The organism is Ensifer sp., from assembly GCF_035999135.1.
Taxonomy (GTDB): Bacteria; Pseudomonadota; Alphaproteobacteria; order Rhizobiales; family Rhizobiaceae; genus Ensifer.
On the sequence record NZ_DASYGZ010000039.1, the window covers coordinates 1 to 57,671 of the forward strand.

The 57,671-nt window shown below is 63.4% G+C and carries 50 protein-coding genes and 1 pseudogene (1 of these 51 running past the window's edge); 27 read left to right on the top strand and 24 right to left on the bottom strand.

Features of this window, described 5'->3' with window-relative positions; genetic code table 11:
• Nucleotides 1–192 precede the first annotated feature (192 nt).
• From VGO12_RS03625 to VGO12_RS03650, 6 genes and pseudogenes are all read left to right on the top strand, one after another.
• The gene (locus VGO12_RS03625) at nt 193–450 is read left to right on the top strand and encodes a glycine zipper domain-containing protein (protein WP_034802400.1); all 258 of its coding nucleotides are present in this window, start codon (nt 193–195) and stop codon (nt 448–450) included.
• A 213-nt stretch (nt 451–663) separates the two neighbouring features.
• Nucleotides 664–1,893, top strand: a complete 1,230-nt coding sequence (locus VGO12_RS03630; protein WP_327511370.1) for an MFS transporter — start codon at nt 664–666, stop codon at nt 1,891–1,893.
• Entirely contained in the window at nt 1,890–2,102 is a 213-nt protein-coding gene (locus tag VGO12_RS03635; RefSeq protein ID WP_327511371.1) for a hypothetical protein, read from the top strand. The genes VGO12_RS03630 and VGO12_RS03635 overlap by 4 nt, the downstream gene beginning before the upstream one ends.
• A 62-nt stretch (nt 2,103–2,164) precedes the next feature.
• Nucleotides 2,165–4,078: an autotransporter assembly complex family protein gene (locus VGO12_RS03640; protein ID WP_327511372.1), complete on the top strand. Its 1,914-nt coding sequence runs from the start codon at nt 2,165–2,167 to the stop codon at nt 4,076–4,078.
• Nucleotides 4,079–5,558: 1,480 nt separating this feature from the next.
• A pseudogene (locus VGO12_RS03645) lies at nt 5,559–8,360 on the top strand (translocation/assembly module TamB domain-containing protein); the annotation flags it as partial.
• Between the two features lie 306 nt (nt 8,361–8,666).
• Complete coding sequence (locus VGO12_RS03650; protein WP_327511374.1) at nt 8,667–9,458, top strand: APH(3') family aminoglycoside O-phosphotransferase; 792 nt, start codon at nt 8,667–8,669, stop codon at nt 9,456–9,458.
• Nucleotides 9,459–9,519: 61 nt separating this feature from the next.
• Here VGO12_RS03650 and VGO12_RS03655 read toward each other — a convergent pair whose 3' ends face one another.
• Together VGO12_RS03655 and VGO12_RS03660 are read right to left on the bottom strand one after the other, a co-directional pair.
• Complete coding sequence (locus VGO12_RS03655) at nt 9,520–10,002, bottom strand: VOC family protein (protein WP_327511411.1); 483 nt, start codon at nt 10,000–10,002, stop codon at nt 9,520–9,522.
• Between the two features lie 111 nt (nt 10,003–10,113).
• A complete protein-coding gene (locus VGO12_RS03660) occupies nt 10,114–10,548 on the bottom strand; it encodes an Lrp/AsnC family transcriptional regulator (RefSeq protein ID WP_173517699.1) in 435 nt (144 codons plus the stop codon).
• 155 nt (nt 10,549–10,703) lie between these two features.
• Here VGO12_RS03660 and rocF point away from each other — a divergent pair, with 155 nt between their 5' ends.
• The 4 genes from rocF to VGO12_RS03680 all read left to right on the top strand — a co-directional run bounded on the left by rocF (nt 10,704) and on the right by VGO12_RS03680 (nt 15,947).
• The gene (rocF, locus tag VGO12_RS03665) at nt 10,704–11,627 is read left to right on the top strand and encodes an arginase (protein ID WP_327511375.1); all 924 of its coding nucleotides are present in this window, start codon (nt 10,704–10,706) and stop codon (nt 11,625–11,627) included.
• A 25-nt stretch (nt 11,628–11,652) separates the two neighbouring features.
• Nucleotides 11,653–12,858: an ornithine--oxo-acid transaminase gene (rocD, locus tag VGO12_RS03670; protein WP_327511376.1), complete on the top strand. Its 1,206-nt coding sequence runs from the start codon at nt 11,653–11,655 to the stop codon at nt 12,856–12,858.
• A 388-nt stretch (nt 12,859–13,246) separates the two neighbouring features.
• The gene (locus VGO12_RS03675; protein ID WP_057255050.1) at nt 13,247–13,726 is read left to right on the top strand and encodes a chemotaxis protein CheW; all 480 of its coding nucleotides are present in this window, start codon (nt 13,247–13,249) and stop codon (nt 13,724–13,726) included.
• A 436-nt stretch (nt 13,727–14,162) separates the two neighbouring features.
• Nucleotides 14,163–15,947: a PAS domain-containing methyl-accepting chemotaxis protein gene (locus tag VGO12_RS03680; protein ID WP_327511377.1), complete on the top strand. Its 1,785-nt coding sequence runs from the start codon at nt 14,163–14,165 to the stop codon at nt 15,945–15,947.
• Nucleotides 15,948–16,106: 159 nt separating this feature from the next.
• On the opposite strand, the gene VGO12_RS03685 is transcribed toward VGO12_RS03680, so the two are convergent.
• From VGO12_RS03685 to VGO12_RS03715, 7 genes are all read right to left on the bottom strand, one after another.
• Nucleotides 16,107–16,340 (bottom strand): formate dehydrogenase subunit delta, encoded by a 234-nt coding sequence (locus VGO12_RS03685; RefSeq protein WP_327511378.1) that lies wholly within the window; start codon nt 16,338–16,340, stop codon nt 16,107–16,109.
• Complete coding sequence (gene fdhD, locus VGO12_RS03690; protein WP_327511412.1) at nt 16,330–17,169, bottom strand: formate dehydrogenase accessory sulfurtransferase FdhD; 840 nt, start codon at nt 17,167–17,169, stop codon at nt 16,330–16,332. The genes VGO12_RS03685 and fdhD overlap by 11 nt, the downstream gene beginning before the upstream one ends.
• 293 nt (nt 17,170–17,462) lie before the next feature.
• On the bottom strand, nt 17,463–20,342 hold the full coding sequence (gene fdhF / locus VGO12_RS03695) for a formate dehydrogenase subunit alpha (RefSeq protein WP_327511379.1): 2,880 nt from the start codon (nt 20,340–20,342) through the stop codon (nt 17,463–17,465).
• A gap of 10 nt (nt 20,343–20,352) precedes the next feature.
• Nucleotides 20,353–21,909: an NADH-quinone oxidoreductase subunit NuoF gene (locus VGO12_RS03700; RefSeq protein WP_327511380.1), complete on the bottom strand. Its 1,557-nt coding sequence runs from the start codon at nt 21,907–21,909 to the stop codon at nt 20,353–20,355.
• Entirely contained in the window at nt 21,906–22,385 is a 480-nt protein-coding gene (locus VGO12_RS03705) for a formate dehydrogenase subunit gamma (RefSeq protein ID WP_327511381.1), read from the bottom strand. The genes VGO12_RS03700 and VGO12_RS03705 overlap by 4 nt, the downstream gene beginning before the upstream one ends.
• A 177-nt stretch (nt 22,386–22,562) precedes the next feature.
• Nucleotides 22,563–23,459: a LysR family transcriptional regulator gene (locus VGO12_RS03710; RefSeq protein WP_327511382.1), complete on the bottom strand. Its 897-nt coding sequence runs from the start codon at nt 23,457–23,459 to the stop codon at nt 22,563–22,565.
• A gap of 235 nt (nt 23,460–23,694) precedes the next feature.
• The gene (locus VGO12_RS03715) at nt 23,695–24,462 is read right to left on the bottom strand and encodes an SDR family oxidoreductase (protein ID WP_327511383.1); all 768 of its coding nucleotides are present in this window, start codon (nt 24,460–24,462) and stop codon (nt 23,695–23,697) included.
• A 172-nt stretch (nt 24,463–24,634) separates the two neighbouring features.
• On the opposite strand from VGO12_RS03715, the gene VGO12_RS03720 reads away from it, so the two are divergent.
• The 8 genes from VGO12_RS03720 (at nt 24,635) to VGO12_RS03755 (ending at nt 33,277) form a co-directional block, all read left to right on the top strand.
• Nucleotides 24,635–25,399 (top strand): DeoR/GlpR family DNA-binding transcription regulator, encoded by a 765-nt coding sequence (locus VGO12_RS03720; RefSeq protein WP_077967971.1) that lies wholly within the window; start codon nt 24,635–24,637, stop codon nt 25,397–25,399.
• Nucleotides 25,400–25,530: 131 nt separating this feature from the next.
• Complete coding sequence (glpD, locus tag VGO12_RS03725) at nt 25,531–27,048, top strand: glycerol-3-phosphate dehydrogenase (RefSeq protein WP_327511384.1); 1,518 nt, start codon at nt 25,531–25,533, stop codon at nt 27,046–27,048.
• A 135-nt stretch (nt 27,049–27,183) separates the two neighbouring features.
• Nucleotides 27,184–28,254 (top strand): ABC transporter ATP-binding protein, encoded by a 1,071-nt coding sequence (locus tag VGO12_RS03730; RefSeq protein WP_327511385.1) that lies wholly within the window; start codon nt 27,184–27,186, stop codon nt 28,252–28,254.
• Nucleotides 28,255–28,275: 21 nt separating this feature from the next.
• Entirely contained in the window at nt 28,276–29,346 is a 1,071-nt protein-coding gene (locus VGO12_RS03735; RefSeq protein WP_327511386.1) for an ABC transporter ATP-binding protein, read from the top strand.
• A 2-nt stretch (nt 29,347–29,348) separates the two neighbouring features.
• Nucleotides 29,349–30,215, top strand: a complete 867-nt coding sequence (locus tag VGO12_RS03740) for a sugar ABC transporter permease (RefSeq protein WP_327511387.1) — start codon at nt 29,349–29,351, stop codon at nt 30,213–30,215.
• 20 nt (nt 30,216–30,235) lie between these two features.
• Entirely contained in the window at nt 30,236–31,054 is an 819-nt protein-coding gene (locus VGO12_RS03745) for a carbohydrate ABC transporter permease (RefSeq protein WP_327511388.1), read from the top strand.
• A complete protein-coding gene (locus tag VGO12_RS03750) occupies nt 31,054–31,476 on the top strand; it encodes a DUF2160 domain-containing protein (protein ID WP_327511389.1) in 423 nt (140 codons plus the stop codon). Before VGO12_RS03745 ends, VGO12_RS03750 begins: the two co-directional genes overlap by 1 nt.
• Before the next feature lie 79 nt (nt 31,477–31,555).
• Nucleotides 31,556–33,277, top strand: a complete 1,722-nt coding sequence (locus VGO12_RS03755; protein WP_327511390.1) for an ABC transporter substrate-binding protein — start codon at nt 31,556–31,558, stop codon at nt 33,275–33,277.
• An 87-nt stretch (nt 33,278–33,364) separates the two neighbouring features.
• Here VGO12_RS03755 and VGO12_RS03760 read toward each other — a convergent pair whose 3' ends face one another.
• Together VGO12_RS03760 and VGO12_RS03765 are read right to left on the bottom strand one after the other, a co-directional pair.
• On the bottom strand, nt 33,365–34,588 hold the full coding sequence (locus VGO12_RS03760; RefSeq protein WP_327511391.1) for an MFS transporter: 1,224 nt from the start codon (nt 34,586–34,588) through the stop codon (nt 33,365–33,367).
• 103 nt (nt 34,589–34,691) lie between these two features.
• The gene (locus VGO12_RS03765; protein WP_327511392.1) at nt 34,692–35,057 is read right to left on the bottom strand and encodes an antibiotic biosynthesis monooxygenase; all 366 of its coding nucleotides are present in this window, start codon (nt 35,055–35,057) and stop codon (nt 34,692–34,694) included.
• Between the two features lie 133 nt (nt 35,058–35,190).
• Here VGO12_RS03765 and VGO12_RS03770 point away from each other — a divergent pair, with 133 nt between their 5' ends.
• A complete protein-coding gene (locus VGO12_RS03770; protein WP_327511393.1) occupies nt 35,191–36,090 on the top strand; it encodes a LysR family transcriptional regulator in 900 nt (299 codons plus the stop codon).
• 5 nt (nt 36,091–36,095) lie between these two features.
• Here the strand turns inward: VGO12_RS03770 and VGO12_RS03775 are convergent, their stop codons facing one another.
• Nucleotides 36,096–36,551: a hypothetical protein gene (locus VGO12_RS03775; RefSeq protein WP_327511394.1), complete on the bottom strand. Its 456-nt coding sequence runs from the start codon at nt 36,549–36,551 to the stop codon at nt 36,096–36,098.
• A 286-nt stretch (nt 36,552–36,837) separates the two neighbouring features.
• Here VGO12_RS03775 and VGO12_RS03780 point away from each other — a divergent pair, with 286 nt between their 5' ends.
• Both VGO12_RS03780 and VGO12_RS03785 read left to right on the top strand, forming a co-directional pair.
• Nucleotides 36,838–38,322 carry a nucleobase:cation symporter-2 family protein gene (locus VGO12_RS03780; protein WP_327511395.1) on the top strand — a complete coding sequence of 495 codons (1,485 nt, stop codon included), beginning with the start codon at nt 36,838–36,840 and terminating at the stop codon, nt 38,320–38,322.
• A gap of 162 nt (nt 38,323–38,484) precedes the next feature.
• Entirely contained in the window at nt 38,485–39,396 is a 912-nt protein-coding gene (locus tag VGO12_RS03785) for a DMT family transporter (RefSeq protein WP_327511396.1), read from the top strand.
• Between the two features lie 67 nt (nt 39,397–39,463).
• Here VGO12_RS03785 and VGO12_RS03790 read toward each other — a convergent pair whose 3' ends face one another.
• The gene (locus VGO12_RS03790; RefSeq protein ID WP_327511397.1) at nt 39,464–39,892 is read right to left on the bottom strand and encodes a Fur family transcriptional regulator; all 429 of its coding nucleotides are present in this window, start codon (nt 39,890–39,892) and stop codon (nt 39,464–39,466) included.
• Between the two features lie 121 nt (nt 39,893–40,013).
• On the opposite strand from VGO12_RS03790, the gene VGO12_RS03795 reads away from it, so the two are divergent.
• Genes VGO12_RS03795 through VGO12_RS03810 form a run of 4 tightly spaced genes read left to right on the top strand, consistent with a single transcriptional unit; the run spans nt 40,014 to nt 43,550 of the window.
• Entirely contained in the window at nt 40,014–40,919 is a 906-nt protein-coding gene (locus tag VGO12_RS03795) for a metal ABC transporter substrate-binding protein (protein WP_327511398.1), read from the top strand.
• Nucleotides 40,916–41,845, top strand: a complete 930-nt coding sequence (locus VGO12_RS03800) for a manganese/iron ABC transporter ATP-binding protein (RefSeq protein ID WP_327511399.1) — start codon at nt 40,916–40,918, stop codon at nt 41,843–41,845. The genes VGO12_RS03795 and VGO12_RS03800 overlap by 4 nt, the downstream gene beginning before the upstream one ends.
• On the top strand, nt 41,842–42,702 hold the full coding sequence (locus VGO12_RS03805) for a metal ABC transporter permease (protein WP_327511400.1): 861 nt from the start codon (nt 41,842–41,844) through the stop codon (nt 42,700–42,702). Before VGO12_RS03800 ends, VGO12_RS03805 begins: the two co-directional genes overlap by 4 nt.
• Nucleotides 42,699–43,550 (top strand): metal ABC transporter permease, encoded by an 852-nt coding sequence (locus tag VGO12_RS03810; protein ID WP_327511401.1) that lies wholly within the window; start codon nt 42,699–42,701, stop codon nt 43,548–43,550. The genes VGO12_RS03805 and VGO12_RS03810 overlap by 4 nt, the downstream gene beginning before the upstream one ends.
• Before the next feature lie 36 nt (nt 43,551–43,586).
• On the opposite strand, the gene VGO12_RS03815 is transcribed toward VGO12_RS03810, so the two are convergent.
• On the bottom strand, nt 43,587–44,336 hold the full coding sequence (locus VGO12_RS03815) for a F0F1 ATP synthase subunit A (protein ID WP_327511413.1): 750 nt from the start codon (nt 44,334–44,336) through the stop codon (nt 43,587–43,589).
• 328 nt (nt 44,337–44,664) lie between these two features.
• Nucleotides 44,665–45,570: an aminoglycoside phosphotransferase family protein gene (locus VGO12_RS03820; protein ID WP_327511402.1), complete on the bottom strand. Its 906-nt coding sequence runs from the start codon at nt 45,568–45,570 to the stop codon at nt 44,665–44,667.
• Between the two features lie 299 nt (nt 45,571–45,869).
• Here VGO12_RS03820 and VGO12_RS03825 point away from each other — a divergent pair, with 299 nt between their 5' ends.
• Nucleotides 45,870–46,766 carry a DUF6030 family protein gene (locus VGO12_RS03825; RefSeq protein WP_327511403.1) on the top strand — a complete coding sequence of 299 codons (897 nt, stop codon included), beginning with the start codon at nt 45,870–45,872 and terminating at the stop codon, nt 46,764–46,766.
• A 31-nt stretch (nt 46,767–46,797) separates the two neighbouring features.
• On the opposite strand, the gene VGO12_RS03830 is transcribed toward VGO12_RS03825, so the two are convergent.
• A complete protein-coding gene (locus VGO12_RS03830; RefSeq protein ID WP_104665559.1) occupies nt 46,798–47,229 on the bottom strand; it encodes an Lrp/AsnC family transcriptional regulator in 432 nt (143 codons plus the stop codon).
• 125 nt (nt 47,230–47,354) lie between these two features.
• On the opposite strand from VGO12_RS03830, the gene VGO12_RS03835 reads away from it, so the two are divergent.
• A complete protein-coding gene (locus tag VGO12_RS03835; protein WP_327511404.1) occupies nt 47,355–48,458 on the top strand; it encodes a saccharopine dehydrogenase family protein in 1,104 nt (367 codons plus the stop codon).
• A gap of 91 nt (nt 48,459–48,549) precedes the next feature.
• Here VGO12_RS03835 and VGO12_RS03840 read toward each other — a convergent pair whose 3' ends face one another.
• The 8 genes from VGO12_RS03840 to VGO12_RS03875 form a co-directional block, all read right to left on the bottom strand.
• Complete coding sequence (locus VGO12_RS03840) at nt 48,550–49,977, bottom strand: mannose-1-phosphate guanylyltransferase/mannose-6-phosphate isomerase (protein ID WP_327511405.1); 1,428 nt, start codon at nt 49,975–49,977, stop codon at nt 48,550–48,552.
• Between the two features lie 180 nt (nt 49,978–50,157).
• A complete protein-coding gene (locus tag VGO12_RS03845; protein WP_327511406.1) occupies nt 50,158–50,559 on the bottom strand; it encodes a F0F1 ATP synthase subunit epsilon in 402 nt (133 codons plus the stop codon).
• Between the two features lie 117 nt (nt 50,560–50,676).
• A complete protein-coding gene (gene atpD, locus VGO12_RS03850; RefSeq protein WP_327511407.1) occupies nt 50,677–52,194 on the bottom strand; it encodes a F0F1 ATP synthase subunit beta in 1,518 nt (505 codons plus the stop codon).
• Nucleotides 52,195–52,218: 24 nt separating this feature from the next.
• On the bottom strand, nt 52,219–53,100 hold the full coding sequence (locus VGO12_RS03855) for a F0F1 ATP synthase subunit gamma (protein WP_043619147.1): 882 nt from the start codon (nt 53,098–53,100) through the stop codon (nt 52,219–52,221).
• A gap of 27 nt (nt 53,101–53,127) precedes the next feature.
• Nucleotides 53,128–54,657, bottom strand: coding sequence for a F0F1 ATP synthase subunit alpha (gene atpA / locus VGO12_RS03860; protein WP_057255020.1), 1,530 nt, complete (start codon nt 54,655–54,657; stop codon nt 53,128–53,130).
• Nucleotides 54,657–55,223 (bottom strand): F0F1 ATP synthase subunit delta, encoded by a 567-nt coding sequence (locus VGO12_RS03865; protein WP_327511408.1) that lies wholly within the window; start codon nt 55,221–55,223, stop codon nt 54,657–54,659. Before VGO12_RS03865 ends, atpA begins: the two co-directional genes overlap by 1 nt.
• 257 nt (nt 55,224–55,480) lie before the next feature.
• Nucleotides 55,481–55,867: a DUF4345 domain-containing protein gene (locus VGO12_RS03870; protein ID WP_327511409.1), complete on the bottom strand. Its 387-nt coding sequence runs from the start codon at nt 55,865–55,867 to the stop codon at nt 55,481–55,483.
• 138 nt (nt 55,868–56,005) lie between these two features.
• On the bottom strand, nt 56,006–57,671 hold the 3' portion of the coding sequence (locus VGO12_RS03875) for a primosomal protein N' (RefSeq protein WP_327511410.1). Its footprint extends 551 nt past the window's final position; the window shows 1,666 of its 2,217 coding nt (coding positions 552–2,217); the start codon falls outside the window, past its right edge — the gene reads right to left on this strand; its stop codon occupies nt 56,006–56,008.

Sequence of the window (57,671 nt, forward strand, 5' to 3'; positions counted from 1 at the left end):
TGTCCCGTTCAGGAACGATATCCTTATCTTGCACGCGGGAAGAAACCGCCGGGACCCCGGTAGACTTTCGCGGGACGCGGCGTATTTTCCGGTTTGCAAGTTCAGGTGGAGCGGGATGTGCCCGGCTTCGCCATCATCCACGGGACGGACCGAGCGACAGGCTTGAGATCCGTAGACATCGGAGAGAACAACATGAAGAAAGCCATCGCACTTGTGCTGGTCGCCCTGGCGGTCGCAAGCTGCACCCAGACGGAAAAAGGCGCCGGCATCGGTGCCGTTTCCGGCGCGATCATCGGCGGCGCGGTCACCGGCGACGTCCGTGGCGCAGCGGTCGGCGCGGCCATCGGCGGCGTTTCCGGTGCGGTCATCGGCAATGTCACCGAACAGCCGGGCCAGTGCTACTACCGCGACCGCTACGGCCGCCGCTACATCGACTCCTGCCCGCGCTAAGCGACGGGCGGTCCACCCCGGTGGCGGCATGAGCCGCACCGTGGGTCGGCGCGAAATCACCCCCTCCCGGCTGACGGCCGCGAGGGGGTTTTTCGTTGCCGCAATGCTTGATCCGGAAAACACAACGCCTTCGGCCAAGCGCCGGAATCGGGTGGCGGCCGATGGCGCATTCCTTTCTGCTGGATTCGACAAACCGTGTTCGAGGTCCTCTCCATGTCGACGTTACCAGAAGAAAAACTGCCGCCGGCCTTCAAGCGGATCGGCTGGTCCAACCTGTCTGCCCAGTTTTCCGAGCAGATGGCGCTTGCCGCAGCGCCGCTCGCCGCCGTCCTCCTGCTCTCTGCCGGCCCGGCGGAAACCGGCTGGCTGCAGATGGCCCAGACACTTCCCTTTCTGCTGTTGTCCATTCCCGCCGGTCTCGTTGCCGATCGCGCGTCGCGGCTGAGGCTGATGATCTCCTCGGAAATGCTGCGTACAGCATCGCTCGCAGCTACCCTCCTGCTGATGATCGGCGGGGTCTTGAACCTGCCGCTTCTCGCGGTCATGGGTTTCATCGGAGCGATCGGCACGGTTTGCTACAACGTCGCGGCCCCCGCCCTGGTGCCGGCGATCGTGCCCCGCCACCAGCTGTCCGACGCCAACCGCTGGCTGGAACTTGCCCGCAGCCTTGCCTATTCCGGCGGGCCTGCGATCGGCGGCACCATCGTCGCCTTGACGGGCGCATCGCTCGCCTATGTCGCCGCAACAGCGCTTTCTGTTCTTGCGGTCATGCTGCTTGCCGGCCTTGGCGACCCATCCCGATCCGCCCCGACAAGGCGCAGGCTGCTTCATGATCTGGCCGAGGGCGCGCGTTTCCTTGCCGGCCATCCGCTGCTGAGGCCGATCCTCGTCACGGCCGTCGTCTTCAACACGTCTTGGTTCGTGCTGCAGGCCGTCTACGTCGCCTACGCCATTCAAAACCTCGGCCTGAGCGCCACGGGCGTCGGCGTCACGCTCGGCATCTATGGCGCCGGCATGATGGTTGGGGCCCTTGCCGCCCCGGCCATCGCGCGCCGGATCCCGTTCGGTGCGATGATCGTGCTTGGCCCGCTCGGCGGCCTCGCGGCAGCCCTGGTCATGCTCGCGACGATCTGGACGCCGTTGGGCATCCTTGCAGGATTGAGCTTCTTTCTGTTCGGCGCAGGGCCGGTGCTCTGGTCGATCGCCACCCTCACGCTTCGGCAGGCAGTCACGCCGAACGCCATGCTCGGCCGGGTGTCCGCCTTCGTCACGACGGCGACGTTCGGCGCGCGTCCGATCGGGGCGGCGGTTGGGGCGCTTGTTGCCACCCGTTTCGGCGTCGAAGCCTGCCTCGCGGTCGCAGGCCTTGGTTTCCTCATCCAGTTTCTCGTCATCATCGTTTCGCGCGTGCCGCACCTGCGCGCTCTGCCGGAGACCGCTTGAGCCCGGAAAAGGGCGCAACGGGCGTGGCCAAAAAAACCGCAAAAGCGGCGGCGCGCGTGACGCGTCGCCACCGTTCTGGTGCCGATTGTTGTGCTGCCTTGACAACATTCCCGCGCTTTTTCGAAGAAATCGGCACGGAATCTCGGCATCGGGGGTGGATGATCCAGGCCGTCATCGTTAACAGATGGAAAACCTTAGGCATGCGATAGTGACCCGGCCGCATAAGCAGGCAGTTTGTATTGGGTCGCCTGAAGACGGGATGCGGAAGCGAATGTCCCCACCACGGTCGAGTATTGCGTACTGGAAGGCAGCGACTGCGTTTGCTGTTGCCTTTTCGTGCGCGCTTGGCCCGATTTCCGCCGGAAAGGCCCATGCCTTCAAGCTCTTCGGCATGAAATTCTTCGAAAGCGACGAGGAAGAGGCGCAGGTCATCGACCCCGTCAACTACACGCTGACCTTTGACGACGGCACCGAAGACAAGGAACTGAAGGAAGCACTGGAGAACGCCTCGCAGCTGGTCCAGGGGCAGGAGAAGCCCGTCTCCGGCGATCTCGGCCTGGCGATCCGCGCGCGCGATGACCGCGACCGGCTGCTCGCAGCACTCTATGAAAAGGCCCGCTACGGCGGCACCATCGCCATTCGCATCAACGGTCAGGACATCGACAGCCTGCCGCCGGATCCCTCGTTTCCGGACGGAAAGCCGATCCCGGTCACTGTTACCGTGACGCCGGGACCTGTCTTCAAGGTCGGTTCGGTCAAGTTCGAAGGCGATGCGGCCGGCTTCAATCCGGACGACTATGGTCTGCCCGCGGGCGCGCGCGCCGACTCGACGCTGATCATCAAGGCCGGCGAAAAGGTCGTGAACGACCTGCGCGAGCAGGGCCGCCCGCTGGCCAAGCTGACCGAGCGCAGCGCTGTCGCCAACCACGCCAACTCCACCGTCGACATCGTCATCGGCGCCAGCGGCGGACCGGTTGCCCCCGTCGGCGAGGTCACGGTCGGCGGCACGAAAACCGTCGACCCGGGCTTCGTGCGTGATTATTCGCGGCTGAACGAAGGCCGGCCCTATTCGCCTGAGGACATTCGCAAGGCATCCGAACGGCTGCGCCAGCTCGGCGTATTTTCGAGCGTCACCATCAAGGAAGCCAACGCGCTTTCGCCGGACGGATCGCTGCCGATGAAGATCGAGGTCTCAGAGGGCAAGCACAAGTATTTCGGTTTCGGCGCCCAAGTGTCGACCACCGATGGCCTCGGTCTCTCGGGCTATTGGGGGCACCGCAATCTCTTCGGCCGCGCTGAATCGCTGCGCATCGAAGGTTCGGTCGATCGCATCGGCGAGACCAAGGAACTGGACAAGCTCGACTACTCGGTCGGCATCCTCTTTGCCAAGCCCGGCGCCTTCGGTCCCGCCTCGACCTTCACCGCCAGTCTCAAGGCCAACATCCAGGATCCCGACGCCTACCGCGCCAAGATCCTGACGGCTGCGGCGGGCGCCACCTTCGAGCTCTCGGATACCGATACGTTCTCCGGCGGCGGCGAGCTCAGCTGGGCCAACATCGACGACGCCTTTGGCTCGAACTCCTATCTGACCGCCGCCATTCCGCTCGAATATGTGCGCGACACCCGCAACGACAAGCTGAACGCTTCCGAAGGCTACCGGGCGATGATCAACGCCAAGCCGAGCTACGAGATCAAGGGCCAGACCTTCTTCTCGTCCTTCGAGGCGTCGGCGTCCGGTTACCATGCGCTCGGCGACGAAAAGCGCTTCGTTCTTGCCGGCAAGATCGGTGCGGGCATGCTCGTCGGCGGCAGCGGGCTCGAAGATATCCCGGCGAACCGCCGGTTCTATCTCGGCGGCGGCGGTTCGGTGCGCGGCTACTCCTACCAGGAGATCGGCCCGCGCAATTCCGACAATGAGGAGACCGGCGGCCGCTCCTACGTTAACGCATCGCTCGAAGCCCGCATCGCCGTCACCGACACGATCGGCGTCGTTCCCTTCATCGACGCCGGCACGGTCTCGGCGAAGACGACACCCGATTTCTCCGACATCCGCGCGGGCGCCGGCATCGGCCTTCGCTATCAGACCCCCTTCGGGCCGATCCGGCTCGACTTCGCCGTGCCGCTCAACAAATATCCCGGCGGCACCAAGTACGGCATCTATGCCGGTATCGGGCAATCGTTCTGATCAGGACCGCTTCTTCGGCCAAAACCGGCAAATCGCCGTCATTGCCGGATAGTTTCTGCCCACGGCGATTCCGCTTGGGAGCAACTTGCGTTATGGGTAAGGCATGAATCAGGTCGTCCGCTTCCTTCGCACGACGCTGCGCTATGGCCTCCGTGTGCTTGGCGTGATTGCGGTCGTTGCCCTCCTTCTCGTCGCCTTCGTCGGCTTCACCACACCCGGCGCGAGGGTCGTCGCCTGGGCGATCGAGAAATATGCGGCAACGCCCGACCAGATCGTGCGGATCGCCGATCCGAGCGCGCTCTTGACCGGGGAATTTACGGCCGGAAGCATCACGCTGTTCGATGGCGAAGGTGTCTATGCCGAGGTGCGCGACCTCAAGCTCGACTGGTCGCCCAGAGCTCTTCTCACCATGCGCTTCGATGCAGCCGCGATTTCCGCGGGCATGGTGCGCGTCGAGCGGCTGCCAATACCCTCGACCGAGACCAAGGAAGTCCGGTCGACCTTCGTGCTGCCTGTCGACGTCAAGATCGATGCGATCGACCTCAAGGAGATCGTGATCGGCAAGGCGATTGCCGGCGAGGACCAGTTCCTGACGGCGAGCGGCAAGGTGAACGCCACGAACGAGAGCATCGCCCTTGCCCTGACCGCGGCCCAGCGCGACCGGCCGGACGCCCGCGCCGTGGCCGACATCGTCTTCAATCCGGCGGGCAACGAACTCAAGCTCGAGGCCACCGTCGACGAGCCCTCAAATGGCGTGCTCGCGAAACTCCTGCGCCTGCCGAACGAACCGGCGGTCAACGTCAAGGTCACCGGCGAAGGACCGCTTTCCGACTGGGCCGGCACCGCGACGGCCGCCCTCGACGGTAGCGAGATCCTCAAGCTCGACGGCCGCCACGTGCAGACACCCGATGGCATGCACCGGCTGACCGTTAATGGCGGCGGCGGCTTCGGCTCCCTCATGCCGCCGGCCTTGCGACCGATGTTCGATGGCCAGACCAGCATGGACATTGCCGCCTCGTTCAACGGCCAGGGGCTTGTGCGCGTCGACAAGGGACAGATCCGAACCGGTGCGCTGACCTTCGGCGCCTTCGGCACCTTTGACAGCAAGGGCGACAACAACCTGCAGGCAAGGCTCGCCGGCACCGATGGGGCGATCGATTTCCGCTGGCCGCTCGAAAAAGGCGAGGCGCGCGCGCAGATCAACACCGTCAACCTGTCGCTGATCGGCGAAGCGCACGCGGCCATACTGGATATCGCGGCGGACCTCGCGTCCGTGTCGGTGCCGGATATGACCCTTGGCGGCGTCAGGCTTTCGGCCAGGAGCGATGGCTTTAACCTTCAAGGACAGTCCGGGCCGCTCAGAACCATTATCGAAGCGCGCGAAGCCGGCTTCAACGATGCCAATCTCGCTCGTGCGATCCAGGCCCCGCTGAAAGTGGATGCCACCCTTTCGGTGACAAGGGAAAATATCGCCTTCAATCCGGTGACGATCGAAAGCCCCGGCGTTGGCGGATCGGTCACGGGCGCCTTCTATCGCGACGAGAACGCGCTTTCAGCCGCCTTCAAGCTCTTCGCCATTCCTGCCGCTTTGCCACCGGCGGCCGCCGAGAAGTTCGAAGGTACCATCGCCATTGCCGGCAATGTGAAGACCGCGAGCGACGGCAGCGTAAGCGTCGACGGGCTCGAACTCAAATCGAGCACCATCGAAGCGACTGGCGCCGTTGCCTTGTCCGCCGGCAACCTGACCGCCGATCTCAAGGGCACCCTGCCCGATCTCGCCCGTCTGCTTGCCGACGCCAAGGGCAAGGCCGATTTTACCGCAGCCGTTACAGGGCCGCTCGCAGAGCTCGGCATCAAGGCTGAACTCACATCGAGCGGCGCGACGCTTGCCGGACGCACGCTCAGTGACCTCACGGTCAAGGCCGACGCGAAAGCCAATCCGTCGAGCCCGCAGGCGAGCCTGACGGCGACCGGTGCGCTTGACGGCCAGGCGATCGACGTCAAGGCCGACGTCGTTTCCAAGGACGGCCGCACCTCGGTACCGGTGCTCGAAGCCAAGATCGGCGAGAACAGGCTCAACGGATCCGTCAGCTTCACGCCCGATTTCAAGCCTGATGGCACCATCGATTTCGACCTGCCCGATCTCGGCCTTCTGGCCGCCATGGCCGGACAGAAGGCCTCGGGCGACCTCAAGGGTTCCGCGGTGGTCAAGACCGCGAACGGCGTCACCTCCGTCGTCGTCAAGGCCGGCGGCAGCGGCATCAAGCGCGATGCCCTGACGATTTCCAAGCCGACCGCCGACATCACGATCTCCGACATTGCAGCGCTTGCCATCAAGGGCAGCGTGCGCGCCGAGACCGTCGCGCAAGGCGAAAATCGTGTCTCTGGCCTTGCCGTCAACTTCGAACAGCAGGCCGGTCGCACCGGCTTTGCCATCGACGGAAAATATGACGGCGGCCCGCTTTCGGCCAAAGGCGACCTGACCAGTGCCAAGGGCCGCACCGAGATCCGCCTGTCCTCCTTCGGGGCAACGCCGAAGGGCATTCCGCTGAAGCTCGCCCAGCCGACGGTCGTCGCGATCGAAAACGGCACCGTCCGTCTCAACGCTCTGACGATCCAGGCATCGAAGGGCACCATCGCCGTCAATGGTACCGCGGGTGAAAAGCTCGATATCACCGCCAAGCTGAACGCGCTTCCGGCAGCCCTGGTCAATGCCTTTGCGCCGGATCTCGGTGCGGATGGCACGATCGCGGGCACCGTCGATGTCGATGGCACGGCGTCCGCGCCTGTTGTCGCCTACGACCTCAAATGGTCCGGTGCCTCGCTCGCTGCCGCCCGCACCGCCGGTGTCGCCGCCTTCGACATCACGGCCAACGGCAAGTTTGCCAACAACCGCGTGACGCTCGACACGACGCTCGCCGGTGCCGGGGGCCTTGCCTTCAAGGGCGGCGGCAACGTCGATATCGGCGGCAACATGCCGATCGCGATGAGGTTCAACGGTAATGTTCCCTTTGCGCTCATCGCCAATCTGATGGCGCAACAAGGCTTCACGCTGACCGGCCAGGCGACTGTCGATGTCGCCATTTCCGGCTCGGCCAAGGCGCCGCAGATCGCCGGCACCATCACCACCTCGGGCGGTCGCCTCGTCGACGTGCGTCGCAACCTGGCGCTCAACAACTTGACCGCCAATGTCGCGCTCGACGGCAAGCAGGCGACGATCTCGAAGCTCTCGGCAAACCTTGCAACCGGTGGCTCGGTTGAGGCAAGCGGCACCGTCGGCACGGTGCCGGGCTCCGGTTTCCCGGCCAATCTGACGATCAAGCTCAACAATGCAACCTACGTCGACGGCACGCTGTTCAACGCCAATCTCGCCGGCGAGATGACGCTGACCGGCCCGCTGGTCGCGACCCCGACGCTCGGCGGCAAGGTGACGATCCGCAAGGCCTCGATCACCATTCCGGAAAAACTCCCGACCTCGCTGTCGGCCATCGACATCAAGCACAAGAATGCGCCACCCAAGGTGCAGAAGATGGTCAAGGACCTGCGCAAGGACGAGACGCCGGCCGCCGGCGCCAATGCGAGTGGCGTCATCGCCTTCGATCTCGGTGTCAACGCCCACCAGATCTTCGTGCGCGGCCGTGGTATCGACGCAGAACTCGGCGGCGACCTGACGATCCGTGGCACCGCCGTGCAGCCGATCATCTCCGGCGGCTTCGAAATGCGCCGCGGCCGCCTCGAAATCCTCGGCAAGCGCCTGACCTTCACCGACGGCAACATCGGCTTCGGCGGCGACCTGATTCCGACGCTTGATCTCAAGGCGACCTCAAGCGTCGGTGCGACCACGATCACCGTCTCGGTCGCGGGCCTCGCCAACAATCCGCAGATCGGCTTCTCGTCGTCGCCGGCGCTGCCGCAGGACGAAATCCTGGCGCAGTTGATCTTCAACCGGTCGCTGTCGAACCTCTCGGCATTCCAGATCGCCCAGCTCGCGTCTGCCGTCAGCCAACTGGCCGGTGGCGGTTCGACGTCGCTGCTCGACGGCCTGCGCAACAAGCTGGGCGTCGACGATCTCGATGTCACCACCGACGAGAACGGAGGAGCCTCCGTGCGCGCCGGCAAATACCTGAACGACCGGACCTATATCGAGCTGCAACAAGGCTCCGATTCCGCCTCGAGCAAGGCGGTCATCAATCTCGATGTCGGCAAGGGCGTGAAGCTCAAGGGCTCGGCCGCCGGCGACGGCTCGGCCGCGGGCGGTATCTTCTTCGAAAAGGAATACTGACGCGCCACAGGCACCGGCCTTTCAGGTCCGTCATAGACCAACGGGCTCGCGGACCGATCCGCGGGCCCTTTTTTGTTGGCGCGAGCTGACGCCATCGTCCCGGCGCGCAATCCGTCTCAGCCTCAGGCCGCCTTTGTGAAGGCTTGATCGGGATCCGACGAAGAGACGCCGCGATCGAACGGCTGTGCCGCAAAGTCGCATACACGGCAGCATCACCGACATGGAATTGCCGGAGGGCCGGACCTACATCGCCACTCGGTCGCGCACACGCGTCTCATTTTTTCAGTCTTGTTTCAGGTGATTGCCTTGCCCTCGCGAATTCCCAAGATCGAATTACCAGAGCCGTTCCTTGCCCACGTTGCCGGTTATCAGTGGAGCCGCGACAGCCTCGGCCAGTCGCAATCCAGCAACTATCTGCTGAAGCACGCAGAGCGACCGATGCTGGTCCTGAAGATCGAAGCCGGCAGCCCTTTCGCCGAACTGCCGGACGAAGCCGTTCGTCTCGATTGGCTGGCATCGCAAGGCGTTGCATGCCCAACCGTCCTTGCCCGCCTCTTCGGTTCGGAAACGAACTGGTTGCTCTTGCAGGCGATCGAGGGCACCGACCTTGCATCGACCACGCTGTCGCCGGCGCAACAGATCGCCATCCTGGCCGGCGCCCTCAAACGGCTGCACGCCCTTGACGAAGCAGATTGCCCCTTCGATCATGGCATCGACAAACGCATCATCATCGCCAGGGCCCGCACCCGGGCCGGCCTGATCGACGAGAGCGACTTCGACGAGGCGCGGCTCGGCCGCACGGCCGCCGACCTTCTTCTCGAACTGGAAACCCGCGTTCCGCCGGAACGCCGACGCGTCGTCACCCATGGCGACGCATGCCTGCCGAACATCATCGAAAAGAATGGCCGTTTCGCCGGCTTCATCGATTGCAGCCGGCTGGGCGTCGCCGATCCCTATCAGGACCTGGCGCTCGCCTGCCGCAGCATCGCCCATAATCTTGGAGAGGAATGGGTTTCGCCGTTTCTGAAGCTCTATGGCATCGACAGGGATGAGCCGCAAAGGCGCGACTTCTACTGCCTGCTCGACGAGTTTTTCTGATCCGCCGCGGCGACCAAGTCCCTCGTCTGATGGCGGCCGATGGAGAAAGGCCCGCAACGCCTTAAGCGGCATTGCGGGCCTCGATGCTCAGATCGACAATATCGGCTTCCTCCAGCGCGTTGAACAGCGCCCAGATGTGGCCGAAGGGATCGATGAAGGCGCCGACGCGGTCGCCCGTCGACAGCGTTTCCGCCGCATTGCGAAGGCTTGCGCCGGCCCCGATCGCCCGACCGATCACACGATCGACGTCACGCACGTGCAGTTCCAGGATGACCGCTGTCGTACCGAGCGCGTGCGGAGAGCGCGGCCCGCCGAGCCTGGGTTCGGCATCACGCCGCGGGTTGGCTCCGGCAATGCGGAAGACCGAGTCCCCGATCCTGAGATCCGCACTTGTCAGAATTCCGCTCGGCCATTCGTGCCGTTGCAGGAGCTCGGCCCCGAGCGCTTCCCGGTAAAAGGCGATGGCGCGATCCTCGTCGCCATGCCTGACAAACAGCTTCACGCAGATTTGCCGATCGGCAAGCCTGCCGCCATTGGCAACCATGACATCCTCCATCTTGGGTGAGGTGGTCATCATAGCCAAACATCGGAACAAATCAAGAACAAATCGACTCATTGCAGCGATTTCCCCGTCGACGTGCGGCACCCGACTGGGCTAGAACGCACCGGTCATCTTACTGGTTTTCAACAGAATATTGGTCTCCGTCACGGTGATCCCGTCAATCAGCCGAATGCGCCGCAGCGTCTCGTCGAAGGAGACGAGGTCGCGGTCCTCGAGTTCGGCGATGAAGTCCCAGCGGCCGTTGGTGCTGTGCAGCGCCCGGACCTGCGGCAGGCCGCGCAATTGCTCGGCGACGCGATCGGCCATCTTGCCGTGCACCTCGATCATGACGACGGCGCGCACGCCCGACGCCGGAATTTCAGCGCCGGTTCGGATGGTGAAGGCAGCGATGGTGCCGTTTGCGACAAGCCTGTCGATGCGGGCGGCGACTGTCGCGCGCGACACGCCTGTCATTTCCGATAGCGTTGAAACGGGGATGCGCGCATTCTGGCGCAGGGCGCTGATCAGCGCCTGATCGAGATCATCCATCTGGCTGTCACTTTGTAATATCGTGCTTATCAATCTGTCGATTTTAACTCACTAATCGGCAGTTTTCCATCTTTTTGGTGACGCGCATTTTCGCCATAATCCGCGCAATCCCAATCTGGGCAAACAGATTTATCTTAAGAAGGAATCGGGCTGTCATGACGACCATCACTCTGATCGGCGCACCCATCGAGGAAGGTTCCGGACGACGCGGCGCGGCCATGGGGCCGGCAGCGCTCCGCATCGCCGGCATCGACACGGTTCTGCGCGACCTTGGCCACACGGTTCACGACGACGGGGACGTCAAGCCGCTTCCGGCCCGTGACCTTGCCAACCATGCGGGCGCCAACAACCTGCAGATCGTCGCAGCCTTTGCCCGCGCGCTGCACGATTCCGTGCACGACACGGTGCGCAAGGGCCACTTCCCCATCATTCTCGGCGGCGACCACGCGCTTTCCATGGGCAGCGTTTCCGGCATGGCGCGCTACGCCGCCGACGTCGGCCGGCCGCTCTTCGTGCTCTGGCTCGATGCCCATGCCGACTTCAATTCGCCCGAGACCTCGCCGTCCGGCAACATGCACGGCATGCCGGTCGCCTTCTTCTGCGGCCAGGCCGAATTCGCGCCGATCCTGCCGTCCGACCGCCCGCTGGTCGATCCGACCAGGGTGTTCCAGGTCGGCATCCGCTCGGTCGACGACCGCGAGCGCGAAGAGATCACCGAGCATGGCGTACGCGTCTATGACATGCGCGCCGTCGACGAGCTCGGCATGGCGCACATCATGCGCCAGATCCTCGACGAGGTTCGCGCCGCCAACGGCCTGCTGCATGTCAGCCTCGATGTCGATTTCATGGATCCGGAACTGGCACCCGGCGTCGGCACCACCGTTCCGGGTGGCGCGACCTTCCGCGAAGCCCACCTGATCATGGAAATGCTCTGGGAGAGCGGGCTCGTATCCGCGCTCGACGTCGTCGAGCTCAATCCCTTCCTCGACGATCGCGGCAAGAGCGCCCGGATCCTGGTCGAACTTACGGCAAGCCTCTTCGGTCGCCGCGTTCTCGACCGGCCGACCCGCAGCGCTTGAGAGAGAAAACACTGGAGGACCATATATGAACACGACGGCAGCCCTGATCGAAACCGAATACCGGCTCGGCGCCCATAACTACAAGCCGCTCGACGTGGTGCTCTCGCGCGGCGAAGGCGTCTATGTCTGGGACATGGAGGGCAATCGCTACCTCGATTGTCTCTCGGCCTATTCCGCCGTCAACCAGGGCCACTGCCATCCGAAGATCTTGCAGGCGATGATGGAGCAGGCGCAGAAGCTGACGCTCACCTCGCGCGCATTCCGCAACGACCAGCTGGCGCATTTCTACGAAGAGATCGCGGCGCTCACCGGCTCGCACAAGGTGCTGCCGATGAACTCGGGCGCCGAGGCCGTCGAGACCGCCGTCAAGGCGGTGCGCAAATGGGGCTACGAGGTCAAGGGCGTCGCCGAGAACAAGGCCGAGATCATCGTCTGCTCCAACAACTTCCACGGCCGCACCATGGGCATCGTCGGCTTCTCGACCGATCCCGACGCCCGTACCGGCTTCGGCCCGTTCGCACCGGGTTTCCGGGTCGTGCCCTTCGGCGACATCGACGCCTTCCGCGCCGCGATCAACGAAAACACTGTCGCCTTCCTGGTCGAGCCGATCCAGGGCGAAGCCGGTGTCATCGTCCCGCCGGTCGGTTACTTCACGACCGTCCGCGAGCTCTGCACCAAGCATGGGATCACGCTGATCCTCGACGAGATCCAGACCGGCCTCGGCCGCACCGGCAAGCTGCTTGCCGAGGAACACGAGGCAATCGAAGCCGACGTGACCTTGATCGGCAAGGCGCTGTCGGGCGGCTTCTACCCGGTTTCGGCCGTGCTTTCGAACTCCGAAGTTCTGGGTGTTCTGAAGCCCGGCCAGCATGGCTCGACCTTCGGCGGCAACCCGCTTGCCTGCGCCATCGCCCGCGCGGCGCTGAAGGCGCTGACCGAAGAAGGCATGATTGAAAACTCGGCCGAGATGGGTGCCCGCTTCCAGAAGGGGCTTACGGACATCCGCTCCAACATCATCAAGGACGTGCGCGGCCGTGGGCTGATGCTTGCCGTGGAGCTGGTTCCGGAGGCCGGCGGCGCCCGCAAGTACTGCGAGGCCCTGAAGGAGCGCGGCATCCTCGCCAAGGACACCCATGGCGACACCATCCGCATCGCTCCGCCGCTGGTAATCACCGCCGCTCAGGTCGATTGGGCCGTCGAACAGTTCGCAGACGTGCTCGCCTCGGCCTGATCCCGTCTCGACCCCGATTTCAGATCCGCCCCGGGCCACCCTGGGGCGGTTTTTTTTGCACCGTGTCGCACCGCGGGAACGCGGCGACGGCGACGGCCGCCCCGCCCGAAGCGCCTCAGCGTCTCAGCGCCTTGGCTGGCTCCGCATGCTGGTGCTTACAAAAGCAAGTCTTAACGAATCCCGGCCTATAGTGTCTCCCCAAAGCGCAAAGCGGTTCTTCCGCGCATGATGCAGCTGCGCCCTGCCGGATGTGATCGGCGGATTGTAAGGATCTCTCCCGAACGGATTTTCGGTCGCGCACCATGGCGCCGACGCTCCGAGCGGAGATATCTCGAGTTTGGCGATGTCGCGCCCGTCGGCTGCGACCGGAAAGCTGGAAGGACCTTCGATGACAAGCACACTCAGAACGGCCGGTTTCGACGGCGAGACGCTGGAAATCATTGCGTTCCGCCTGCACGACCAGGAATTTTGCGTCAAGACGACGACGATCCGCGAAATCCGCGGCTGGGCGCCGTCGACCCCGATCCCGCACTCGCCGCCGGAAGTGATCGGCGTCATGAACCTGCGTGGAACGGTCATCCCGATCATCGACCTTGCCCATAAGCTCGGCATGAAGTCGACGACGGCCAATGAGCGCAGCGCCATCGTGGTCGCCGAAGTGCACAACATGGTGATCGGCCTTGTCGTCGACCGCGTCTCCGACATCCTCACGGTTCAAGGCAGCCAGGTGCAGCCGGTGCCGGAAGTGACGGCCTCCTTCGACAAGAGCTTCGCCGAAGGCATCATCGCCAACGAGAACGGGATGATCTGCTTCCTGAACCTCGCGCGCATGTTCAAGGAGCGCGAGGTCGAGGAATTGGCCGCCTAAGGCAGCAGACCCGTAACATTCACTAGCCGCCCGACGTTCCCGTTGGGCGGCTTTTTTGTTGCCTGTTTTGTTGGTTATTTGCCCAATCAACGGGCATTACTTTAGAAAAACAGGAGAAACTAATTCAACTCAAATTGGATATATGAGTTTTTACAACTGATATTTGATAGTTGCTATTTTAACACCTGCTTAATAGTCATACCACTAACGTAAATTGTATCAACACGGCGCCACGGGCATGAAGCCCGGCAGTTCGAACTCCCCTTACGAAGCACGAAGGCGCTGACCCGGTGGGCCGGCGTAGGACGACCAGACAATTTTCGGCAGGCCGGTATTTGTCTTAGTCCGGGAATTGCGCCGCTTTGGCCCCGCAAACCCTGTCAGGCAAGGCATAACGCCCCGGCGTGAGCCAAACAAACGAGATCAGAGGGTTACAATGTTCGCTCTCGGAAAAATTGCAGACACGAGCCAGATCGTCGCCGCACTTTCGAAGTCGCAGGCCATCATTCAGTTCGACCTGACCGGCAATATCCTGACCGCAAACGAAAATTTCTGCCAGGCGCTTGGCTATGGCCTCCAGGAGATCGTCGGCCAGCATCACCGCATGTTCTGTTCCGCCGATTATGCCCAGACGCCGGAGTACCGTGACTTCTGGGCGCGCCTCGGCCGCGGCGAGTTCGACGCCAACGCCTACAAGCGTGTCGCCAAGGGCGGGCGCGAAATCTGGATCCAGGCGACCTACAATCCGGTTCTTCGCAACGGCAAGCCGTTCAAGGTCGTGAAGCTTGCCAGCGACATCACCGCGGCCAAAATGAAGGCCGCTGAGGATGCCGGCAAACTCGACGCCATCTCCCGTTCGCAGGCGATGATCGAGTTCACGCCGACAGGCGAAATCCTGACCGCCAACGAAAACTTCTGTGCCGCACTCGGCTACAGCCTCGCCGAGATCCAGGGCAAGCACCACAGCATGTTCTGCGAGCCGACCTATGCCCGCAGCGGCGAATATGCCGACTTCTGGAAGCGTCTCGCCGCCGGCGAATACTTCTCCAACGAGTTCGTGCGCTACGGCAAGGGCGGCAAGGAGATCTGGATCCAGGCGGCCTACAACCCGATCCGGGATTTGAGCGGCAAGGTCTACAAGGTCGTGAAGTTCGCAACCGACGTCAGCGAGCGCATGAGCGCGATCAAAAGCCTCGGCGCCGGCCTGCAGGCACTCGCGGCAGGTGACCTGACGCGCACCCTGGAAACGCCGTTCGTGCCGAGCATGGAAGCGGTGCGGGCCGATTTCAACGGCGCCATCGGCAAGCTCTGCGACGCCATGCGCACGGTTGGCGAAAACGCAACCGCAATCGCCTCCGGCGCCCGCGAGATCCGCTCGGCCGCCGACGACCTGTCGAAGCGGACCGAACAACAGGCGGCCTCCGTCGAGGAGACGGCAGCAGCACTCGACGAGATCACCACGACGGTGTCGGATTCGAGCCGGCGGGCCGAAGAGGCTGGCGGGCTGGTCGCCAAGACCAAGGCCGGCGCCGAACGCTCCGGCAATGTCGTCAAGAGCGCCATCGGCGCCATGGACCAGATCGAGCAGTCGTCGCGGGAAATCTCCAACATCATCGGCGTCATCGACGACATCGCCTTCCAGACCAACCTCCTGGCGCTGAACGCCGGGGTCGAGGCGGCGCGCGCCGGTGAAGCGGGCAAAGGCTTCGCGGTCGTCGCCCAGGAAGTGCGCGAACTGGCGCAGCGATCAGCGAGTGCGGCCAAGGACATCAAGGCGCTGATCGGCACGTCGACCGAACACGTGAAGAATGGCGTGTCGCTCGTCGGCCAGACGGGGCAGGCGCTCGAAGAAATCCTCACCCAGGTGCAGGAGATCAACGCCAACGTCTCGGCGATCGTCGAGGCCGCCCGCGAACAATCGACCGGCCTCAAGGAAATCAACCAGGCGGTCAACTCGATGGACCAGGCGACCCAGCAGAACGCTGCCATGGTCGAAGAAAGCACCGCCGCAAGCCACGCCATGGCCCGCGAGGCCGAAGCCCTGCACGAATTGCTCCGGCAGTTCCGCTACGGCGAGCAGGCCCAGGTCATCGACGCCAACCGCCACTTCGAAGATCGAACACAGCCGGCCCGGCTGCAGGCAACCGCCCGCGCCATGCGCAGCGGTGGGCGAACGACGGCTGCCGCGGCACCGGCCGCAGACGGCTGGCAGAATTTCTGAGCGCACATCCCTGCACCCCGCGCTCGGGAATGGGGAAGGCGGCTACCGGTAGCCGCCTTCCCTTAATTTTTGTGAGATGTTTCGTGAATGCCTGACGCGGAGCTCCGTCTCCGGGTCCGCCGTTTCCTGGCGGTCCCGAGGTCACGCAAGGGCGATCGTTCAGGCGGCTTCTGGGCGCTTGATCTTCGCTGCCGCCTCGAGCACCAGCGGCGTCAGACCCTGGCCCCCCTTGTCGATATGCTCGAACAGTTTGCGCCGCATGCGCGGCTCCCAATACTTGTTGATATGGGTGGCGACGCCTTGCGCCGCCTCGCTTTCGGGCTGGCTCTTGAAGAAGGTGGCGATCTGGTTCGCCATGTAGATCAACTTGGCGTTTGGGTTGTCATGCGACATCGGCGACAGCTCCGGACTTGATGCGTTCGGCATGGGTGAAAATCTCGAATTCATCGCCGCGCACCAGCGCAATCAGCGTCATGCCCGCGGCGTCCGCCGTGCGGATGGCAAGGGCCGTCGGCGCTGAGATGGCGATGATCACGGGGCTGCCGACGACCGCCGTCTTCTGCACCATCTCGACGGACACACGGCTTGTGACGACAACGGCGCCCTCGCTGCCGTTAAAGCCGGCGCGCGCAGCGGCACCGACCAGCTTGTCGAGCGCATTGTGGCGACCGACATCCTCGCGCACCGCGATCAGGCCACGGCCCGGTACAAAAAAGGCGGCGCCGTGCACGGCGCGCGTCTCGAAATGCAAGGGCTGCTGGCCGTTGAGCAGGGCCACAGCCGAGACCACGTCCTCTTCGGAGAGCCGCAGCGTCGAGCCAGAAACATCCGGTGTCGGCCGCACCGCCTGCTCGATCGATTCGATGCCGCAAAGGCCACAGCCAACGGGGCCGGCCATATGCCGGCGGCGCTGGCGCAGCATGTCATTCTCTTCGTCGCCAAGCACGATCTGCAGGTCGATGCCAAGTTGGCCGGCAACCGTCTCCGACACGATCTCGACCGTTTCGATTTGAGCGGGCTCGGTGATGATGCCCTCGGTCAGGCTGAAGCCGACGGCAAAATCCTCGAGATCGCCCGGTGTCGCCATCATCACCGCATGGGTCGAACCGCCATAGGAGAAGGCAACCGGCGTTTCCTCGGGCACGGCCCGCGAGCCCTCACGGAGCGCGCCGTTGCGGCGGACAGCCTCGGGGACGGTGTTTGAGGTCTTGAACTTGGTCATCGCGTAGCTGGGCACCGGGCGCCCCCTTGCCGTGCTGAGAGCGGGTTACCCCCCTCTGGCCTGCCGGCCATCTCCCCCACAAGGGGGGAGATCAACCCGGGCGGCCGCCAGTGCTGACCTCCCGCGCCGGCATCGCGGGGTTCCTGCGCCCCAAGATCACGGGATCGAACTACCGCCAATCGCGGGGCCAAATGAGACACGAGCGGCTGCGCCCAGCCGATCTCCCCCCGTGTGGGGGAGATGCCCGGCAGGGCAGAGGGGGCTAGGCTCCGCGTACGCAACGTCATAACGCGCTACTCCGCCGCCTCCAGCTTGCCGGATATCCGGCGCGACTGACGCGCTTGCTCGTCATAGTCCTGCTGCCAGTCCGAAGGCCCGTTGGACGGCATCACCTGCACCGCCGTCACCTTGTATTCCGGGCAGTTGGTCGCCCAGTCGGAGAAGTCTGTGGTGATGACGTTGGCTTGCGTCGTCGGGTGGTGGAAGGTGGTGTAGACGACGCCGGGCGCGACGCGATCGGTGATCAGCGAACGAAGCGTCGTCTCGCCGGCACGACTTGCCAGCCGGATCCAGTCGCCATCGCGGATGCCGCGCTGTTCGGCGTCATGCGGGTGGATTTCCAGCCGGTCCTCCGCATGCCAGACCACGTTGTCGGTGCGCCGTGTCTGGGCGCCGACATTGTACTGGCTGAGGATACGGCCGGTGGTCAGCAACAGCGGGAAGCGCGGACCGGTGCGCTCGTCGGTCGCGACATATTCGGTGCGGATGAACTTGCCCTTGCCGCGCACGAAGCCGTCGACATGCATGATCGGCGATCCCTCGGGATGCGTCTCGTTGCATGGCCACTGCACCGAACCCATCTGCTCCAGATAGTCGTAGGAAACCAGCGCGAAGCTCGGCGTCGTCGCGGCGATCTCGTCCATGATCTCGGACGGGTGACGATAGTTCCACTTGAGGCCCATGGTCTGCGCCAGCTTCTGGGTGACCTCCCAGTCGGCGTAACCGTTCTTCGGCGTCATCACCTTGCGCACCCGGTTGATGCGGCGCTCGGCATTGGTGAAGGTGCCGTCCTTCTCAAGGAAGGTCGAACCCGGCAGGAACACATGCGCGTAGTTGGCCGTCTCGTTGAGGAAGAGGTCGTGCACGACGACGCATTCCATCGCGGCAAGGCCAGCGGCCACATGCTTGGTATCCGGATCCGACTGCAGGATGTCCTCGCCCTGGATGTAGATGCCCTTGAAGGTGCCGTCGACGGCGGCATCGAGCATGTTGGGGATGCGCAGGCCGGGCTCGTTGGAGATCTCGACGCCCCAGAGCTTCTCGAAGGTCTCGCGGGTGGCATCGTCGGACACGTGGCGGTAGCCCGGCAATTCGTGCGGGAACGAGCCCATGTCGCAGGAGCCCTGCACGTTGTTCTGGCCACGCAGCGGGTTCACGCCGACGCCCGGCCGGCCGATATTGCCGGTGACCATGGAGAGGTTGGCGATCGCCATCACCGTGGTTGAGCCCTGGCTATGCTCTGTGACGCCAAGACCGTAATAGATCGCGCCGTTGCCGCCGGTGGCATAGAGCCGTGCCGCTCCGCGCACCAGATCGGCAGGCACGCCGGTATAGGCTTCGGTCGCCTCCGGGCTGTGATAGGGCTCGGCGACGAAAGCTGCCCAATCCTCGTATTCCGACCAGTCGCAGCGCTCGCGAATGAAGGCTTCGTTGGCGAGCCCTTCGGTAACGATCACATGGGCGATCGCGGTCAGGATCGCGACGTTGGTGCCGGGCTTGAGCGGCAGGTGATAGGCGGCTTCCACATGTGGCGAGCGCACGATGTCGGTGCGGCGCGGATCGATCACGATCAGCTTGGCCCCTTCGCGCAGGCGCTTCTTCAATCGCGAACCGAAGACCGGATGGCCATCCGTCGGGTTGGCGCCGATGATGACGGCGACGTCAGTATGTTCGACGCTGTCGAAGTTCTGGGTGCCGGCAGACGTGCCGAAGGCCTGGCCGAGGCCGTAGCCGGTCGGCGAGTGGCAGACGCGGGCGCAGGTGTCGACATTGTTGTTGCCGAAGCCGGCGCGCACCAGCTTCTGCACCAGATAGGTCTCCTCATTCGTGCAGCGCGACGAGGTGATGCCGCCGACCGATTCGCGGCCGTACTGGTACTGGATCCGCCGGAACTCGGCGGCCACATGCGCGTAGGCCTCTTCCCAGGTGACCTCGCGCCAGGGATCGGAGATCTTCTCGCGGATCATCGGGTTGAGGATGCGATCCTTGTGGTTGGAATAGCCATAGGCGAAACGCCCCTTGACGCAGGAATGGCCGCGGTTGGCCTGACCGTCCTTCCACGGCACCATGCGCACCAGCTCTTCGCCACGCATCTCCGCCTTGAACGAGCAGCCGACGCCGCAATAGGCGCAGGTCGTCACCTCGGAATGTTCCGGCTGGCCGATCTCGATGACGGACTTTTCGGTGAGCGTCGCCGTCGGACAGGCCTGGACGCAGGCGCCGCAGGAGACGCATTCCGACGACATGAAGTCTTCCGCCATGCCGGCCGACACGCGGCTGTCGAAACCGCGGCCGCCGATCGTCAGCGCGAAGGTGCCCTGCACTTCCTCGCAGGCGCGCACGCAGCGCGAACAGACGATGCATTTCGCCGGGTCATAGGTGAAGTACGGGTTGGACTCGTCCTTCGGCAGCCATTTGGCATTGATGTCGCCATTGTTGCGCGCCTTGACGTGGTTCTCGCCCTCGTAGCCGTAACGCACATCGCGCAGGCCCACGGCGCCGGCCATGTCCTGGAGCTCGCAGTCGCCGTTGGCAGCACAGGTCAGACAGTCGAGCGGATGGTCGGAGATATAAAGCTCCATCACCCCGCGGCGCACATCCTTCAGACGCGGCGTCTGGGTGGAGACCTCGATCCCGGCCGCAACCGGCGTCGTGCAGGAGGCCGGCATCCCATTGCGGCCCTTGATCTCGACGAGACAGAGCCGGCAGGAGCCGAAGGCATCCATCATGTCGGAGGCGCAGAGTTTCGGCACCTCGATGCCGGCGTCCATCGCCGCCCGCATGATCGAAGTGCCCTCGGGCACGGTGACCTCGCGGCCGTCGATCGTCAGCATCACCAGCTTTTCGGATTTCGAAGCGGGCGTACCGTAGTCGATTTCATGAATGAGAGACATGGTCTTTTCCTCACTCCGCCGCTTCAACGCGCGGTGCCGGCTGAAAATCATCCGGGAAATGGGTCATGGCGCTCAAGACCGGATAGGGCGTGAAGCCGCCGAGGGCGCAGAGCGAACCGAACTTCATGGTGTTGCAGAGATCAGCGAGCAGCTCGCGGTTCTTTTCCGGCTCGATGCCGGCGGCGATCCTGTCGGCCACCTCGACGCCGCGGGTCGAGCCGATGCGGCAGGGCGTGCACTTGCCGCAGCTTTCGACGGCACAGAACTCCATGGCGAACCGCGCCTGGTGCAGCATGTCGACGGTATCGTCGAAAACGACGATGCCGGCATGGCCGATGAGGCCGTCACGCGCCGCAAAGGCTTCATAGTCGAACGGCGTGTCGAACAGCGCCCGCGGGAAATAGGCGCCGAGCGGACCGCCGACCTGCACGGCCTTGACCGGCCGCCCACTCGCCGTGCCGCCGCCGATGTGATCGATGATCTCGCCGAGCGCGAGGCCAAACGCGGTTTCGTAGAGGCCGGTATGCTTGACGTTGCCGGCGATCTGGATCGGGATCGTGCCGCGCGACCGGCCCATGCCGAAGTCACGATAATAGGCGGCACCCTTGTCCATGATGACGGGAACGGAGGCGAGCGAGATCACGTTGTTGATCACGGTCGGACAGTCGAACAGGCCCTTGTGGGCCGGCAGCGGCGGCTTGGCGCGCACGATGCCGCGCTTGCCTTCAAGGCTGTTCAGAAGCGCTGTTTCCTCGCCGCAGACATAGGCACCTGCGCCCTCGCGCACTTCCATGTCGAAGGCGCGGCCCGACCCGAGCACCGAGGACCCAAGCACGCCCGCCTTGCGGGCGATCTCGATTGCCGCGGCCATGGCGGCGATCGCATGCGGATATTCGGAACGGGTGTAGATGAAGCCCTTGGTGGCGCCGGTCGCAATGCCCGCAATCGCCATGCCCTCGATCAGCACGAAGGGATCGCCCTCCATGATCATCCGGTCGGCAAAGGTGCCGCTATCGCCCTCGTCGGCGTTGCAGACGATGTATTTGCGCGCGCCCGCCGCTTCCAGAACCGTCTTCCACTTGATGCCGGTCGGAAAACCGGCGCCGCCGCGGCCGCGAAGGCCGCTTTCGGTCACCTGCGCGACGATCGCCTCCGGTGCCATGGCAATGGCGTTTCGCAGACCCGCGAGCCCGCCATGGGCCTCGTAGTCGTCCAGCGACAGCGGATCGATGACGCCGCAGCGGGCAAAGGTCAGTCGCGTCTGCTGCTTGAGGAAGGGAATGTCTTCGGTCTTCCCGAGACAGAGCGCGTGATCGCCACCGTCGAGCAGCCCGGCGTCAAGCAAGGAGGCAACGTCGCGCGCCTTGACCGGACCGTAGGCGACACGCCCCTCGGCCGTTTCCACTTCGACGAGCGGCTCCAGCCAGTGCATGCCGCGAGACCCATTGCGTACGATGACCGCGTCGAGGCGGCGGGCTGCGATCGCGTCGGCCATCGCCGTTACGACCTTTTCCGCACCGAGCGCAATCGCCGCGGCGTCCCGTGGAATATAGATCTTCGTGGTCATCGCCGCGCCTCCTGAACCAGCGCCTCGAGATCGGCGGCATCGACCCGGGCATGCACCTCTCCGTCGAGCATGGCGGAGGGTGCGCAGGAACAGAGCCCGAGACAGTAGACCGGCTCCAGCGTCACGGCTCCATCCGGGGTCGTCTGATGAAAATCGATGCCGAGCAACCGCTTGGCGCGCTCAGCAAGCTGGTCTCCCCCCATCGACTGGCAAGCCTCGGCGCGACAGAGCTTCAGCACATGGCGGCCGGCCGGATGCTCGCGGAAGTCATGGTAGAAGCTCATCACGCCGTAGACTTCGGCGCGCGACAGGTTGAGCTCCCGCGCGATGACCGGAAGACAGTCCTGCGGCACGTAGCCGAATTCTTCCTGAAGCTCGTGCAGGATCGGCAACAGCGGCCCTTCGAGCGCTTTCAGCTCCTCGACGATGGCGAGCGTGGTTTCCGCGATGTCGGTGCGCGGTCTATGGATGTTCAACGGGAGCCCTCCCGGCTCGCGGGCTGAAACGGCAAGGCCCGAAACGGGCGACCGGTGCAGCCGACTTTTATCTCATGACGAAGGCCGTTCCTCGGCGGTCTTCGGCCTTGATCAAAAAGCTTCGCGCTTATGGCCCTGAGGGTCAATAAGGCTGTTCCGTCGATCGATAGAAAAAATCTATTGAACCTGATTCCGCTCGCCGAGAATGCGCGCCTCGTGCAGCAAGGCAGAGACGAGCGGCGTAAACGGCTCACGGTGTGTCGCAACCAGGCCAACGGTGTGGCGGGCATCCGGATCGACGATCGGGATCATCCGGATGTCTTCATGAAAACCGAATGATTTCGCGACGTTGAACGGCATGATGCTCGCCCAGCGGCCGGTGCGCACATGCGAGAAAAGCACGATCATCGAGTTCGATTCGAGCGTCGGCTTGGCGACGACGCCGGCCTCTGAAAAATGCTGGTTGATGATGCGCCGGTTCTGCATGTCGGCCGTCAATAGACAAAGCCGAACGTCGCTAACCTCTTCCCACGAAACACTTTCCCGCTCCGAAAGCGGTGTGCCGGCAGCCGTGACGAGGTGATAGCGCTCCACCTGCAACGGTACGCTGGTCACCCGACCGAGCGGCTCGTTTTCCAGATAGGTGAGGCCCGCGTCGATCTCGAGGTTTTCCAGCAGCGCCAGGATCTGCAGCGAGGTGGTGGACAGGACCGAGAAGGTCACGTCAGGGTGCTTTTCCTGGAAAGGTGCTGTGATCATCGGCACCATCGCAAGCGTCGTCGGCACCGCGGCCAGACGGATGTGGCCGGAAAGGCCTTTTCGCGCCGCCCGCATCTCCTCGCGCATGGTGCGGGCATCGCCGACGATCCGACGCGCCCATTCGAGCACGCGCTGCCCCTCCGGCGTCAGCCCCTGGAAGCGCGAGCCGCGGCTGACGAGCATGACGCCGAGCTGATCCTCAAGCTGACGGATGGCAGCAGACAGCGTCGGCTGCGTCACGCCGCATTCCTCCGCGGCACGGCCAAAATGCCGTTCACGGGCAAGGACGAGGAACATTTCCAGCTTGTCGATCATGCGTGGCCTTCAGTTACTGTGGCTCTGCCCCTCACCCTAACCCTCTCCCTGCTCGCGGGGCGAGGGGACGTGGCGCTTCGCGAGGTCGCCTCTTTATGACGTAGGTCCCGAATGATGACGTAGGCCCCGATTGGAGTGGGGGACGCGAACGGGCGCAGCATCGTCCCTTCCCCCCGCCTGCGGGGAGAAGGTGCCGGCAGGCGGATGAGGGGCGAACGCCAAGACAAACACATCCTCACGCAATCAGCTGCCCGCCATTGACCTCCAGCACCTGCCCGGTGATGTAGCCAGACAGCACATGCGAGGCGAGGAAGAGATAAGCCGGCGCGCAATCCTCCGCCGTGCCGAGACGGTTAAGCGGAATGGTCTTGCGCGTCGCTTCCAGCTTCTCCGGCGACGAGTAGCGCTCATGAAACTCGGTGGTGATCGTGCCGGGCGATACACAATTGACGCGAATGCCATCGGGCGCGAGTTCGCGCGCCAGTGCCTTGGAATAGGTCGAGACGAAGGCCTTTGTCGCCGAATAGATCGACGAGCCGGCGCTGCCGCCGGTAACGGCCGAGATCGACACGGTGTTGACAACAGCCGGATGCGTGCCCTTGCGTAGGAGCGGCAGCATCGCCCGGGTCATCTCGACGACCGCGGTCTGGTTGAGCTGCACGACGGTCTGGTACTGCTCGTCGGTCAGCTCTGCCGCCGGGAAACGACCAACCATCGTGCCGGCATTGTTGATCAGGATGTCGATGCTTTCAAACCGGCTGCGGACTTCATCGGCCAGGCTCTCGACACCGGCAGGCGCCAGGAAGTCCCCGGTCGCGACATAGGCGCGGCCTTCCGTCGCCGCCGTTTCGAGAAAATCGGGCAAATCGCCAACCGAACGACCGGCATGAACGAAGACATGCGCACCGCAGTCGAGGAACTGCCGCGCGACTTCGAGGCCGATACCGCGTCCCGCCCCGGTAACGACGACGGTCATGCCCTTGAACAAGGCAGGATGAAACATGCTTCTCCCCTCTCAATCCGATTGTCAGCGTCGCGCATCGGCGACGCGAATGCAACGCGCCTCGAAAACGCCCACCCGCTGCGAAAGCGATTTCAGCGAAAACGACGATTCTGAAATTGCGCGGCTTTCGTTTTTGCATATTATGAACCAAAACGAAAATGGGGAGGATGAAATGTACCTGACAGGTCGCCAGGCGGAGATCCTGGAGCTGGCCAAGAGCGAAGGACGCGTGCTTGTCGAGGAACTGGCGCAGCGCTTTTCCGTCACGCCGCAAACGATCCGAAAGGACCTGAACGACCTCTGCGACGCCAAGGTTCTGAACCGCATTCACGGCGGCGCGATCTTCCCGAGCGGCAAGGAAAACGTCAAATACGATGCACGCCGCCAGATCGCCGCACCGGAGAAACAGGCAATCGGCAAGGCCGCCGCCGAGCTCATCCCCGACAACGCTTCGCTGTTCATCAATATCGGCACCACCACCGAGGCCGTCGGCGAAGCCTTACTCGACCACAAGGAATTGATGGTCATCACCAACAACATCAATGTCGCCAATCGCTTGCGTGTCTTTCCCTCGATCGAGGTGGTGATCACGGGCGGCGTCGTGCGCGGCTCGGATGGCGGCATCGTCGGCGAGGCCGCCGTCGACTTCATCAAGCAGTTCAAGGTCGACTTTGCGGTCATCGGCGCCTCTGCGATCGACCATGACGGCGCACTGCTCGATTTCGACTTCCGTGAAGTGAAAGTCGCCCAGGCGATCATCGCCAATGCGCGCCATGTCATCCTGGTTTCAGACTCGACCAAGTTCGAAAGAACCGCGCCGGTGCGCATCGGCCATATCTCCCAGGTCCAGACCTTCATCACCGATCGCTGTACCCTCGAAAACGTCAGGAAAATCTGTGCCGAACAGGACGTTCGGCTGATCGAAACCGACGCCTGAAGCCAGAGATTTAGGCACCCCTAAAGATTCGGGGTGCATTCGTTTGACATTCGATATGTTTTCGTTTTAACTGATTTCACTTTCGCTGATGCATCAATTTGTGCATCGCGAAATGTGGAGGGGAAACAGCAGTGTCAGAGCAGGCAATCTACGACGTCTTCGTCATCGGCGGCGGCATCAACGGATGCGGCATCGCGCGTGACGCGGTCGGTCGCGGATACTCGGTCGCCTTGGCCGAAATGAACGATTTCGCCTCCGGCACGTCTTCGGGTTCCACCAAGCTCATTCATGGCGGCCTGCGTTACCTCGAGCATTATGAATTCCGCCTCGTACGCGAGGCGCTGATGGAGCGTGAGGTGCTCTGGGCCATGGCGCCGCACGTCATCTGGCCGATGCGCTTCGTGCTGCCCTATCACAAGGGCGGCCTGCGCCCGGCCTGGCTCATCCGCCTCGGCCTCTTCCTTTACGACCACATCGGCGGCCGCAAGCTTTTGCCGGCAACGGCGACGCTGGACATGAACCGCGATCCGGCCGGCAAGCCGCTGAAACGCCTGTTCAACAAGGCCTTCGAATATTCCGACGGCTGGGTCAATGATGCCCGCCTGGTGGTGCTCAACGCCCGGGACGCCGCCGATCGCGGCGCCGTCATCATGGCCCGCACCCGGGTGGTCTCGGCGCGGCGCGACGGCGCTCTCTGGACCATCGAGACCGAAAACCAGGCGACCGGCGAACGCAAGACGCTTCAAGCCCGCATGCTCATCAATGCCGCCGGCCCCTGGGTCGATGCGGTGCTGTCCGGCGCGCTCGGCAAGAACGACGTCCACAATGTCCGCCTCGTCCAAGGCAGCCACATCGTCGTGAAGAAGAAGTTCGACGATCCGCGCGCCTATTTCTTCCAGAACCCGGATGGCCGCATCATGTTCGCCATCCCTTACGAGGAAGATTTCACGCTGATCGGCACCACCGATCGCGACTACACCGGCAACCCGGCGGATGTCCGCATCAGCGATGCCGAGGTCGATTATCTCTGCAAGGCGGCCAGCGAATATTTCCTCGAGCCGGTGGAAAAGGACGACATCGTCTGGACCTACTCGGCCGTGCGTCCGCTTTATGACGACGGCGCCAGCAAGGCGCAGGAAGCAACCCGCGACTACGTGCTGCGGGTCGAGGGCGACAAGGGTGCCGCGCCGCTCCTCAACGTCTTCGGCGGCAAGCTTACGACCTACCGGCGCCTTGGCGAGTCCGCGCTCGAAAAGATCGGCGAGACGATCGGCGTCAAGGGTTCCAAATGGACCGCAGGATCAAAACTTCCCGGCGGCGATTTCCCGACCGAGGGCTACGTCGACGAAGTGGCAAGACTGCGCAAGCAGTATCCGTTCCTGAGCGCCCAGCACGCCCGTCGCCTCGTGCGGCTCTACGGCACGCGCGCCGCAGCCATTCTGGGTTCGGCAACGAACGAAGCGGCCCTTGGCCGCCGCTTCGGCGCCGACCTCTACGAGGCAGAGGTCAAGTGGCTGATCAGCCAGGAATGGGCGCGGCACGCCGAGGACGTGCTGTGGCGGCGAACGAAACTGGGCTTGAAGTTGACGCCGGGCGAGGCGGCAGCGCTGGAGGAATACATGCGAGGCGCGGCCAACGCAGCCGCCTGAAGACGCCCGCATTCATGCACATGTCCGACAAGGCGCGCAGCCGCACTGCGTCCGGAGATGTGAAACCGACAAGAGAGCGTTTCCGCGCTGGGGTGAAAACGCTCGGGACTGCCTTAGGGCTGGGTGGAGAATTCAATGCTTGAAATGAAGAAGATATCCAAGGTCGTGGGCGGGGAGACGCATATCTACCCGACCGACCTGGTGCTGGAGAGGGGGTCGCTCAATGTGCTGCTCGGCCCGACGCTTTCCGGCAAGACGTCGCTGATGCGGCTGATGGCCGGTCTCGACAAGCCGGCCTCCGGTTCGCTGATCTTCGACGGCATCGACGTGACCGGCCAGCCGGTGCAGAAGCGCTCGGTCGCCATGGTCTACCAGCAGTTCATCAATTACCCGGCCATGACCGTCTATGAAAACATCGCCTCGCCGATGCGCATCAGCGGCGCCGATGCCGCCACCATCGACCGCGAAGTGCGCAAGGCCGCCGATCTCCTGAAGCTCAGCCCCTACCTCGACCGCACGCCGCTCAACCTTTCGGGCGGCCAGCAGCAGCGCACGGCGCTTGCCCGCGCGATCGTCAAGAATGCCGATCTCGTGCTGCTCGACGAACCGCTCGCCAACCTCGACTACAAGCTGCGCGAAGAACTGCGCGAGGAACTGCCGAAGATCTTTTCAGCCTCTGGCGCGATCTTCGTCTATGCGACGACCGAACCGTCGGAAGCACTGCTGCTTGGTGGCAACACGGCCGCCCTCAGCCAGGGCCGGATCACCCAGTTCGGCAAGACCATCGACGTCTATCGCCGTCCGATCGACCTGATCACCGCGCGCACCTTCGCCGATCCGCCGCTGAACTGCATCGAGCTAATCAAATCGGGTTCGACCTTCACGCTCGACGGCAAGCCGGTGCTGACGGTGCCTTCGCATCTGGCTGGTATTGCCGATGGACCCTGCACCGTCGCCTTCCAGCCGCACCATATTTCGTTCGACCGCCCGCACGGCGGCGGCGACGCGCTTACGGTCAAGACGGCAATCTCCGAGATCGCCGGCTCGGAGAGCTTCATCCACGTGGGTTTCGCCAATGCGCGCTGGGTCATGCTGGCGCCGGGCATTCACGACATCGAACCCGACGCGACCCTCACGGTCTACGTCGACACCCGCCATCTCATGGCCTTCGGGCCTGACGGACGCGCCATCGGCGGCGCGGCCTGAAGGAGGCGATGGGAGGAAAACATGGCACGCATCGATCTCGAACATATCCGTCACGCCTACGGCGCCAAGCCGAAGTCTGAAAACGACTATGCGCTGAAGGAAGTCCACCACGAATGGAACGACGGCGGCGCCTACGCGCTGCTCGGTCCGTCCGGCTGCGGCAAGACCACGCTGCTCAACATCATCTCCGGCCTGATCAACCCGTCGGAAGGACGCATCCTTTTCGACGGCAAGGACGTGACGCATCTGTCGACCCAGGAACGCAACATCGCCCAGGTGTTCCAGTTCCCGGTGATCTACGACACGATGACCGTCTACGACAACCTGGCCTTCCCCTTGCGCAACCGGCATGTGCCGGAAGCGGAGGTCGACCGCCGCGTCAAGGAGACGATCGAGATGATCGGCCTTGGCGGCTGGGCGAAGAAGACCGCCCGGGGCCTCACCGCCGACCAGAAGCAGAAGATCTCGCTCGGCCGCGGCCTCGTTCGCAACGACGTCAGCGCCATCCTGTTCGACGAGCCGCTGACGGTCATCGATCCGGAAATGAAGTGGGTGCTGCGCTCGCAGATCAAGCGGCTGCACAAGCAGTTCGGCTTCACCATGGTCTACGTTACCCACGACCAGACCGAGGCGCTCACCTTCGCCGACAAGGTCGTCGTCATGTATGACGGCCAGATCGTGCAGATCGGCACGCCGGCCGAACTCTTCGAGCGTCCGCGCCACACCTTCGTCGGCTACTTCATCGGTTCGCCGGGCATGAACGTGTTGCCGGTCAAGCTTGACGGCAGCACGGCGACGGTCGGCGGCGAACAGCTGGGCCTCACCTTCCAGCCCACGGTCAAGGCCGGCGCCAAGACCGAACTCGGCATCCGTCCGGAGTTCATTTCGCTCGGTCGCGAAGGCATGCCGGTCGCCATCACCAAGGTCGAGGACATCGGCCGTCACAAGATCGTGCGCGCCCGCTTCGCCGACCAGCCGATCTCGATCATCGTCGACGAGGATGGCGAGATCCCCGCCGATCCGCGCGTCCGTTTCGATCCGAAAGCCATCAACATCTACGCCGATTCCTGGCGCGTCGGCGAGGAGGCCTGACCATGGAGAAAACCTGGAACAACAAGGCCTGGTTCATGGTTCTGCCGGTCCTCGTGCTGGTCGCCTTTTCGGCCGTCATTCCGCTGATGACCGTCGTCAACTATTCGGTCCAGGACACCTTCGGCAACAACCAGTTCTTCTGGGCCGGCACCGACTGGTACGTTCAGGTGCTGACTTCCGACCGTTTCTGGGACGCGCTCAGCCGCAACCTGATCTTCTCGGCGGTCATTCTGGCGATCGAAATTCCGCTCGGCATCGTCATCGCCCTCAACATGCCGAAAAAGGGCCTCGGCGTGCCGGTCTGCCTCGTGCTGATGGCGCTGCCGCTCCTGATCCCGTGGAACGTCGTCGGCACCATCTGGCAGGTCTTCGGCCGCGTCGACATCGGCCTGCTCGGCCGCACGCTCGAAGCGATCGGTGTCAACTACAACTACGTGCAGAACCCGGTTGCCGCCTGGGTGACGCTGATCGTCATGGACGTATGGCACTGGACGAGCCTCGTCGTGCTCTTGTGCTATGCCGGCCTCGTCTCGATCCCCGACGCCTACTACCAGGCGGCCAAGATCGACGGCGCGTCGCGCTGGTCGGTGTTCCGCTACATCCAGCTGCCGAAGATGAAGCGCGTGCTTCTGATCGCCTTCCTGCTGCGGTTCATGGATAGTTTCATGATCTATACCGAGCCCTTCGTCGTCACCGGCGGCGGCCCGGGCAACTCCACCACCTTCCTGTCGATCGACCTCGTCAAGACGGCCATCGGCCAGTTCGACCTCGGTCCGGCGGCAGCACTATCGATCATCTACTTCCTCATCATCCTGCTGCTCTCGTGGATCTTCTACACCGTGATGACCACGAGCGACGCGCAGAGCTGACAAAGGCGGGAGGAAAAAACATGCAGACAAAACCCCTGACCGAACGCCTCTCCTGGCTGGTGCCGACGATCTACATCGTCTTCCTGCTCCTGCCGATCTACTGGCTCGTCAACATGAGCTTCAAGGAAACGAGCGAGATTCTCAGCACCTTCTCGCTCTGGCCGGTGAACCCGACGCTTCGGAACTACGAGGTGATCTTCACCGATCCCTCCTGGTACAACGGCTATATCAACTCGATCATCTACGTCGTCATGAACACGGTGATTTCCGTCACCGTGGCGCTGCCGGCAGCCTACGCCTTCTCGCGCTACCGCTTTCTCGGCGACAAGCACCTGTTCTTCTGGCTCTTGACCAATCGCATGGCGCCGCCGGCGGTTTTCGCCCTGCCCTTCTTCCAGCTCTATTCCGCCTTCGGCCTGATCGACACGCATATCGCGGTGGCGCTTGCACACTGCCTGTTCAACGTGCCGCTCGCCGTCTGGATCCTGGAAGGCTTCATGTCGGGCGTGCCGAAGGAAATCGACGAGACCGCCTATATCGACGGCTACTCGTTCCCGCGCTTCTTCGTGAAGATCTTCATGCCGCTGATCGCCTCGGGCATCGGTGTCGCCGCCTTCTTCTGCTTCATGTTCTCCTGGGTCGAGCTGCTTCTTGCCCGCACCCTGACGACCACGGACGCCAAGCCGATCGCCGCGACCATGACCCGCACCGTTTCCGCCTCCGGCCTCGACTGGGGCGTGCTGGCCGCCGCCGGCGTGCTCACCATCATCCCGGGCGCGCTGGTGATCTATTTCGTTCGCAACTACATCGCCAAGGGCTTCGCCCTGGGGAGGGTATGATGACTGCTCAACCCGTTCGCAAGGCCCGCTGGCAACTGCCCTTCGTCGCCGTTCTCGTCGTCTATGGCGCCGCCGCCGGGCTGCTGATGAGCATGCTGCCGATCAAGGACGGTGCGCGCGACTGGTTCGCGCCACTGGTTGCCGGCGGCTGGATGGCCTGGTCGTTTCCGTCAGCCATGTTCTTCCTGACGATCTTCGCGCTGCTGTCGATGATGGCAGTCTGGGAATATGCCTCGCCCGGTGGCAACCCGCGCGTCGGCATCCTGCGCTTCGAGACGACACGGGGCGATCGCCTCTTCGTGTCGCTGCTCGGCAGCGCCTTCATTCACCTCGCATGGCTCGGGCTCGTCGGCGGGCAGAACCTGTGGTGGGCGCTCGCGCTCTCCCTGGTCTATGCCGTCGGCGTCTTCCGCTACGTCTGAGGCGAGAAAATTTGCGGGGCCGCTTCCGCGGCCCCCCAAAGCCAAAAGATACGCAATCGCAAACCTAAGGGAGGGAATTATGCGACGGCATCTTCTGACTACGACGGCAGCCATGCTGCTGGCCTTCACCGGCACCGCTTTTGCCGGCATGGACGAAGCAAAGAAGTTCCTCGACACCGAAATCGGCGACATGTCCTCGCTCGACCGCGCGGCCCAGGAAGCCGAAATGCAGTGGTTCGTCGATGCGGCGAAGCCCTTTGCCGGCATGGAAATCAAGGTCGTTTCCGAAACGATCACCACCCATGAATACGAATCGAAGACGCTGGCCAAGGCCTTCTCCGACATCACCGGCATCAAGATCACCCACGACCTGATCGGCGAAGGCGACGTCGTCGAAAAGCTGCAGACGCAGATGCAGTCGGGCGAAAACGTCTATGACGCCTACATCAACGACTCGGACTTGATCGGCACCCATTGGCGTTACCAGCAGGCCCGCAGCCTGACCGACTTCATGGCCAACGAAGGCAAGGACGTCACCAACCCGAACCTCGACATCGACGACTTCATCGGCAAGTCGTTCACGACGGCTCCGGACGGCAAGCTCTACCAGCTGCCCGACCAGCAGTTCGCGAACCTCTATTGGTTCCGCTACGACTGGTTCAACGACGAGAAGAACAAGGCGGACTTCAAGGCGAAGTACGGCTACGACCTCGGCGTCCCGGTTAACTGGTCGGCCTATGAGGACATCGCCGAGTTCTTCACCGGCCGCGAGATCGACGGCAAGAAAGTCTATGGCCACATGGACTACGGCAAGAAGGACCCGTCGCTCGGATGGCGCTTCACCGACGCCTGGCTGTCGATGGCCGGCAACGGCGACAAGGGCATCCCGAACGGCAAGCCGGTCGACGAATGGGGCATCAAGGTCGACGAGAACTCGCGTCCGGTCGGCTCGTGCGTCGCCCGTGGCGGCGACACCAACGGCCCGGCCGCTGTCTACTCCATCCAGAAGTACCTCGACTGGATGAAGGCCTATGCACCGGCTGCCGCCCAGGGCATGACCTTCTCGGAATCCGGCCCGGTTCCCTCGCAGGGCGAAGTCGCCCAGCAGATGTTCACCTACACGGCGTTCACCGCCGACTTCGTCAAGCCGGGTCTTCCTGTTGTCAACGAGGACGGTACGCCGAAGTGGCGTTTCGCTCCGAGCCCGCATGGCGTCTACTGGAAGGATGGCATGAAGCTCGGTTACCAGGACGCCGGTTCCTGGACGCTTCTGAAGTCCACGCCTGACGATCGCGCCAAGGCTGCCTGGCTCTACGCGCAGTTCGTGACCTCCAAGACCGTCGACGTGAAGAAGAGCCATGTCGGCCTCACCTTCATCCGGCAGTCGACGCTGGACCACAAGAGCTTCACGGACCGCGCTCCGAAGCTCGGCGGTCTGATCGAGTTCTACCGTTCGCCGGCCCGCCTGCAGTGGTCGCCGACCGGCACGAACGTTCCTGACTACCCGAAGCTGGCACAGCTGTGGTGGCAGGCGATCGGCGATGCATCCTCGGGTGCGAAGACAGCCCAGGAAGCCATGGACTCGCTGTGCGCCGAGCAGGAGAAAGTTCTCTCCCGTCTCGAACGTTCGGGCGTCCAGGGCGACATCGGTCCGAAGCTCGCCGAAGAGCACGATCTCGAATTCTGGAACAAGGACGCCGTTTCCAAGGGCAACCTCGCTCCACAGCTGAAGATCGAGAACGAGAAGGAAAAGCCGCAGACCGTCAACTACGACGACCTGGTCAAGAGCTGGCAGAAGTAACACGGAAGGCCGCCCATCGGGCGGCCTTTTTCCTTTCAGGAGATGCGGCACCGGGGTCGGCAACGGCCCCGGTTTTTCGTGGGCAGATCATCGAGCAGAGCGCGGAAAACCCTGCCGCCCGAACCACGCGACGACCAGGGCCGGGAGCAGGATCGCGAGCACGACGGCGGGAAGAGCGCCGGCGCCGACACTGTCGAGCAAGAGCCCGCCGGCCAGACCGCCGCCGGCCATCGCGGCATTCCAGCCAGTGACGATCATCGATTGCGCCGCATCGGCCTCCGCGCCGGCAGCCTTCGCAGACGCTGTCTGAAACAATGTCGGTGCGCCGCCAAATGCCAGCCTCCACGTAATGACGCCGAGATAGATCGTCACCTGCTGTTCGTTGAAGACTGCAAACAGCAGCGCCGCCGCTGCAAACAGCGCCGTGGTCGAAAGCACCAGCAAACGCAGGTGCCGGTCGACGAGCGTCCCGATGATCGGGATGACGGCGAGCGAAGCAACGCCGAAGACCAGCAGCACGCTGCCGGCGTTTTCAGCCAGGCCGGACGGCTGCAGGTAAGGCACGATGTAGGTGTAGAGGATGTTGTGGGCGAGAACGGCGGCAAACATCACGACCAGCACCGGCCGGATCCCGGGCAACCGGAATACCGCTGAAAGCGACAGTCGCCGCGCGGTGCGCTCCCCCGGGAAATCGGGAACCGCCAGCAGCACCCAGCCTACGAGCATCACGGTCATGGCGCTGAGGGCACCGAAGGTCAAACGCCAGCCGGTCATCGCGCCAAGCATCGTGCCAGCGGGAATGCCGATCGACAGCGCCACCGGCGCGCCGAGCATGGCAATCGCGATCGCCCTGCCCTGCTGCTCAGGCGCGACCATGCGACTGGCGTAACCGGCAGCAAGCGCCCAGAGCAGGCCGGCAAAGACACCGGCAAGAAAGCGGGCGGCCATCGTCAGCGCGTAATCGGTCGAGAACGCGGTCACCGTGTTGACCACGGCAAAGCCGGAGATTGCCGCAACAAGCAGCGGCCGCCTGCGCCAACTGCGGGTCAGCGCCACGAGCGGGATGGTGGCGACGAGCGAGCCGATCGCGTAGATCGTCACCATCTGTCCGGCCAGCGATTGCGGGACGCCGAGATCGGCGCTGATCTGCGGCAGGAGGCCCGCCGGCAGCGCCTCCGTCAGAATGGTGATGAAACCGGCGGACGCGAGCGCAAGCAGGGCCAGGATCGGCAGCCTGGCCTCAGGAACGGTGGCTGCGGACGTCGCTGCAGCCTCCCGTGCGGCCGCAGACACGCAGTTGGTGGATTGCATGAAATCTGTCTTTCGGGATGGCACGCCAGGTGTGATCGTCTGGCATTGGCGGGAGGGTCTGGTGAGGGCGTGCGCCGCCGGCGCTTGTGGGCGGCGCAATCTCCTATGCCGATGCCGCAGTTGCAGCGCGCTTGGGCAGCACCAGGTCATCGACGCGATAGGTGTGGAACTCAAAGGTCGAGACCGACTTCAGTGCCGCGAACTTTTCGAGGAACACCGGGTCGCTGAAGAACTCCTCAACGTTGCCTTCACCGGCGATCGCCTCGATGTTGACGACCGTCTTGCCGTCGGTGCTCTTTGAAAGATTGCTCCAGAGAAACCCCTCTTTGCGCTCGGCCACATAATGCACGACGTCCTGGATCAGGCGAAACGCCTCTTCCTGTTTGCCCTCGTGCGCGTGGATGACATTGACGATAAAGACGGTGGGTTCGGGATCCCGGCGGAATCCGGCCAAAAGTGACTGCTGCATGTTTTCTCCTCTGTCGCCGACGGTGTGTCGGGCAGGCGGACTATGGAGGGCTTCCAACCGGAGAAAAATACGCTACAGATCCGAAGATATCGGACAAGATTGTCCGCAATCCCAATCGACGGCGAGGACACAAATGGACAGCCTTGGAGCGCTCAACGCTTTCGTTCAGGTGGCAGAGGCACGCAGCTTCACCGGCGCGGCCACGCAACTCGGTGTTTCACCGTCGGCCGTCGGCAAGGCGATTGCCCGTCTCGAGGAACGCCTGAGCGTCCGCCTCTTTCATCGCAGTACCCGCAGCGTCACGCTGACGCCGGAAGGCACGTTGTTTCTCGAACGCTGCCGACGGATTTTTGGCGAGGTCGAAGCAGCCGAAGCCGAATTGATGCAAAGCCAGGAGGTCGCGCGGGGCAAGCTGCGCGTCAGCCTGCCGATGGCCGGCATGCTGCTGATGCCGACGCTGACGGCCTTCATGCGCGCCTATCCGCAGGTTGAAATCGATCTCGATTTCTCCGACCGCCTCGTCGACGTCATCGAGGAAGGTTTCGATGCGGTGATCCGTAGCGGTGAACTCGGCGATTCCCGTCTGATGACGCGCCAGATCGGCACGTTCCACCCCCATCTCGTCGGTTCACCCGCCTACTTCGAGCGCCATGGCGCGCCGGTAACGCCACAGGATCTGGAACGCCATCATTGCCTGCATCACCGCTTTCCCTCGACCGGAAAGCTCGAGCCCTGGCCGTTGATGGAGGAAGGCGCGACGGTGAATGTCGATCTCCCGGTGACGGCCGTCTCGAATGCGCTGGATCCGCTGATCCATATGGCCGAGGAAGGTCTCGGTATCGCCTGCCTTCCGGATTTCACGATCCGGCAGCAGATGCGCGAGGGAACGCTGATCGCCGTTCTCGAACACAACCTGCGCCGCTGCGGCACCTACCGGATCCTGTGGCCGTCGAGCCGGCATCTCTCGCCGAAGCTGCGCGTCTTCGTCGATTTCATGGCCGCCAACCTCTTCCCGGCAAACGGCGCGGCCTGAATTTTCTACGATCTCAGCGCCACGAGGCGCCCGGTCTTTTCCGACCGGCGCTTGTCGAAGATCGCCCGGACGGCGCGCGTCGAGCCGTCGTCCATTTGCACGACCATGTCCATGTAGAGATGGTCGTCGACGATCGCGATCCGGAGCCCGAAGGGCAGTCCGCGATAATCGTTGCTGCCACTATCGTTCCAGCGGCCGATGCCCTCGGCGCTGAAATCGCCTCCGACGCGTCCGAGATGGGCGACGGCAAACCAGCCGTCCTTCCCGGTCACCTTCAGAACGGGGCCGTTTCGACGGATTTCGACCCAACAGGTGTCGCAGGCGTCCGTGGCGGATGCCACCTGCTGCCATTCACCGGGGAACGCTGCTCCGTTGGCGCTGACCGCCGTCGGTGCAAGCGCGCAGCCCAGCATCAGCAGCACCGCGAAAAGACGCCTTAAGGCCCGTCTCCAAGAAATCATCCGTCATCACCCCATCCGAATGGCGGTGACGCAATGCCCACCGCACCCGGGAACCATGACCGCGTCGCATTGCGGCTACGTTGCATGGATTGCGGAAAGCCCCCACCGGCATCGCGACCGTGCAGAACCGATCCGCAATTAACGCGCTCCAGTCATTTCCCCGGGTTTGTGGAAAGTGTTTTCGTTTTGGCGACACTTGCGACATTCTGCCCCGGCACGGAAAAATTGCACTTCCCTGTTGGAGGACGGGGAAAGCGGACTGGTCGACGAAATGGGAGGAGGAACCATGAGCGACGTTTCCAGCATACACCCGGTGGACGAGAAACTGCCGGTCGGCAGGCTCGCGACGCTCGGGATCCAGCATGTTCTCGTCATGTATGGCGGCGCGGTCGCCGTGCCGCTGATTGTCGGCCGCGCCCTGCAGCTCAGCCCCCAGGACGTCGCCTTTCTGATTTCGGCCGACCTCTTCGTCTGCGGCATCGTCACCATCATCCAGTCGCTCGGGCTTGGCCGCAGCATCGGCATCCGCCTGCCCGTCATGATGGGCGTCACCTTTGCCTCGGTCGGCCCGATGGTCTCGATGGCGGCGATGACACCGGGCCAGGAGGGTGCGCGCATGATTTTCGGCGCCATCATCGGCGCCGGGCTCGTTGCGCTTCTGCTTGCGCCGCTGATGGGTCGGCTGTTGAAGTTCTTTCCGCCTATTGTCACCGGCACGATCATCCTCGTCATCGGCGTCTCGCTGATGCGCGTCGGCGTCAACTGGATCTTCGGCAATCCCTTCGGCCCGACGGCGCCGAAGCTCGTCGATCCGACCCATGTCGAGTGGCTCGCCGAATTGAAGAAGGCCGCCGCTGCCGGCGGACCCGCCATTCCTGACGGCCTGGTGCTTGGCGCGACCGTGCAGAACCCCATCTACGCCCAGCCGAGCCACATCGCGCTTGCCGCCTTCGTGCTCGTCTCAATTCTGGTCATCGCGCGCTTCGGCCGCGGGCTGATCAGCAACATTGCGGTTCTGACCGGCGTCGTGCTTGGCTGCGCCGTCGCGGCAGCGCTCGGCATGATGCACTTCGACCGAGTGGCGGACGCCGGCTGGTTCGCAGTCGTCACGCCCTTGCGCTTCGGCATGCCAATCTTCGATCCGGTGCTGATTGCCACCATGTCGCTGGTCATGATCGTGGTGATGATCGAATCGACAGGCATGTTCCTGGCGCTTGGCGAAATGACCAACCGCGAGGTGTCGCAGCAGCAGCTGACGGCGGGCCTCAGGGTCGATGGCCTCGGCACCATGATCGGCGGCCTGTTCAACACCTTCCCCTACACCAGCTTCTCGCAGAATGTCGGTCTCGTCGGCGTCACCGGCGTCAAGAGCCGCTACGTCTGCGTGATGGGGGGCGTGATCATGATCGCGCTTGGCCTGATCCCGAAGATGGGTGCACTCGTCGAGGCGGTGCCGACCTTCGTGCTCGGCGGTGCCGGCCTCGTGATGTTCGGCATGGTCGCCGCCACAGGCGTGCGTATCCTGTCGGTGGTCGACTTCAAGTCGTCGCGCAACAACCTGTTCGTCGTTGCCGTCTCGGTCGGTTTCGGTCTGATCCCGTTGATCGCGCCGAACTACCTGATGTGGCTGCCGCACGCGATCCACCCGATCATCGAGTCCGGCATTGTGCTCGCCTCGATCTCGGCCGTGGTGCTCAACGCCTTCTTCAACGGCCTGAGCCTCGAACGATCTGCGTCCGTCAACGCGGCGAAACTCGCCGACAGCCACTGATCGGCACGCAAACATGCACCCCGGCCGCCGAAAGGTGGGCCGGGGTTTTTGTCGTCTTGAGGAACTTTCGGGCCGTCGATAGTTCGACCACCACCGAAGCATCCGCCGCCTGCCCCGGGCTAGAAGGTGGGTAACGACGACGACACGAAGGTTTCTATTGCCATGGCCAAGACCAATCTCACCCTCGAGCTTCTCCTGCTTCTCGCGCTCGCCACCCTCTGGGGCGCGTCCTACACCTTCATCAAGATCGGCATCGAGACCATTCCGCCGATCACGCTGATCGCCGCCCGCACGCTGATTGCCGGCGTCATCCTGCTGGCGGTCCTGCACTGGCGCGGGCTGAAGATGCCGCGCGACGCCGCGACCTGGCGGAAGTTCCTGTTCCAGGCCTGCCTCAACAGCGTGGTGCCCTTTACCCTGATCGCCTGGGCCGAGCAGACGATCGACGCCGGCATCGCCTCGATCCTCAATGCGACGACGCCGATCTTCGCCTTTCTGATGACGGCGCTGATCACCCGCCACGAGGCGGTCACCGCCCGCAAGCTCGTCGGCGTCATTGCCGGCATGACCGGCATCAGCCTGATCATCGGCATGGAGGCCTTCGGTGGTCTTGGTGAGGAGCTGCTGCCGCAGCTGGCCGTGGTGTTCGCCACCGTCTGCTACGCGGGTGCGGCGATCTTCGGGCGCGGCTTCAAAGGCCTTGATCCGATGATGCCGGCCGCCGGCTCATTGATCGCAGGCACGGTGCTTCTGATCCCGACCAGCCTCATCGTCGACCGACCCTGGACGCTTTCGCCGTCGATGGATTCTCTGCTGGCGCTGCTTGGCCTTTCCGTCTTCTCGACAGCGCTAGCCTTCGCCATCTATTTCCGGCTGATCCAGACACTGGGTTCGGTCGGCGCGACAGCCCAGGCCTATCTGCGCGTGCCCGTCGGTGTCGCCATCGGTGCGTTCTTCCTCGGCGAGCGGCTGTCGGACACCGCCTGGATCGGCCTTGGCTGCGTTATCATCGGGGTTGCGGCCATGACGATCCCGGCGCGACGACGCGCGGCCGCTGCCGCCGTCGATCGTTAAAGATGGGGTTGCTACAGGAGAAATACGCACCGCCCGGACGTGGCGAGCGGCCGCGGTCACGAAGCGCTCAATCCTTGCGCTTGCGGCAGTAGAGTTCCAGCCGGTGGCGCACCAGATCGTAGCCAAGCTCGGCGGCAATCTCTGCTTGCAACTGCTCGATCTTGTCGGAGCGGAATTCGATGACGGCGCCGGTGTCGATATCGATCAGGTGGTCGTGATGCGGCGCATCGGCGGTCTCGAAACGGGCGGTCGCGCTTTCGAAGGCGTGGCGATGAACGACGCCCTGCTGCTCGAGCGCCGACAATGTCCGGTAGACGGTCGACAGCGAGACGGTGGCGTCGAGTTCCTTGGCGCGGCGATGCAGTTCGCTCGCGTCCGGGTGATCTTCGGCGGTCGCGAGAATCTTGAGGATCGCGGCACGCTGGCGCGTCACGCGCACGCCGCCGTCCCTGAGCACACCTTCCAGTTCTTCGACACGATTCTTGTTCTGTTTCATGGCCGTACACTAGCCAAGGGCGTCCGGTTTGAAAATAGCCAGTTGCGAATGCTTCTCATTTGCATTGACTTATGCAAACCATTCCCCTACTCCTGTTGATGTCAACACTTGGGAGTAGAGAATGATCGATCAGACGAGGCGCGCGATCCTGGCGGCAGCAGCAGCCGTGGCAGCCATCGCGCTATCGCCGAACGCCAGCTTTGCGCAGGAAAAGTTCAAGGCAGTGACGACCTTCACGGTCATTGCCGACATGGCCAAGAACGTTGCGGGCGATGCGGCCATCGTTGAATCGATCACCAAGCCGGGTGCCGAGATCCACAACTACCAGCCGACCCCGCGCGACATCCTGAAGGCGCATGACGCCAAGCTGATCCTCTGGAACGGGCTGAACCTCGAGCGCTGGTTCGAGAAATTCTTCCAGAATTTCGACGATGTTCCAGGCGTCGTCGTTTCGACCGGGGTCGAACCCATGGGCATCGCCGAGGGTCCCTATTCCGGCAAGCCCAACCCGCACGCCTGGATGTCGCCCTCGGCAGCGCTCATCTATGTCGACAACATTCGCGACGCCTTCGTGAAATACGACCCTGACAATGCCGAGACCTACAAGGCCAATGCCGAGGCCTACAAGCAGAAGATCGAGGCGACGATCGCCCCGATCCGCGCCGAGATCGCCCGGATTCCCGAAGACAAGCGCTGGCTGGTCTCGAGCGAAGGCGCCTTCAGCTACCTGATCCGCGATTTCGGCATGAAGGAACTCTATCTCTGGCCGATCAACGCCGACCAGCAGGGCACCCCGCAACAGGTCCGCAAGGTGATCGACGCGGTCCGGGCCAACCACATCCCCGTCGTCTTCTCCGAAAGCACGATCTCTCCGGATCCGGCCGAGCAGGTGGCGCGCGAGACCGGTGCAAAATACGGCGGCGTGCTCTACGTTGATTCCTTGAGCGAAGCGGACGGCCCGGTTCCCACCTATGTCGATCTGCTGCGCGTCACATCGGAAACCATCGCGAAAGGCCTTTCGCAATGAATCTTCAAGTGAAGGCCCGCTCAGGACCGGTCCCGGCCGCAGGTGAAGCGGGCAGCGGCATCCGCGTGACGGGTGCCACCGTCACCTACCGCAATGGCCTGAGGGCCCTGCGCGACGCATCCTTCGAGATCCCGACGGGCACAATCACCGCGCTCGTCGGCGTCAACGGCAGCGGCAAGTCGACGCTCTTCAAGGCGATCATGGGATTCGCGCGGCTCTCGCGCGGCGACATCTCGATCCTCGGGCGCTCGGTGCCGGAGGCGCTGAAGAAAAACCTCGTCGCCTATGTGCCGCAGGCCGAAGAGGTCGACTGGAACTTCCCGGTTCTGGTCGAGGACGTCGTCATGATGGGTCGCTACGGCCACATGAACATGCTGCGCATGCCGAAAAAGACCGACCACGAGGCAGTCGAGGCGGCCCTTGCCCGCGTCGGCATGAGCGACTACCGCAAGCGCCAGATCGGCGAACTCTCGGGCGGCCAGAAGAAGCGAGTCTTCCTGGCGCGCGCGCTCGCCCAGGACGGCAAGGTGATCCTGCTCGACGAACCGTTCACCGGCGTCGACGTCAAGACCGAGGACGCGATCATCCGGCTGCTCATCGGGCTTCGCGACGAGGGCCGGGTCATGCTGGTCTCGACCCACAATCTCGGCAGCGTGCCGGAATTCTGCGATCGCACCGTGCTCTTGAAGAACACCGTGCTCGCCTACGGCCCGACCGAAACGACGTTTACCCGCGAAAATCTCGAACTCGCCTTCGGCGGCGTGCTCCGGCATTTCGTGCTAAGCGGCGACAGCCTGCACGACGACGCCGATCCCCGACAGCTGGCCGTCATCACCGACGACGAGCGGCCGCTGGTCATGTATGGCGACAAGGACCGCATGGTGGCGCAACCGGCCAAGCCCGAGACCAACGGGAACGGCCAATGATCGCCACGCTCTACGAACCCTTCACCTATGGCTACATGCTCAATGCCATGTGGGTGAGCGCGCTTGTCGGCGCCGTCTGCGCCTTCCTGTCCTCCTACCTGATGCTCAAGGGCTGGTCGCTGATCGGTGACGCGCTCTCGCATTCGATCGTGCCGGGCGTTGCCGGCGCCTACATGCTGGGCCTGCCCTTTGCGCTCGGCGCGTTCTTCTCCGGTGCGCTCGCAGCCGGCGCGATGCTCTTCCTCAACCAGCGCACGAAGCTCAAGGAAGACACGATCATCGGCCTGATCTTCACCTCCTTCTTCGGGCTCGGGCTGTTCATGGTCTCGCTGTCGCCGACATCGGTGAACATCCAGACGATCGTGCTCGGCAACATCCTCGCGATCACGCCGGCCGACACGCTGCAGCTCGCCATCATCGGCGTCGTTTCGTTGCTCATCCTCAGCGTCAAGTGGAAGGACCTGATGGTGACCTTTTTCGATGAGAGCCACGCCCGCTCGATCGGAATACCCACGACTTTCCTCAAGGTGCTGTTCTTCACCCTGCTTTCGGCCTGTACGGTCGCGGCACTGCAGACGGTCGGCGCCTTCCTCGTCATCGCCATGGTGGTGACGCCGGGCGCGACCGCCTATCTGCTGACGGATCGTTTCCCGCGGCTGATCCTGATCAGCATCGCCATCGGCGCGCTGACCAGCTTCTTCGGCGCCTATTTCAGCTATTTCCTCGATGGCGCCACCGGCGGCATCATCATCGTCTTGCAGACGCTGATCTTCCTGACGGCCTTTGTCTTTGCGCCCAAACACGGGCTGCTTGCCGCGCGCAGGCGCGGCGCCGAACCGGTGGAGGCCAGCCGATGATCTCACTCGATTTGCTGCTTGCTGTCTTCGAATTCGAGTTCATGCGCAACGCGCTTCTGATCTCGGTGCTGGTGGCGATCCCGACGGCGCTGCTCTCCTGCTTCCTGGTGCTGAAGGGCTGGTCGCTGATGGGCGACGCGATCTCGCACGCGGTCTTTCCCGGCGTCGTGATTTCCTACATCGTCGGACTGCCGCTCGCCGTCGGCGCCTTCGCCGCCGGCATGTCCTGCGCGTTGCTCACCGGCTATCTCAAGGAAAACAGCCGCATCAAGCAGGACACTGTCATGGGCGTGGTGTTTTCCGGCATGTTCGGCTTCGGCCTGGTGCTCTACACCAAGATCCAGAGCGACGTGCATCTCGATCACATTCTCTTCGGCGACATGCTTGGCATCGGCTGGCCGGACATCATCGAAACCGGCGTGATCGCCTTGATCGCCACCGCCATCCTCGCCGTCAAATGGCGCGATTTCCTGCTGCACGCCTTCGACCCGGCCCAGGCCAAGGCCGTCGGCCTACCCGTCAACTGGTTGCATTACGGGCTGCTCGCGATCCTGTCGCTGACGATCGTCGGCGCCTTGAAGGCGGTGGGTCTGATCCTTGCGATCGCCATGCTGATCGCGCCTGGCGCGATCGCCTTCCTGATCACCCGCACCATGGGCGCGATGCTCGTCACCGCCGTGATCGTCGCAGTCGCGGCCTCGTTTACCGGCGTCTACCTGTCCTTCTTCATCGACAGTGCACCGGCGCCGACCATCGTGCTCCTGATGACGGCGATGTTCCTCGTCGCGTTTGCCTGGTCGTCCTTTCGAACCCATCGCAACGAAGCGCGACGGACGGTGGCCGAATGACAGGAGGCTCCCGCGAGGGAGCCTCGCTCCCCTTTGTCAGTGGCTCGGATGCAGCGCGTCGTTGAGATACATGCAGGTCAGCATGGTGAAGATATAGGCCTGGATCAGCGCCATCAGCAGTTCGAGCCCGGTCAGCGCCACCGTCATCAACAACGGCATGATGGCGGCCAGGATTCCAAGCGCGCCAAAACCGCTCAAGCCCACGACGAAGCCGGCGAAGACCTTGAGCGTGATGTGACCGGCGAGCATGACCGCAAACAGGCGGACGGAGTGACTGACCGGACGAGACAGGTAGGAAACCACCTCGATCGGGATGATGATCGGCGCCAGGATCAACGGCACGCCCGACGGCATGAACAGCCTGAGGAAGCTGAAACCGTGCCGGTAGAGGCCATAGAGCGTGACCGTCAGGAACACCAGCATCGCCAATGCGAAGGTGATCGCGATGTGGCTCGTCACCGTGAAAGCATAGGGGAACATGCCGATCAGGTTGGCGGTGAGGATGAACATGAACAGCGAGAAGACCAGCGGAAAGAAGCGCATGCCCTTCTCCCCCGCGTTGTCTCGCAAGGTCTTGGCGGCGAATTCATAGAGGATCTCGGCCGCAGATTGCGCCCGGTTCGGCACGAGGCCGCGCCTCCCGGTCGACAGGATCAGGAAGAGACTGGCGATCGCGACCGTCAGTACCATGTAGGCGGCCGAATTGGTAAAGCTGATCTGGTGACCACCGATCTCGGCGATCGGAAGGAGCGTCTTGATCTCAAATTGTTCGATGGGTCCAGCCATCATCAACCTCGTTGTCTTGGCGACGAAACGATCAGCGGCGCGCCCGGTGGCGACCGCCGGCGCGTCAGTGTGTTCGTGAATGGGTGACAGGCAGCTGAAAACGTCGCACGGGGCGATCGCTTCTGGCGAAGCTATTCAGCTGCTCGATACGGGAAAGGGGCGCACGGGCGCACCGCAGACGGTGGGGCTGCATGATGCAATCGACTCCAATATCTCGACCGAGATAATGGGGCCGTCCCCAGGCGTTCTTCGACGCGGGTCGTCCCGCGTGCGCCTGACCTAGAGCCAATCGGGCCCAAGGTCAAGCCGAACGCGCCACCGCTGACCGTCAACCGAAGCGGTGGTGATCCTCAAGCACCGCGTCGATCACGGCGCGCTGCTTCACCCTTTCGTCGGTGGATGCGCCGGTCATCCCGGCGACGACGATCAGCGCCTTCCAGAGCGTCCAGCCGCGACCGCGCGCCCAGGCGCCACGATCGAGCGCCATGCCGTCGCGGAACACCTCGCGGCTTTCGCCATCAAAGAACGTCCAGGCAATCGCAAGGTCGCAGGCCGGATCGCCGACGCCCGAGGTGCCGAAGTCGATGACCGCGCTCAGCCGGCCATCTTCGACCAACAGATTGCCCCAGGCGATGTCGCCGTGGAACCAGACCGGTGCGTCTTCGAACGGTGCGGCGAGCGCTGCCTCCCAGGCAGCGTGGGCTGCTGCCGTATCGATCTGCCCCTCAAGCCGTGCGAGCGCATGGCGCGTCTCTTCTTCATAGAACCCCGGCGGCCCACCACGATGAAAATTGTGTTCCCCAGGCAAGGGTCCGCCGATGGCATCCGCCTGCATGAGGGCGCGAAGAAAGCGGCTGAGATCGCGCGCCAGCTGGTTGACGTCGTCGACCGTTGAGGCCGAGAGCGTCTCGCCCGGCTGCCAGCGATAGACCGACCACGGCCAGGGAAAGCCTTCAGCCGGCCTCCCCTTGGCAAGCGGCGCCGGGATCGGCAGCGGCAGCTGCGGCGCCAGTCGCGGCAGCCAGCGGTGCTCTTTCTCCACCTGCCCCACATATCGCGCGGCGCTCGGCAGACGCACGGTCATGTCGTTACCGAGGCGAAAGGTCCTGTTGTCCCAGCCTCCCGGCTCGATCGGCCGCACCTTCAGATGCGACCACGCCGGAAACTGCGTCGCGATCAGCCGCTCGACGACCTGCGTGTCGATCGAAGCGGCGGTAAATGTCGGCCCTGTCATGACGAACCCGATGTTGCGTTGCTCGATGTCCTGTTCAATGCCCGCCGCCGAACCTAGGCAACGGCTTGCGGATTTCAACCTTTCGTTCACCGCTCGACGCATTCGAGAAGGCATTGTGCTCGAAGCGGCACAACTCCCGGCCCCGGGATCGGAGGTTGCATATTGCCGCGGCGACGGATTTCGAGGATGAAGAAAGCCTGAACACATTGATGACCTGAGACCATGGAAACCCGGCCGACCGATCGCCTCCTGCTGCAGGCTCAATACCTGATCGCCCGTCTCCGGGTCGGCGAGGCGGCATGAGCACGGCCAGGGGCAAAACGCCGGTCGAAAAGCCGCGCCGCACCGGTCTGCGCTTCTTTCTCGTCGCCCTGATCCTGATCGTCACCGCCATTCTGGCGACGGCCCTGCTTGCCAATGAGGAGCGCAATCTGAAGAGAGTGTTGCTGGCCCTGGGGCTTCCGACGACCTTTCTTGAAAAAGAACGGCCCGCCGAACACCGGGCAGCCAGGCCTGCCAGACGCCAGCTGGCGCGCGCAGCCCTGCCGGCCTGGACCTTCCAGGATCTCGAGACGCCGGAACAGCAGTTCCTGCGCGTCATCCGCAGCGACCCCAAGGCACTCTGCGACGAATTGCGCGAGGCCGGCTTCCGCGAGCTTGAGTGGAAGTCGAGCGCCGGCGAACGCGGGCAGTGGGAATGTTCGTCGCTGGTCAGCCTGCCCCGCCCCGGCGAGGACAAGCCCTCGTCGATCTTCATCTTCGTCAAGGGCAGCGGCGAGGATGAGATCACCTCCTTCCGCGTCAAGCTCAACATCGAGCGCCAGGAGGATACCCAGGCCGTGACGATCTCCGCGTCGCGCGCGGCATCCGTCTTCCTCGACCATGTCCGCTGGGCGGATGCCGCCAGCGTCACCCTGCAGATCCAGGCCCTGAAGGAGTTTGACCTGAAGCACTTCGGCAGCCGCATCCAGTTCAAGCGCGAATCCGACGAGGTGACGCCCCGCTACAATTTTCTCGCCAACCAGCCGCCACGTGCGCGACCGAAGAGCATCGCAGAACTCTATTTCGACCGCAGCAAGTGGCTTGCCTATGGCGACGGCAGCCTGCGCAGCTTCGTTAAGGGGCCAACGGCGTGGAATGTGCCGGTCAAGGTGCCCGACAATGCCGACGCCACCTTGCCTTCTGCCAAGCCATAGGCCAGCTAGGGCAAACGTCAGGGATGCGGTTCTATCGGTCGATCCGGGTCGACAGGATGATGGACGACAAAGTCCGGTCGACTCCGTCGATTTCGCCGATGCGATCGATGAGCAGGTCGAGCTCGCTGATCGAGGTTGCCGCGACCACCGCGATGAGGTCGAAGCTGCCGCTGACCGAATGCAGCGTCTGGATCTCGCGGATGGCGCTGAGTTCCGGCGTGACCCGCGGAAGCGCCCGTGGCGCGATGGTGATCAGCACGTGCGCCTTGACGAGGCCCTTCTCGTAGCTCTCCGACAGCCGCACGCCATAGCCGGCGATGACGCCTTCACGCTCCAGCCGTTCGATCCGGGCCTGCACCGTGGTGCGCGACAGGCCAAGCCGGCGCGCGATCGTCGCCGTCGGCATGCGGGCGTTTTCGCTCAAGATGGCGAGAAGCTCGCGGTCCTTGTCGGTGATTTGCATTTCGTCGGTCCAGTTGGGCAATCTGCCGAATATCTATCGGCGATTTAGACATATCAGCGCTTCAAATCAACACCCCTCGGCTAGACAATAGGCGCACTCGCAATTCTCATGCCCTGGGGGAAAGAATGAAAGATATCGTCGTCATCGGAGCAGGCAAGATCGGCTCCACCATCGCCCGCATGCTCGCCCACACCGGCGACTACAGCGTTTGCGTCGCCGACCGCGCGGCCGATCAGCTCGAGCAGGTGGAAAAGCATGCCGCGATCACGACGGCGACCGTCGACATCGCCGACAAGAAGCAGCTCGTCGCGCTTCTGTCGGGCAAGTTTGCCGTGCTCAGCGCCGCCCCGTTCCACCTGACGGTCGCGATTGCCGAAGCCGCTTCCGAGGCTGGCATCCACTATCTCGACCTGACCGAAGACGTCGAATCCACCCGCCAGGTCAAGGCGATCGCCGCCAAGGCCAGCACCGCCTTCATTCCGCAGTGCGGCCTCGCACCGGGCTTCATCTCGATCGTCGCCAGCGATCTCGCCAGCCGCTTCCAGACGCTGGAAAGCGTGCGCATGCGAGTCGGCGCCCTGCCGCAGTACCCGTCGAACGCGCTCAACTACAACCTCACCTGGAGCACCGACGGCGTCATCAACGAATACATCGAGCCCTGCGAAGCGATCGTTGAGAACAATCTGATCGAAGTTCCGGCGATGGAAGAGCGCGAAGAATTCTCGCTCGACGGCGTCACCTACGAAGCCTTCAACACGTCGGGCGGCCTCGGCACGCTCTGCGAAACGCTGAAGGGCAAGGTCCGGACGCTCAACTACAAGACCATCCGCTATCCCGGCCACGCCGCGATCATGAAGGCTCTTCTGAACGACCTCGGCCTGCGTCACCGTCGCGAAGTCCTGAAGGACATCTTCGAGAACGCCCTTCCGACCACCACCCAGGACGTGGTCGTGATCTTCGTGACCGTTTCGGGCTTCCGCGACGGCCGCCTGATCCAGGAAACCTACGCCAACAAGGTCTATAGCGGCGTCGTTGCCGGTCGCATGCAGAGCGGCATCCAGATCACCACGGCAGGCAGCATCTGCGCCGTGCTCGATCTGCTCGCCGAAGGCAAGATCGCCCAGAAGGGTTTCGTCCGCCAGGAAGACATCGCTCTCGACACCTTCCTCGCAAACCGCTTCGGCCACTACTACGCCCAGAAGGGCGAGAGCGAGCGCGTCGCCGGCTGAGGTCAAACCAGTCCGACTGCGCCGACTTCAATGCCCGGGTTTACGCCCGGGCATTTTTCGTTCTGCTGGACGAGAGCGGCGTTCCACGGCGTCAGCTTCTGCCGAATTCATCCTCGATGCGGATGATATCATCCTCGCCGAGATAGGAGCCTGTCTGCACCTCGATCAGTTCAAGCGGGATCTTGCCGGGATTGTGAAGCCGGTGCACGGTTCCCTGCGGAATGAACACCGACTCGTTCTCATGCAGGAGCCGCGTCTCGCCGCCCATGGTAATTTCGGCCGTGCCACGCACCACGATCCAGTGCTCGGCACGGTGGTGATGTTTCTGCAGCGAGATCTTCTTGCCGGGCGTCACGCGCAGCCGCTTGACGGCGAAGCGTTCGCCATCGGAGAGCGCGGCGACTGCGCCCCAAGGGCGGTAGGAGGTCGGGTGCGTTTCGGTCAGGGCCTCGGTCCGGGGCGACCGCGCCAGCACCTTCACGATGTTGCCGACGCTCTGGCTGTCATCCAGCCGTCCGACATAGACGGCATCCTCGCCGGCAATGACGGCGACGTCTTCCAATCCCTGGACCGCCAGGTGGATATCGCGTGAGAGCACGAGCGAATTTCGCGTGTTGGAGACCGTCGCTCGGTCGGTAACGACGTTGCCATCGCCATCCTTTCGGCCGATCTTCCAGACAGCGTCCCAGCTTCCGAGGTCGGACCACGGAAATGAGGACGGCACCACGGCGGCGCGCTCGGTTTTCTCGAACACGGCATAATCGACGGAAATATCGGGGGCGGCGGAAAAGCTTTCCGCGTGCAGCCGGGTGAAATCGAGGTCCTTGTGTGCTTCCTCGACAGCGCGTTTGGCTGCTTCCCATACCTGGGGCGCATGCCGGCGTACTTCATCGAGAAATGATTTCACCGGAAGCATGAAAATGCCGGAGTTCCAGAGATACCGGCCGGTCGCAATCATGGTTTCGGCTTTTGCCCGGTCGGGCTTCTCGACAAACCGTGCCACTCGGTTGGCGCCTTCCGTCAGCGCCTCGCCGCATTCTATATAACCGTAGCCGGTAGCCGGTTCCGTCGGCGTGATGCCGAACGTCACCAGCTCGCCGAGCCGGGCAGCCTCGTGCGCCTTATGGATGCAATCGCTGTAGATCGCACCGGCATCTATTTCGTGGTCGGAGGCAAGCACCTGCATGATGGAGCCCTGACCGAAGCGCCCAAGAACACGGAACGCCGCTGCAGCGAGTGCCGGCGCGGTGTTGCGGGCCACGGGCTCGAGCAGGATATCTCCGAGTTCCACATCGATCGCGCGCGCCTGTTCGGCCACGATGAAGCGAAAATCGCTGTTCGTCACGACAAGGGCCGGCTCGTAGAGTTCGGGATCACCGACGCGTTCGAGCGTTTGCTGAAACAACGACCGGTCCGACAAGATCTGGAGGAACTGCTTCGGTGCGGCAGAACGCGACAGCGGCCAAAGGCGAGTGCCTTTTCCGCCGGCCATGATGACCGGTACAATCTTCGACGTCATGCCAGCGGTCTCTCTTGGTAGGCTAACGATCAAAGATCAATACAGGATCGGTGATGAAGAATGGCTAAAGCGGGTTTTGGTGCGCCAGGCTGCATCGCCTTGACGGAATAACGATCGGCAACAAAAAACCCCGCTCGAAGGCGGGGTTTCTCAAATCAACTACCCTTCCGGGTGTCCCTTTCAGGCCGGGATTACGACTTCGCCGAGCTTCGTCAGTTCGGCGACGAACTGCTCCAGGCGGGTCTTCTTCTCGTCGCCAGCGCCTTCCAGCTCCGCACGAACCGCGGCGATGCGGTTCTCGAGAACCGAGCGGTCGAGTTCGTCGACGTGGACGGCGGATTCGGCGAGCAAGGTGCAGCCGGTCGGCAGGATATCGGCGAAACCGCCGAACACGACAAACCGCTCCGTCTTGCCGTCGGCCGTCTTGACCGAAACGACGCCCGGCTTGATGGTCGTCATCGTCGGCGCATGATTGGCCATCACGGTCATCTCGCCCTCGGTCGCCGGAATGACGACTTCCGTCACCTTTTCGGAGAGGAGCAGGCGCTCGGGGGAAACAAGCTCAAAGTTGAAATCGGCCATGACCATTCACTTCTTGTGGGCGTGCCACCTCAAAAGGCGGCTGTGCATGTCTTCCCTGCCCCTATCGAAGGCAGGATGAAAGCCTCGGCGCCGTGGCGCCGAGGCTTAACAGTCAAATCAAGCGGCTTCTGCAGCCAGCTTCTTGGCCTTTTCAACCGCTTCTTCGATCGAGCCGACCATGTAGAACGCAGCTTCCGGCAGGTGGTCGTACTCGCCGTTGACCAGGCCCTTGAAGCCCTTGATCGTGTCTTCGAGAGCGACGAGCTTGCCCGGCGAACCGGTGAAGACTTCGGCGACGAAGAACGGCTGCGACAGGAAGCGTTCGATCTTACGAGCGCGGGCAACGGCGATCTTGTCTTCTTCAGACAGTTCGTCCATGCCGAGGATGGCGATGATGTCCTGGAGCGACTTGTAGCGCTGCAGGGTCGTCTGGACCTTACGCGACACTTCGTAGTGCTCTTCGCCAACGATCATCGGGTCGAGCATGCGCGACGTGGAGTCGAGCGGGTCAACGGCCGGGTAGATGCCCTTTTCAGCGATCGAGCGCGACAGAACGGTCGTTGCGTCCAGGTGGGCGAACGAGGTTGCCGGTGCCGGGTCGGTCAAGTCGTCGGCCGGAACGTAGATGGCCTGAACCGAGGTGATCGAGCCCTTGGTCGTCGTGGTGATGCGTTCCTGCATCTGACCCATGTCGGTCGCCAGCGTCGGCTGGTAGCCCACTGCCGAAGGAATACGGCCGAGCAGAGCCGACACTTCGGAACCTGCCTGGGTGAAGCGGAAGATGTTGTCGACGAAGAACAGAACGTCCTGGCCCTTGTCGCGGAAGTCTTCAGCGATCGTCAGACCCGTCAGAGCGACGCGAGCGCGGGCGCCCGGCGGTTCGTTCATCTGACCGTAAACGAGCGCAGCCTTGGAGCCTTCGCCGCCGCCGTGCTTGTTAACGCCAGACTCGATCATTTCGTGGTAAAGGTCGTTGCCTTCGCGGGTACGTTCGCCCACGCCAGCGAATACCGAGTAACCACCGTGCGCCTTGGCGACGTTGTTGATCAGTTCCATGATGAGAACGGTCTTGCCGACGCCTGCACCGCCGAAGAGGCCGATCTTGCCGCCCTTTGCGTAAGGAGCGAGAAGGTCGACGACCTTGATGCCGGTGACGAGGATCTGCGCTTCCGTCGACTGCTCGACGTAGGACGGCGCGTCCTGGTGGATGGCGCGCTTGCCCGACGTGACGAGCGGACCGGCTTCGTCGACCGGCTCGCCGATGACGTTCATGATACGGCCGAGCGTTTCGTCGCCAACCGGAACCGTGATCGGTGCGCCGGTGTCGGTGACCGACTGGCCGCGGACGAGACCTTCGGTCGAGTCCATGGCGATCGTGCGGACGGCGTTTTCGCCGAGGTGCTGCGCGACTTCGAGAACGAGGCGGTTACCGTTGTTGTCGGTTTCCAGCGCGTTCAGGATCTGCGGAAGCTGGCCTTCTTCGAACGCGACGTCGACGACGGCGCCGATGACCTGCGTTACGCGACCGACAGAGCCGGTTGCGGCCACTGCTGCGGTCTTGGCGGAAGCTGCCTTCCTCGGTGCAGCGGGCTTCTTCTCCGCTACGGTTTCTTTCGGGGTAGCTGCCTTAGCCATAATCCTTACCCTCTTCTCGTGACCTTAGAGCGCTTCCGCGCCCGAGATGATTTCAATGAGTTCCTTGGTGATCTGAGCCTGGCGCTGACGGTTGTAGTTCAGCGTCAGCTTGTTGATCATCTCACCAGCATTGCGCGTCGCGTTATCCATCGCGCTCATCTTGGCGCCCATTTCGCCGGCGACGTTCTCGAGCAAGGCCCGGAAGATCTGCACCGAAATGTTGCGCGGAATGAGATCGCTGAGGATCGCGCCCGCGTCCGGCTCATATTCGTAAACGGCAGAGGCATCCGATGCCTCCGCTGCGACCGGGCCGGCCGAAGCGGGGATCAGCTGCTGAGCCGTCGGAATCTGGGCGATAACGGACTTGAACTCAGAATAGAACAGCGTGCAGACATCGAACTCGCCCTTTTCGAAGAGCGCGATGACCTTGTGGCCAATCTGGTCGGCGTTTTCAAAGCCGATCTTCTTGACCTCACGCAGGTCGACACGGTCGATGATCAGCGACGCGTATTCGCGGCGCAGAATATCGAAGCCCTTCTTGCCGACGCAGATGATCTTGACCGTCTTGCCGGCTGCAAGCAGCTTGCGAACGTGGTCGCGGGCGTGACGGGCGATCTGCGAGTTGAAGCCGCCGCAAAGGCCGCGTTCAGCCGTGCAGACGACCAGAAGGTGCGTGTCGTCCTTACCGGTTCCGGTCATCAGAGCAGGCGCGCTGTCGTCCGCGCCAACCGCCTGGGCGATGTTGGCGAGAACGGCAGCCATGCGCTGCGAGTAAGGCCGGGCGGCCTCGGCCGCCTCCTGCGCACGCCGAAGCTTCGCCGCGGCGACCATTTTCATCGCCTTGGTGATCTTCTGCGTCGCCTTGACGGAGGCGATCCGGTTCTTCAGATCCTTAAGTGAAGGCATCCGTTATCCGTCCTAAATGAAATCCGCTCAGGCGAAAGACTTGGCGAAGCTGTCGATTGCAGCCTTCAGCTTGCCCTTGACGTCGTCGGAGATCGCCTTGTCCTTGCGGATGGTTTCCAGGATGTCCTTGCCTTCCGAACGCATGTACGAAAGCAGGCCCTGCTCGAACTTGCCAACCTGGTTGACCGGCAGCTTGTCGAGGTAACCGTTGACACCTGCGAAGATGACAGCGACCTGCTCTTCCGTCTTCAGCGGCGAGAACTGCGGCTGCTTCAGGAGTTCGGTCAGGCGGGCACCGCGGTTCAGGAGGCGCTGCGTAGCGGCGTCGAGGTCCGAGCCGAACTGCGCGAAGGCAGCCATTTCACGATACTGGGCAAGTTCGCCCTTGATCGAGCCGGCAACCTGCTTCATCGCCTTGATCTGCGCGGCGGAGCCGACGCGCGAAACCGACAGACCGACGTTAACGGCCGGACGGATGCCCTGGTAGAACAGGTCGGTTTCGAGGAAGATCTGGCCGTCGGTGATCGAGATCACGTTGGTCGGGATGAACGCCGAAACGTCGTTGCCCTGGGTTTCGATGACCGGCAGAGCCGTCAGCGAACCGGCGCCGTTGTCGTCCGAGAGCTTTGCAGCGCGCTCGAGAAGGCGCGAGTGCAGGTAGAAAACGTCGCCCGGGTAAGCTTCGCGGCCCGGCGGGCGGCGCAGCAGGAGCGACATCTGACGGTAGGAAACAGCCTGCTTCGACAGGTCGTCGTAACCGATGAGAGCGTGCTTGCCGTTGTCACGGAAGTATTCGCCCATCGCGCAACCGGCGAACGGTGCGAGGTACTGCATCGGAGCCGGGTCGGAGGCCGTTGCGGCAACGATGATCGAGTACTGCAGAGCGCCACGCTCTTCCAGAACCTTCACGAACTGGGCAACCGTCGAACGCTTCTGGCCGATTGCGACGTAGACGCAATACAGCTTGTCACCTTCCGGACCATTGTCGTGAATGGCCTTCTGGTTGAGGATCGTGTCGAGGATGATCGCGGTCTTGCCGGTCTGGCGGTCGCCGATGACGAGCTCGCGCTGGCCACGGCCAACCGGGATGAGGGCGTCGATGGCCTTGAGGCCGGTCGACATCGGCTCATGCACCGACTTGCGCGGAATGATGCCCGGCGCCTTGACGTCAACGCGCGAGCGCTGCTTGGCGTTGATCGGGCCCTTGCCGTCGATCGGGTTGCCGAGCGCGTCGACGACGCGGCCGAGCAGTTCCGGACCAACCGGAACGTCCACGATGGCGCCAGTCCGCTTGACGGTGTCGCCTTCCTTGATGTCACGGTCCGAACCGAAAATAACGACGCCGACGTTGTCGGCTTCGAGGTTCAGCGCCATGCCGCGAATTCCACCCGGGAATTCGACCATTTCGCCTGCCTGGACATTGTCGAGGCCGTAGACGCGGGCAATACCGTCACCGACGGAAAGCACCTGACCGACTTCGGAGACTTCTGCTTCCTGGCCGAAATTTTTGATCTGATCTTTGAGAATTGCGGAAATTTCCGCGGCGCGGATATCCATCAGCCGACCTCTTTCAGTGCAAGCTTAAGGGTAGAGAGTTTGGTGCGAAGGGAGGTGTCAATCTGGCGGGACCCGACCTTGACGATCAGACCTCCAAGAATAGACGGGTCGACGGTGACGTTGACCGCCACGTCTTTGCCGGTGACGCCCTTGAGCGTCGCCTTCAATTCGTTTTGCTGCGCTGCGGAGAGCGCATGCGCCGACGTGACGTCGGCAGAGATTTCGCCACGATGGCGCGCGGCGATCAGGCGGTAAGCCTTGACCATGCCCGGCAGCGCGAAGAGGCGGCGATTACGGGCAACGACCTTGAGGAAGTTGCCGACGAGCCCGGAGATGCCAGCCTTTGCGGCAACTGCCGAAATGGCCTTGAACTGGTCGTCTGCAGAAAAGACCGGGCTTGCGATCAGTCGCTTCAGATCGTCGCTGCCGTCGATCAGGGCCTGGACGCGGTCAAGATCCGCACCGACTGCCTCGACCGAACCGGCGCTGAGCGCGAGCTCAAAAAGCGAGGACGCATATCTTTCTGCAACACCGGAAATAAGCTGGGATGTGTCTGCCACGGGCACAAGCTTCTCTCAATTTCATCCAAGAACCGTGCTGGCGGTGGGCCGTCAACCTAAGATCTTGAATTTGCTGCAATAACTTGCAGGATATCGAGGCCTGGCGACCCACTTCCCCCGCAATTCGCGGTTCGTCTAGCATAGGATGTTTGGACTCGCAACACGCGAACGGCAGGAATGCGGCATAAGTCGGCCACCTTTGGCCGAATTTTGCCGTAAATCGCTTTCCAAGGATGTGAATCGCGAAAACGCGAGATCGGCGATCAGATCATCCCGAAGACATAGGCCAGCGGAAGAATGGCAAGCGCCGCCTGAACGAGGAGCGCCACCCAGTTGTAAAGGGTCACCCCGTTGTCGCTCATCATGGAGAGGATTCGGCCGAAGGCGGCGAGAGCGAAAGCAGCCCCGACGGCCAGATAGACCATCGGCTGCGCCAAGAGGATCGCGGCAAGACCGAGACCCAGATGCATGCCGCCCATGGTGGAGCGCGCTTCCGCAAGCCCGCCACGTCGTCCTTCGGCCAGGCCGATACCGGCGGCACGAAAGGCAAGCCGCGGCGCAAACAGCATGACGACGCCGATCAGCATCGCCGCCGCTGCCGCGCAGAAGGCGAGGAATTCGCCGGTTTCCGTCGGAATATAGAACTCCATGCCTCGTCCCGCCGATAGCCCGTTGTCGATCAGTCTCGTCCCCGCCGAAGCGAGGACGCTGCCGACCTCTAGCGCATGTCGCCCCGGTTGTGAATCGCCCGCGGCATCTTCAAGGCCACGATCACAGGAAACTTGGCGCTACAGGAAGCTCTGGGGGTCGATGTCGAGCTGGACGTTCACCGAACCGCGTTCCTTGGGGCCGGCGGCGATCATCGCCTTGACGAAGGCCTGCATGTCGCTGTTGCGCCGGCCATGCACCAAAAGGCGGAAGCGATGCCGCCCGCGCACCAGCGCCAGCGGCGCTTCCGCCGGACCGAGGATGGAAATGCCGTCGGTCCGTGGCGCCGCCATGCGCAAGCCCCGCGCATGACCCTCTGCATCCTGGCGTGTGTCGGCCGACACGATCAGCGAGGCGAGCCGGCCGAAGGGGGGAAGCAGCGCCTTCTCGCGCTCGGCGATCTCGCGATCATAGAAGGCATCGGCATCGCCCGACACGATCGCCTGCATCACCGGATGCTGTGGCTGATAGGTTTGCAGCAGGCCGAGGCTCTTGAGACCGGTTCGGCCGGCGCGGCCGGTCACCTGGGAAAGCAGCTGGAAGGTGCGCTCGGCCGCGCGCGGATCGCCGTTTGCCAGGCCCAGATCCGCGTCGACGATGCCGACCAATGTCATCAGCGGAAAGTTATGCCCCTTGGCGACCAGCTGGGTGCCGATAACGATATCGGCCTCGCCGCGGGTGATGGCTTCAAGCTCCAGTCGCAGCCGTTTGACGCCCATCAGGTCGGAGGAAAGCACGATGGTGCGGGCCTCGGGGAAGTGCCGCTCGACCTCTTCGGCGATGCGTTCGACGCCCGGGCCGCAAGCAACGAGGTGATCGAGCGTGCCGCATTCCGGGCAGGCTTCCGGCGTGCGCTCGGAATAGCCGCAATGGTGGCACTGGATCTGCCCGCGGAACCGGTGCTCGACCAGCCAGCTCGAACAATCCGGGCACTGGAAGCGGTGGCCGCAGACGCGGCACAGCGTCAGCGGAGCATAGCCGCGACGATTGAGAAAGAGCAGTGCCTGCTCGCCGCGCTCGACGGCCTTGCCGACCTGGTTCAGGAGCACCGGCGACAGAAAGCCGCCGCGCGCCGGCGGATGCTGGCGAAGGTCGACCACGCCGAGCCTCGGCAGCGCCGCGTCGCCGAAGCGCGTCGGCAGATGGATCGGCCTGTAGCGGCCGACCTCGCCGTTGACACGGCTTTCGACCGAGGGCGTTGCCGAGACGAGCACGACCGGGAAGCCGGTGATCCTGCCGCGCACCACCGCCATGTCGCGCGCATTGTAAAAGACGCGGTCCTCCTGCTTGTAGGCCGGATCGTGCTCTTCATCGACGATGATGAGCCCGAGGTCCTCGAACGGCAGGAACAGCGCCGAACGCGCGCCGGCGACGACGCGCACATCGCCTGTCGTCACCTGGCGCCAGACTTTTTCGCGGGTGCGCGGCGCAAGCTCCGAATGCCATTCGGCCGGCTTTGCGCCGAAGCGTTGCTGGAAGCGCTCGAGGAAGCTCGATGTCAACGCGATCTCCGGCAGAAGAATGAGCACCTGCTTGCCGGCCCGAAGCGTGGCCGCGATCGCTTCGAAATAGACCTCGGTCTTGCCCGAGCCGGTGATGCCGTCGATCAGCGAGACCGAAAAGCCACCCTCCTCCAGCGCCGCCAGCAGATCCGCGGCGGCATCCTTCTGCGGACCTTCGAGCCGCGGGGCTGCAAAATCCGGATCCGGCAGCGCCACCACCGGCGGCGGCGCCATGAACACCGTC

Bases quoted from the DNA above. Each gene is read 5' to 3' on its own strand.
- VGO12_RS03625 (WP_034802400.1), top strand. From the start codon at position 193: ATGAAGAAAGCCATCGCACTTGTGCTGGTCGCCCTGGCGGTCGCAAGC.
- VGO12_RS03630 (WP_327511370.1), top strand. From the start codon at position 664: ATGTCGACGTTACCAGAAGAAAAACTGCCGCCGGCCTTCAAGCGGATC.
- VGO12_RS03640 (WP_327511372.1), top strand. From the start codon at position 2,165: ATGTCCCCACCACGGTCGAGTATTGCGTACTGGAAGGCAGCGACTGCG.
- VGO12_RS03655 (WP_327511411.1), bottom strand. From the start codon at position 10,002: ATGGTTGCCAATGGCGGCAGGCTTGCCGATCGGCAAATCTGCGTGAAG.
- VGO12_RS03660 (WP_173517699.1), bottom strand. From the start codon at position 10,548: ATGGATGATCTCGATCAGGCGCTGATCAGCGCCCTGCGCCAGAATGCG.
- rocF (WP_327511375.1), top strand. From the start codon at position 10,704: ATGACGACCATCACTCTGATCGGCGCACCCATCGAGGAAGGTTCCGGA.
- rocD (WP_327511376.1), top strand. From the start codon at position 11,653: ATGAACACGACGGCAGCCCTGATCGAAACCGAATACCGGCTCGGCGCC.
- VGO12_RS03675 (WP_057255050.1), top strand. From the start codon at position 13,247: ATGACAAGCACACTCAGAACGGCCGGTTTCGACGGCGAGACGCTGGAA.
- VGO12_RS03680 (WP_327511377.1), top strand. From the start codon at position 14,163: ATGTTCGCTCTCGGAAAAATTGCAGACACGAGCCAGATCGTCGCCGCA.
- VGO12_RS03685 (WP_327511378.1), bottom strand. From the start codon at position 16,340: ATGTCGCATGACAACCCAAACGCCAAGTTGATCTACATGGCGAACCAG.
- fdhD (WP_327511412.1), bottom strand. From the start codon at position 17,169: ATGACCAAGTTCAAGACCTCAAACACCGTCCCCGAGGCTGTCCGCCGC.
- fdhF (WP_327511379.1), bottom strand. From the start codon at position 20,342: ATGTCTCTCATTCATGAAATCGACTACGGTACGCCCGCTTCGAAATCC.
- VGO12_RS03700 (WP_327511380.1), bottom strand. From the start codon at position 21,909: ATGACCACGAAGATCTATATTCCACGGGACGCCGCGGCGATTGCGCTC.
- VGO12_RS03710 (WP_327511382.1), bottom strand. From the start codon at position 23,459: ATGATCGACAAGCTGGAAATGTTCCTCGTCCTTGCCCGTGAACGGCAT.
- VGO12_RS03715 (WP_327511383.1), bottom strand. From the start codon at position 24,462: ATGTTTCATCCTGCCTTGTTCAAGGGCATGACCGTCGTCGTTACCGGG.
- VGO12_RS03720 (WP_077967971.1), top strand. From the start codon at position 24,635: ATGTACCTGACAGGTCGCCAGGCGGAGATCCTGGAGCTGGCCAAGAGC.
- VGO12_RS03730 (WP_327511385.1), top strand. From the start codon at position 27,184: ATGCTTGAAATGAAGAAGATATCCAAGGTCGTGGGCGGGGAGACGCAT.
- VGO12_RS03735 (WP_327511386.1), top strand. From the start codon at position 28,276: ATGGCACGCATCGATCTCGAACATATCCGTCACGCCTACGGCGCCAAG.
- VGO12_RS03740 (WP_327511387.1), top strand. From the start codon at position 29,349: ATGGAGAAAACCTGGAACAACAAGGCCTGGTTCATGGTTCTGCCGGTC.
- VGO12_RS03745 (WP_327511388.1), top strand. From the start codon at position 30,236: ATGCAGACAAAACCCCTGACCGAACGCCTCTCCTGGCTGGTGCCGACG.
- VGO12_RS03750 (WP_327511389.1), top strand. From the start codon at position 31,054: ATGACTGCTCAACCCGTTCGCAAGGCCCGCTGGCAACTGCCCTTCGTC.
- VGO12_RS03755 (WP_327511390.1), top strand. From the start codon at position 31,556: ATGCGACGGCATCTTCTGACTACGACGGCAGCCATGCTGCTGGCCTTC.
- VGO12_RS03760 (WP_327511391.1), bottom strand. From the start codon at position 34,588: ATGCAATCCACCAACTGCGTGTCTGCGGCCGCACGGGAGGCTGCAGCG.
- VGO12_RS03765 (WP_327511392.1), bottom strand. From the start codon at position 35,057: ATGCAGCAGTCACTTTTGGCCGGATTCCGCCGGGATCCCGAACCCACC.
- VGO12_RS03770 (WP_327511393.1), top strand. From the start codon at position 35,191: ATGGACAGCCTTGGAGCGCTCAACGCTTTCGTTCAGGTGGCAGAGGCA.
- VGO12_RS03775 (WP_327511394.1), bottom strand. From the start codon at position 36,551: ATGATTTCTTGGAGACGGGCCTTAAGGCGTCTTTTCGCGGTGCTGCTG.
- VGO12_RS03780 (WP_327511395.1), top strand. From the start codon at position 36,838: ATGAGCGACGTTTCCAGCATACACCCGGTGGACGAGAAACTGCCGGTC.
- VGO12_RS03785 (WP_327511396.1), top strand. From the start codon at position 38,485: ATGGCCAAGACCAATCTCACCCTCGAGCTTCTCCTGCTTCTCGCGCTC.
- VGO12_RS03790 (WP_327511397.1), bottom strand. From the start codon at position 39,892: ATGAAACAGAACAAGAATCGTGTCGAAGAACTGGAAGGTGTGCTCAGG.
- VGO12_RS03795 (WP_327511398.1), top strand. From the start codon at position 40,014: ATGATCGATCAGACGAGGCGCGCGATCCTGGCGGCAGCAGCAGCCGTG.
- VGO12_RS03800 (WP_327511399.1), top strand. From the start codon at position 40,916: ATGAATCTTCAAGTGAAGGCCCGCTCAGGACCGGTCCCGGCCGCAGGT.
- VGO12_RS03805 (WP_327511400.1), top strand. From the start codon at position 41,842: ATGATCGCCACGCTCTACGAACCCTTCACCTATGGCTACATGCTCAAT.
- VGO12_RS03810 (WP_327511401.1), top strand. From the start codon at position 42,699: ATGATCTCACTCGATTTGCTGCTTGCTGTCTTCGAATTCGAGTTCATG.
- VGO12_RS03815 (WP_327511413.1), bottom strand. From the start codon at position 44,336: ATGGCTGGACCCATCGAACAATTTGAGATCAAGACGCTCCTTCCGATC.
- VGO12_RS03820 (WP_327511402.1), bottom strand. From the start codon at position 45,570: ATGACAGGGCCGACATTTACCGCCGCTTCGATCGACACGCAGGTCGTC.
- VGO12_RS03825 (WP_327511403.1), top strand. From the start codon at position 45,870: ATGAGCACGGCCAGGGGCAAAACGCCGGTCGAAAAGCCGCGCCGCACC.
- VGO12_RS03830 (WP_104665559.1), bottom strand. From the start codon at position 47,229: ATGCAAATCACCGACAAGGACCGCGAGCTTCTCGCCATCTTGAGCGAA.
- VGO12_RS03835 (WP_327511404.1), top strand. From the start codon at position 47,355: ATGAAAGATATCGTCGTCATCGGAGCAGGCAAGATCGGCTCCACCATC.
- VGO12_RS03840 (WP_327511405.1), bottom strand. From the start codon at position 49,977: ATGACGTCGAAGATTGTACCGGTCATCATGGCCGGCGGAAAAGGCACT.
- VGO12_RS03845 (WP_327511406.1), bottom strand. From the start codon at position 50,559: ATGGCCGATTTCAACTTTGAGCTTGTTTCCCCCGAGCGCCTGCTCCTC.
- atpD (WP_327511407.1), bottom strand. From the start codon at position 52,194: ATGGCTAAGGCAGCTACCCCGAAAGAAACCGTAGCGGAGAAGAAGCCC.
- VGO12_RS03855 (WP_043619147.1), bottom strand. From the start codon at position 53,100: ATGCCTTCACTTAAGGATCTGAAGAACCGGATCGCCTCCGTCAAGGCG.
- atpA (WP_057255020.1), bottom strand. From the start codon at position 54,657: ATGGATATCCGCGCCGCGGAAATTTCCGCAATTCTCAAAGATCAGATC.
- VGO12_RS03870 (WP_327511409.1), bottom strand. From the start codon at position 55,867: ATGGAGTTCTATATTCCGACGGAAACCGGCGAATTCCTCGCCTTCTGC.